The following is a 57,012-nucleotide window of genomic DNA, read 5'->3' on the forward strand; positions in this document are numbered from 1 at the left end:
GTACTGCATGACGAGGAACGGGCGCCCGTCCGGCGAGGTGCCCGCGTGGTAGATCGACACGATCGAGGAGTGCGAGGACAGCTGGGCCATGAGGTTGGCCTCGGCCGTGAACTGCTCCCGCGACTGCCCCTCGGCGGCCTCCTCGGTCATCACCTTGACGGCGACGTTGCGCCGGGGCAGGTGCTGGCTGTACAGGAAGACGTCGGCGAAGCCGCCCGAGCCGAGGAGACGGACGTGCTCGTACCCGTGCAGCTCGGGAGGCTCTCCCGCCGGACGCTTCTGGCTCACTGCTCGGGCACCTGCCCGGCAACGTCGACGTGGAACCCTGCATCCGTGCCCAGCTCGACGTACGCGCCCGGAGGCACGGGGACGCCCGTGCGCGGGTGCAGGCGGAATGCCGGCTGGTCGGGCAGGACGATGACCGTGCCGTTCGTGGAGTCCATGTCCGTGACCACGACCGTGTCGCCGGCCGGCCGGACCTCCACGTGCGTGGCCGAGACGTCGCGCTCGGGGCTGCGCACCTGGACGATCCGCGGGGCGTCGTCGCCGCTGAACCGCGCGGCGTCGGGCGCGCGACCGAGCAGGACCGGGCGGTCGACGAGGACACTGGTCCCGTCCGGCAGGACGAGGATCAGGCCCTCGGCGTAGTCGCCGACGGCGACCATGCTCGTCGCACCGTCGTGGTCCGGGCCGGCGACGCCGTCACCGGCGCCCTGGTCGTCGCCCTGGTGCTCGCCGTAGCCGTGCTGGTCGTAGCCCTGCTGGTCGTAGCCCTGCTGGTCGTAACCCTGCTGGTCGTAGCCGTCCTGGTCGGCGTGGGCGCCGCCCTGGTCCTGATGGTCGAGCTCGTACCCGCCGGCGGCCGGGGCCTGCTCAGCGGCGCCCTCGAGCGCAGCTCCGGATCCGGCGTCGACGGCGTGCGCGTCGACGGGCTGCTCCTCGACCGCGGGGACGTCGCGGCCGAGGCCCTCGTCCGCGGCGTCGTCGTAGATCTGGGTGTGCTCGGCGTCAGGGGCGTCCGTCGGTCCGAGGTCGTCACCCGCGCCCTCGGCTCCCGGCTCTGCTCCCGCCCCGGTCGCCGACGCTTCGTCGGACCAGGTGGGGACGTTGTCGATGAGGCCGTCGGCGTCGCCGTCAGTACTCGTGTCCTCCGGCCCCTCTCCCACGTAGCCGTCGACGGCGGTCGGCTCCGCCGTCAGCGCCACGTCGTCCTCCGCGGCGAGAGCCTCGGCCAGCTCGGCGTCGTCCGGGCGTCCGGGCTCGTCGGTGTGCGCGTCGACGTCCTCGCTCTGCTCGAGGGCCGCGCCCTCGTGGAACGGGTCGGCGAAGCCCTCACCCTCGACCTCAGCGGCCTCGGGGGCGTCGGGCGCACCGGCTCCCGGGGCGCCCTGCTCGTCGGCCTGGAAGGCGTCCTGGCCGCCGGACGTGGCGGCCCCTTCCTCGACGGCGTCCGGCTCCGTCTCCGTCGACGCCTCCACCGGCGCCTCGGGAGCCCCGGCCTCGGGGCTTCCCTCCGCGACGGGCTCACCCTCGGGGCCACCGTCCGCGGCACCCGCGTCCGCGACGGGCTCGCCCTCGGGGCTACCACCTTCGGCGGGCACGTCGTCCGGGACGTCGACGTCGGTCGGCACCGACTCGATCGGCTCGCCCGCGATCGCATCCGCGTCCACGAGCCCGGCGCCCTCGGCCGCCGCCTCTGCCTCCGCGTCCGACCGCGCCTCGTCCTGCGCCTCGACGGCGGTGACGCCCTGCGCTTCTGCGTCGACGTCGGCACCGGCGTCGTCATCGTCGCCGGAGGCGAGATCGGCGGCGACGGCCGCCCCGGCACCGGCGAGCCCCGCTCCGGCGAGGCCGGCGGCCGTAGCACCCGCGGCACCGCCGGCGTCAGCGACGTCCGACTGCGCGGGCTCGGCGGGCGCGCCGCCGGTGGTGTCGTCATCGGCGGTGCCGGCAGCGACCGCCGCGGCACCGGACCCACCGGACCCGGCCTCGTTCCCGTGCTCGTCCTCGGCGACGGTCAGACCGGCGTTGGTCTCCCCCGCCGGCGCGTGCGACGCGACGCGGGCGGCGAGGACGATGCCGGTCGTGACGGGCAGGGTCTCGTCGTCGTCGGAGGCCTCCGGCGCCGTGATCTCGAAGTCGGTGGCGCCGTGGACGACCTCCTCGTACCAGGTCGAGTAGCCGCGGCCGGTGACGGTGCGGGCGCCCGCGCGCACGGCCAGGTCGCCGCGCACGAGGACGAACAGCCCGTCGTCGCGGGCCTCGACGAGCGCGAAGGGCGGCAGAGCCGTGATGCCGCGGGCCGCGAGGACCTCGATCCATCGGCTCAGCCGGGATCCGTCCCGGTCGTTCTCCCACAGCCGCCGCGCGTCGTCGACGCCGAGGGACGGGTCCAGGAGCGCCACCGCGCTCTCCCCGACGACGGCGATCCAGCGTCCTGAGGTGTACTCGTGCATGTCAGCTCTCCGCGGTAGTGGGTGCCGGCGTCGGGGCCGGGAATGGTGTCTGTTCCGTGGGCGGCGCGTCGGGGCTCGGCGCCGTGAGGGCGTGGCTGCGCTCGCTGCGGGCGATCTCGTCGGCCTGCGTCGGCGGCACCACCTCCGCGCGCCCGTACCCGCTGCCGGTGGCGGTCGTCCCGACCGCGTCCTCGTTGTCGACGTCGACGACCACGGCGGTGATGTTGTCCCGCGCGCCGCCGTCGGCGACCGCCCGCTCGATGAGCTCCTCGGCGGCGGCGGTGGGGTGCATACGGGTCCGCAGGACGTCGGCGATCTCCTCCTCGCCGAGCTCGCCGAACAGGCCGTCGGTGCACACGAGGAGGCGGTCGTCGGCGCCCACGTGCAGCATCCAGTAGTCGACCTCGACGTCGAGACCGGTGCCCACGGCGCGGGTGATGACGTTGCGGCGCGGGTGCGTGCGCGCGGCGTCCGGGTCGAGCTCGCCCGCATCGACGAGCTCCTGGACGAGGCTGTGGTCGACCGAGACCTGCTCGAGGCGGTCGCGGGAGAAGCGGTAGACGCGCGAGTCGCCCACATTGAGCACGAGCCAGTACGGCTCGCCCCCGGAGTGGGTGAGCACGACCCCGGCCACGGTGGTGCCCGCCATCACGTCCTGCAGGTCCGGGCCGAGGCCGCCCTGCCGGGCCTCCTCCTCCATCGTCTGCCGGATCTGCTCGGCGCCGGCGCGGACCGCGGCCGTCACGTCGTCCGGCGTGATGGATCCTTCGTGGTCCGCGAGCGCCCCGAAGGCGGCGACGACGGTGCGCGACGCCATCTCGCCCCGGGCGTGCCCGCCCATGCCGTCGGCGACGACGAACACCGGATGACGCGCGAACGCAGCGTCCTCGTTCATCTTGCGCCGGCCGCCCGCGTCGGAGGCGGAACCCCATTGCACCTGCATGCTCACCTCTCTCGGGCCTCGTGCGGAGTCCAACCTACCGGCCCGAGCCCGCCCCGCCCGCGCGGGGGCGGGGCGGGGTCCCCATGCCTGCGCGGTACGCCGGGCACCGGGACAAAGCACGACGTCGACTCTCCACCGCTACCACGAGAGCCTCGACGTCTTCCACACTCATCAGTGTTGATTTCACAGTGCGGTGTGATCGCCATGACAGTATCGGGGCATGAACGCCGCACCCGTCCCGATGAAGGACCGCCGGCAGCGCCTGGCGACGATGGCGGAGCTGGTGCTCGAGGCGGGCACGCTCTCCGTGGACGATATGGCCCAGCAGTTCGGCGTCTCGACGATGACCGTCTACCGCGACCTCGCCGAGCTCGAGCGCAGCGGCATCGTCACGCGCACGCGCGGCACCGTCACCGCGCGCGCCACGTCGATGTCGGAGGCCTCGGCCGCGTTCCGCAGCACCCTCAACCAGGCGACGAAGCGGCAGCTCGCCGCCCGCGCCGTGGAGGAGGTGCACGCCGGGTCCACGATCATGATCGACGACTCGACGACGCTGCTCGGCATGGTGCCGCTGCTCGACGACCGCGGGCCGGTGACGATCGTGACGCACTCCCAGGCCGTGGCCCGCGAGGCCGCGGCGCTGCGGTCCGTCCGCCTGTTCGTCACCGGGGGCCGCTACCGGCCCGAGCTCGACTCGCTCTACGGCTCGACCACGCTGACCACCCTGCGCTCGGTGCGCGCCGACGTGTGCTTCATGTCGACCACGGCGCTCGTCGGCGGCGAGCTGTTCCACCCGCTCGAGGAGAACGCCGACGTCAAGCAGGCGATGCTCGCCTCCTCGACCCGCGCCATCCTCGTGGCGGACGGCTCGAAGTTCCGGCACGCCGCCACCCACCGGGTCGCCTCGGTCGCCGAGTTCGACCTCGTGGTCGTGGACACCGACGCGCCCGCCGACGAGCTGGCGATCATGGCCGAGGCCGGCGTCGAGATCGCCCAGGTCGGCGGCGACGGCTGAGCGCGCAGGCCGGTCTCCGCCCGCCTGCACCGGACCACTGGCGGCACCCGGGGCGTCGGGCCGGGCGTGGACGGCCCAGGCGCGGACAGCGCCTCAGGGGTGGACGGCGACCTTGATGCCCTCTCCCCCGGCGGAGAACTCGATCGCCTCGACGGCGTCCTCGAGGGCGAACTCGTGCGTGACGAGGGAGGCGACGTCGATCGCACCGGAGGCGATGAGCGCGAGCGCGCGCTGGTGGTCGACCCGGCGCGAGTTCGACGCGCCCGTGACCACGAGCTCGTTGTAGTGCACGAGGTTCGGGTCGACCTCGGCGGAGACCCCCTTGGGGAAGCCGGCGAAGGCGTTGACCCGACCGCGCTTGCGCACGACCGTCAGCGCCTGCGCGAACAGGGCGGGGATCCCGATGGCGACGACGGCGACGTCCGCGCCGAGGCCGTCCGTGAGTGAGTGGACGTGCTCGCGCAGGTCGGTGACCGTCGGGTCGACGACGTCGGTCGCGCCGAGCGCGGACGCCACCTCGCGGCGGCCCGCCGACGGGTCGGACACGACCACCCGGCCGGCCCCGGCGAGCCGGGCGACCTGCGCGTGGAGCAGGCCGATCGGCCCGGCGCCGAGCACCACCACGGTCTCCCCCGGCGCGACCCCGTAAGACTCGGCCCCGCCGAGCACGCAGCCCAGCGGCTCGGCGAGCGCGATCGAGGAGTACGGGACGTCCGCCGGCGCGACGAACACGCCACCGCGGGAGATCGCCTCGGCCGGGACGGCGACGTACTCGGCCAGACCGCCGTCGAGCGCGTACCCGAAGATCTTCGAGTCGCTGCACAGGTTCTCCCGGCCGAGCCGGCAGTAGGCGCAGCGCCCGCACGGCACGGTCGGATTGATCCCGATGCGGTCGCCCACGGCGAACCCGTCCACGCCGGCGCCGAGCTCGACGACCTCGCCGGCGATCTCGTGACCGAGGACGACACCGACGTCGATGCCCGCCGACTTCTCGCCGCGGATGATCCGCACGTCGGTACCGCACACGGTGTTGGCGCCGGTGCGCAGGAGCAGTCCGCCCTCCGGCGCGGTCGGGGTCGAGACCTCCCGCAGCTCGACGATGCCGGGACCGCCGAAGACCGCCGCCCTCATCGGGCGTCGCCGGCCTGGTGCGTGATCCGGCCGAGGGTGGACAGGCGCTCCTCGAGGTCGCCGGCCTGCCACACGTTGCGGCCGAAGATCAGGCCGCGCGCGCCGGACTCGATGGCGCCGGCCGCGGCGGCCGCGACGTCGGCGTCGTCACCGGGAGCCCCACCCAGGGTGAGGACGGGGACGTTGCCGACCTCCTCGATGATGGTGCGCTGGGCCTCGACGTCGCCGACGTACTCGGTCTTGATAGCGTCGGCGCCCAGCTCGGCGGCGATGCGGCAGACCTGGCGCAGCCCCTCGGGGTCCTTTTGGTCCTCGTTGCGCAGCCCCCACAGGGTGCCCTCGACGATGACGGGCAGGCCGACGGCGTGGGCGCGGTCGATCGTCTCCGCGACGTTCGCGATGTTGTCGTAGAACATGCCGTCGGACTTCGGACGGGCGATGAGGTACATGCACAGGGCGTCGGCGCCGAGCGCGATCGCGTCGGCGGGGTCGACGAGCGGCCGGTAGCCCTCGCCCTGCTCCTCCTTCATCGCGGGGTCGAGCGTGGTCCAGTCGGCGCGCAGGATCGCGGCCGGTGCGCCGCGGTGGGCGAAGACGTGGGAGGCCTGCGCGAGCATGCCCTTGTTGAGCAGGATGCCGTCCGCGCCGCCGGCGGCCACGCGCTCGAGGAGCGCGACCGGGTTGCCGAGGCCGCCCGGGATGCGCAGCGACTGGCCGTGGTCGAAGGCCACCGTGAACGAGCGGCGGGTGTCCTTGTCGAACATGCGGCCGAGACGGATGTCGATTCCACTCATGGTGGGAGCTCCTTGGTTCGAGGTGGTGGTGCGGTTCGTGCGGTTCGTGCGGTTCATACGGTTCATGGGTGGTGCGCCGTGCGGGCGCGTGGCGGGGCGGTCGGGACGTCGGCGGTGCGGTGCGCCGTCGTCGGCCGTGCGCCGTCGCGGGACGAGGTCCTGCCTCAGTACTCCTCGTTGACGGCGGGGTCCTTGCCGAGTGCTACGCGGGGCATGGCGTCGATGCGCGCGATCTGCTGCTCGGTCAGCTCGATGCCGGGGGCGGCGAGGTTGGCGCGCTGCCGGCCGGCGTCGGCGGACTTGGCCAGGGCGGCGACGCCCTTGCCGACGGTCCAGGCGAGCGAGACCTCGATCGGGCTGACGCCGTGGTCGCGCCCGATCTCCTCCAGCGTGCCGTCGTCCATCATCCCCTTGCCGCGTCCGGCGACCCCCCAGCCCTGGGTGACGATGCCGTGCTCGGCGTCGAAGGCCCTGATCTCGTCCTGCGGCCAGCCCGGGTGGAGCTCGACCTGGTTGACCTCGGGGTACTCGCCGAACCGGTCGTGGACCGCGGCGAGGTGCTCGGGCAGGAAGTTCGACACGGCGATCGCGCGGATGAGGCCCTCGGCGCGCAGCTCCATGAGGATCTCGTAGGACTCGAGGTACTTCCCGAGCATCGGCAGCGGCCAGTGGATGTAGTACAGGTCGAGGCGGTCGGTCGCGAGGCTCTCCAGCGAGGCCATGAACGAGCGCCGCGTCTGGACGGCGCCCTGGTCGCCGCCGCGCAGCTTGGACACGAGCAGCAGCTCGTCGCGCGGGACGCCGGACTCGCGCACGCCCGCACCGACGGCCCGCTCGTTGTGGTAGCGCTGCGCCGTGTCGATGAGCCGGTAGCCCGCGCGAATCGCGCCGGCGACGGCGGTGCGGCCGACGTCACCGTCCATCTGCCAGGTCCCCAGCCCCACGGGCGGGATCTCGATGCCGGACCGTGTGACGAATCGACTCGTCGGCACGTGCCTCACCTCTTCGTCTCGAGCGACCGTGCGCTCCGGGCCTCCCGCCGCGCGGGACGATCCGGTGCTGACACCTGAACGTCTCAGACACTAACATGGTGTTGTGTTGATTTAACACCCCATAATGTTGCGTCGTCGGCGGTGCTGCGCCGCCACGACGCCTCGCACGGCGTACGCTCGGGGCCCGCGGTCGGGTTCGCGACGACGCCGCCCGGCAGGTCCAGCACGCTCAAGGGAGAGAGACGATGACTGCATCCACCCGCCCCGACGGTCCGTTCGTCATGGGCATCGACTTCGGCACCGAGAGCTGCCGGGTCGCGATCTTCAACCTCGTCGGCGACCCGGTCGCCTTCGCGGCCACGCCGTACAAGACCACACACCCCCGACCCGGCTGGGCCGAGCAGACCGAGGACGACTGGTGGGGCGCCATCGCGACCTCCAGCCGGCAGGCCCTGGAGAAGGCCGGCCTCACGGGCGCGGACATCTCCGGCATCAGCTACGACGCCACGACGATGACGGTCCTCGCGATGGACGACAGCGGCCGCGCGATGCGTCCGGCGATCATGTGGATGGACGTCCGGGCGGTCGAGCAGGCCGAGCGCGCGAGCAGCTCCAGCTCGAAGGCGCGCCGGTACAACGGCGGCGGCACGATGCCGGCGACGGCGGAGTGGTTCCCCTTCAAGACGGCGTGGCTCAAGGAGCACGAGCCGGAGACGTTCAACGGCGCGAAGTACCTCGTCGACGCCCCGGACTGGATCACCTACAAGCTCACGGGCGAGTGGACGATCAACATCAACTCGGCGTCGGCGCGGATGTACTACGACCGGGACAACGGCGGCTGGCCCGTCGACTTCTACGAGGACATCGGCGTCGCCGACGTGCTCGACAAGATTCCCGGGACGGTCAACGACCTCGGCGTGGCCGTCGGCGGGCTGACCGGCGCCGCGGCCGAGCACCTGGGGCTCGCCGAGGGCACGCCGGTGGCGCAGGGCTGCGCGGACGCCTTCGCGGGGCAGATCGGGCTCGGCGTCGTCGCGCCGGGGAAGATGGCGCTCATCACCGGGTCCTCGCACGTGTTCATCGGGCAGACCGACCAGGCGATCTCCGGCGAGGGATTCTTCGGCGGCTACACCGACTCGGTCATGCCCGGGCAGTACACGGTCGAGGGCGGGCAGGTCTCGACCGGCTCGGTCGTCAAGTGGTACCGGGACAACTTCGCCAAACACCTCGTGGCCGAGGCGGAGGAGGCGGGCCGCACGGCCTACTCCCTCATGGACGAGCGTGCGGCGGCGATCCCGCTGGGGTCGGAGGGGCTCATCGTCAACGAGTACTTCCAGGGCAACCGCACGCCGTACACCGACGGCCGCGCGCGCGGCATCCTGTGGGGCCTGTCGCTGCACCACGGACCGGCGCACTTCTACCGGGCGATCCTCGAGGGCGTCTGCTACGGCACGGAGCACATCGCGCGCACGATGCGGGCCGCGGGGCACAAGGTCGACGAGATCGTCTCGTGCGGCGGTGCGACGAACAGCCCGTTCTGGATGCAGATGCACGCCGACGTCACCGGCACGCCGATCACGCTGACGAAGGTGCCCGACGCCGTCGCGCTCGGCTCGTGCATCCTCGCGGCGACCGGCGCGGGGCTCTTCGACGACGTCACGGCCGCGGCCGACGCCATGGTCCACACGGCCGACACGATCGAGCCGGACATGGACGCCCACGAGGAGTACCAGTTCTACCTCGACAGCTACATCGACACCTACCCGCGCATGCAGGAGCCGATCCACAAGATGGTCGACCACATCAGCTGACCGTTCACCCCCGGTCGTCGAGCGTGCGGTTCTGACACCTCGAGCGTGCGGTCCGCGGCCACGTGGGCCGCACGCTCGACGACCGGGAACCGCACGCTCGACGACGAGGGGCCGCACGCTCGACGACCGGGAACCGCACGCTCGACGACCGGTGCGGCGCGCTGTCAGAAGCCCAGGCGGCCGAGCTGTCGGGGGTCGCGCTGCCAGTCCTTGGCCACTCGCACGTGCAGGTCGAGGAACACCCTCCGACCGAGCCGGGCCTCGATCCCGGCCCGTGCCCGCGTGCCGACCTCCCTCAGGCGGGACCCGCCGCGGCCGATGACGATGGCCTTCTGCGAGTCGCGCTCGACCACGACCGACGCGTGGACGGCGAGCACGGGCGGACGGTCGTCGCCCTCGGCCCGCTCGCGCTCGACCATCTCGTCGACGACGACGGCGATCGAGTGCGGCAGCTCGTCGCGCACACCCTCGAGCGCGGCCTCCCGGACGAGCTCGGCGATCGTCAGCTCGACCGCCTCGTCCCCGGTGGCGCCCTTGGGGTACAGCGGCGGGGACAGTGGCATGCGGGCGAGCAGCAGGTCCGCCAGGAGGTCGACCTGGTCGCCGGCCACCGAGCTGACCGGCACGATCTCCGCGAAGTCGGCGAGCCCGCTCACCTCGAGCAGCTTCTCCGCCAGCGCCCCGCGCCCGACCCGGTCCGTCTTCGTCACGACGGCGACGAGGGCGCCACGCATGCCCTCGACCTCGGTGAGCAGGTGCCGGTCGCCGGGGCCGATCCGCTCGTCGGCCGGCAGGCACAGCGCGACGACGTCGACGCCGGTGAGGGTCTCGCGCACGACGTCGTTGAGCCGCTCCCCCAGCAGCGTGCGGGGACGGTGCATGCCCGGGGTGTCGACGAGGACGATCTGGCCGTCGCCGCGATGGACGATGCCCCGCACGGCACGCCGGGTGGTCTGCGGGCGGTCCGAGGTGATGGCGACCTTCTCGCCGACGAGCGCGTTCGTCAGGGTCGACTTGCCGGTGTTGGGCCGCCCCACCAGGGCGACGAAGCCCGCGCGGTGGTCGTCGGGCCAGTCCTCGTCGACGAGGTGGCCGAGGTCGAGGTCCGCCAGGGCGTTGGTGTCCTCGCCGAGCTCGGTGCCCGACCCCGGTTCGCCCGGGAACGGGACGTCCGTCATCGCTCCTCCTCCTCGTCGGGGTCGGACCGGCGCGCGAGGATCGTCGAGACGCGGCGCCGCCGGCCCTCCACGCGCTCGGCCTCCAGGTGCACGCCGTCGACGTCCACCGACGCACCGGCCAGCGGTACCTTGCCCAGCACCTTGGCGAGCAGCCCGCCCGCGGTGTCGATGTCGTCGTCGTCGAGCTCGAGGTCGAACAGCTCGCCGAGGTCGCTGACCGGGGTGCGGGCCGGGACGCGCCAGCGACCGTCGCCCAGGTCCTCGACCACGGTCTCGGCGCGGTCGTGCTCGTCGACCATCTCGCCGACGAGCTCCTCGAGCAGGTCCTCGATGGTGACGAGGCCGGCGATGCCGCCGTACTCGTCGACGACCATCGCGATGTGCACGGCCTGGGTCTGCATCTCGCGCAGCATGTCGTCCACGAGCTTGGTCTCGGGCACGAAGAACGGCTCGCGCATGACGTCGGCGCACAGGACGTGCTCGGTGTCGGTGCGGCGGTGCACCCGCCGCATGACGTCCTTGAGGTAGAGGATGCCGCGCAGGTCGTCGAGGGAGTCGCCGTGCACGGGCACGCGCGAGAACCCGGACCGGGTGAAGAGGTTGAGGGCCTTGGTCAGCGGCTGGTCGCCCTCGATGGAGACCATGTCGGTGCGCGGGACCATGACCTCGCGGACGTAGGTGCGGCCGAGCTGGAACACGGACTCCAGCAGCTCGCGGTCCTTCTCCTCGAGCCGCTCGGCGTCGTTGACCCGGTCGACGAGCTGCTGGAGCTCGTCGGCGGACTCCTGCGCGAGATCCTCCTCGGAGCGCTCGCGCTCCGGGGCGAACGCGCGGCCGAGGCGACCGAACGCACCGGCGACGGCGGTCACGGCCGCCACCAGGACGGAGAGCCGCGCCAGGGTGCGCCCCGGGTGACGGCGGCCGAGGCGCCGCGGGCCGATCCCGGCCACGACGACGACCACCACCGCGCACGCGCCGACCGCGGCGAGCACGACGAGACCCCAGGGTTCGATCACCGTCGTGGCGGCGACCGTCAGCAGGACCGCGGTGGTCATCTCGACGAGCACGCGGACGAACATCAGGCCCGCGAGCCCGGTCTCGCGGCGCTCGACGAGGCCGGCGACGCGTGCCGCCGCGGGGTGGTCGTCGTGCTCGAGCTCCGAGACGCTCGACCGGCTGATGCGCGTCAGTGCCGCCTCCGCGGCAGAGAACAGCGCGGCGACGACGAGCAGGAGGGCCGCGGCTCCGAGCACGACGACCAGCGGTGCGTCGGACGCGGTCGCGGCCCCGGACGGGGCGGTGGCGAGCAGGGAGCCGCCGGTATGCGGAGGGGTCATGGCCGGGTCACCGCCCGGCCAGGAACGTCAGCAGGAGCCGACGCTGGAGGTCGAACATCTCCTTCTCCTCCTCCGGCTCGGCGTGGTCGTAGCCGAGCAGGTGAAGGATGCCGTGGACCGTGAGGAGGCCGAGCTCCTCGGCCGTCGAGTGTCCGGCCGTGCGGGCCTGGGCGGCCGCGACGCTCGGGCAGAGCACGACGTCGCCGAGCGTGCCCTCGACGGGAGGTTCGCCGTCGGCGCCGGGACGCAGCTCGTCCATGGGGAAGGACAGGACGTCGGTCGGTCCGGGCTCGTCCATCCAGCGCACGTGGAGGTCGGTCATGACGTCCTCGTCGACGAGCATGATCGACAGCTCGGCCTGCGGGTGCACGCGCATCTCCTCGAGCACGTAGCGGGCGAGCGCGGCGAGCTCCTCGGCGTCGGCACCGCTGCCGGACTCGTCGTTGACCTCGATGCTCACTGCTCGACTCCTCGGCGTCGGACGGGACGAGTGGTGCCGGCTCGCCCGCCGGCACCGCGGGTGGACCGGGCGGCCGCACGCCGCTCGCGCTCGCCGTCGGCCTCGGCCTGGGCGTCCCAGCGCTCGTAGGCGTCGATGATGTCGCTGACCAGGCGGTGCCGCACGACGTCGCGGGAGGTGAGGTGGCACATCGCGATGTCGTCGACCCCGGTCAGGATCTCCTGGACGACCTTCAGACCGGAACGGGTGCCCGAGGGCAGGTCGATCTGGGAGACGTCCCCGGTGACGACGATCCGCGAGCCGAAGCCGAGCCGGGTGAGGAACATCTTGATCTGCTCGGGCGTCGTGTTCTGCGCCTCGTCCAGGACGATGAAGGCGTCGTTGAGGGTGCGACCGCGCATGTAGGCCAGCGGGGCGACCTCGATGGTGCCCGCGGCCATGAGACCCGGCATGGAGTCGGGCTCGAGCATGTCGTGCAACGCGTCGTACAGCGGCCGCAGGTAGGGATCGATCTTGTCGGTGAGCGTGCCCGGGAGGTAGCCCAGCCGCTCGCCCGCCTCGACCGCGGGGCGCGTGAGGATGATCCGGGTGACCTCCTTGCGCTGCAGCGCGAGCACGGCCTTGGCCATGGCGAGGTAGGTCTTGCCGGTACCGGCCGGCCCGATGCCGAAGGTGACCGTGTGGGCGTCGATCGCGTCGACGTAAGCCTTCTGCCCCAGCGTCTTGGGCCGGATGGTGCGGCCGCGCGAGGAGAGGATGTCGGCGGTGAGCACGTCGGCGGGCCGGGTGTCCCCGGCGGTGAGGATCGCGGTGGCCCGGTCGACGGCGTCGGCCGTCAACGGCTGCCCGGCCGACGCGATGTCGACGAGCTCCGCGAGCAGCCGCTCGGTCAGGGAGACGTCGCCGTCCGGTCCGGTCATCGTCACCACGTTGCCGCGCACGTGGATGGCCACCTGGGGAAAGCCTCGCTCGACGGCGCGCAGCACCTCGTCGTTCGCGCCCAGCAGGAGCATGGGGGGCAGGTGGTCGGGGATCGTCAGGTGCCGGGTGTCGTCGCCCGGCGCGGGGCTTCCGTGGTCGGTGGTGCGGTTCATGGGTCGGGGACGGTGCCCTCGAGACTCCTGGGGGTCGGCGGGTGCGGACTCGGCCATCGTAGCGAGACCGGCGCTCACCAGCGGCCGAGGGCGGCGCCGAGCGCCGCGAGGGCCGCGGGCCCGGCGCTGGAGGTGCGCAGGACGTGCGGACCGAGCCTGACCGGGACCGCGCCGGCGGCCACGAGGGCGTCGAGCTCGGCGTCGGAGATCCCGCCCTCCGGCCCGACGACGCACCACACCTCGCCGGGCGCGGCCGCCGCGTGCTGGACGGGGACCTCCGGGGCGGCGGGACCGGGCGCGACCGCCGCGGGCCGGACGGGGACCTCCGGGGCGGCGGGACCGGGCGCGACCGCGCCGGCTGCGAGGAGCGCGGCGAGCCGCTCGGTGGCGGACTCGTGCAGGACGAGGACGGTGGCTCCGGATCCGGCGGCGCCGGGCGCGCCCGCCCCGTGCCCTGCGGTCCCCCCGGGCCCCGAGGCCTCCGCGGCCCCCGCCCCGGTGGCCCGCGCGACGGCGTCGGCGAGGCTCGCGGTGGTGACGACGGCGTCGACGGCGGGGACGCGGGCCCGCCGCGACTGCTTCGCCGCGCCCTCGGCGACCGAGGTCCACCGCGCACGGCCCTTGTCGGCCTTCGCGTCCCACCGGGACACGCATCGCTCGGCCTGCCAGGGCACGACCCGGTCGACGCCGAGCTCGGTGGCGGACTCGACGGCCTGCTCGTCCCGCCCGCCCTTGCCGAGGGCCTGGACGAGGACGAGCCGCGGCGTCGGGGCCGGCTCGTCGACCACGGTGGTGACCGAGACGGTGAGGCGGTCCTTCGCGGCGTCGGTGACGGCGCCGGTCACGCGGCGGCCCCGCCCGTCGACGACGTCGACCTCCTCGCCGCTGCGGATGCGCCGCACGCTCGCCGCGTGGTGCGCCTCCGGGCCGCGGACGTGCGCCACGCCGCCGGCACGCACGTCGGCGAGCTCGGCGGGCTCGGCGAGGAACACGGGCCGCGTCATGGGCGTCGCGGGCGGGTCAGCGGCCGACGAAGCGCTCGCGCAGGCGCGAGAACATCGAGCTGTCGGCGCTGGTGAGGCGGGCCTCCGGACGCTCCTCGCCCCGCGCGCTGGCGAGGTTGCTGAGCAGCTCGCGCTGCTCGTCGTCGAGCTTGGTCGGGACCGTGACCTCGACGTCGACGTGGAGGTCGCCGCGGCGTCCGCGGGCGCGCAGCCGGCCGACGCCCAGTCCCTCGAGCGTGATGCGCTCACCGGGCTGGGTGCCCGGCACTACGTCGATGTCCCGCGGCCCGTCGAGCGTCTCGATCGAGGCGAGGGTGCCCAGCGCGGCGGCGGTCATCGGGATGGTCAGGGTGCACAGCAGGTCGTCCCCGTGCCGCTGGAACACGGGGTGCGGACGCTCGCGCATCTCGACGAACAGGTCGCCGGGAGGACCGCCCGCGGGACCGACCTCGCCCTCGCCCTGCAGGCGCAGCTGCGTGCCGGTGCTCACGCCCGCCGGCACCTCGACCGAGATCGTGCGGTGCGAACGGACGCGGCCCTCGCCGGCGCACTCCTGGCACGGCTCGGGGATGACGGTGCCGTGCCCGGAGCAGGCCGGGCACACCGACGTCGCCATCATCTGGCCGAGGAACGAGCGGGTGACGCGCTGGACGGAACCCTGCCCGCCGCACGTGGTGCACGTGGTCGGGGAGGTGCCGGGCCGGCAGCAGGTGCCGTTGCAGGTCCCGCAGACGATGGCGGTCTGGACGGGGATCTCCTCGGTCGAGCCGAACACGGCGTCGACGAGGTCGATGTCGAGCACGATCTGGGAGTCGCGTCCGCGGCGGGCGCGCGGGACGGGACCACGCATCCCTCCCCCGGCGGCGCCGCCGAAGAACTGGGAGAAGATGTCGGCGAAGTCGCCGAACCCGGCCGCACCGGCCCCGGCACCACCGCCCCGCAGCGCGTCCTCGCCCCCGGCGTCGTACATGCGCCGCTTGTCCTGGTCACGCAGCACGTCGTAGGCGCGCTGCACGTCCTTGAACTGGTCACCCGCCTCCGGCCCGGCGACGTCCGGGTGCAGCTGGCGGGCGCGCTTGCGGTAGGCACGCTTGATCTCGTCGGGGCTCGCGTCACGGCTCACGCCGAGGATCGAGTAGTAGTCGCTCACAGGTCGCAATCTGTCGCAGTGGTTCGGTTCGGTGCTGGGTGCGGCGGGCCGGGTGCCGCGGCGTGCGGCCCGGCGCCGGTCGGTGGCCCGGGTCTACCCGCCGAGGAAGCGGGAGAGGTAGCGGGCGACGGCGCGGACCGCCGCCATCGTGCCCGGATAGTCCATGCGCGTGGGGCCGAGCACGCCGACCCGCGCGACGACCTCGCCGGAGGCACCGTACGCCCCCGCGACGATCGACGCCTCCGTCAGCGAGTCGTGGTGGTTCTCCGAGCCGATGCGCACGGTGAGCCGGTCCGCCTCCATCTCGGCGAACAGGCGCAGCAGCACGACCTGCTCCTCGAGCGCCTCGAGGACGGGGCCGATGGTGCGGCTGAAGTCTGTGCCGGCGCGCGCGAGGTTCGCGGTACCGCCCAGCACGATGCGCTCCTCGGAGTCCTCGGCCAGCACGCGGCTGAGCTCGGAGGCGACGACGTCGAGCAGCGGGCGCCGGCTCGGCTCGAGCAGCTCGGCGAGGTCGACGAGCGCGGGGCCGATGTCCCGGGCGGGCAGGCCGGCGCACACGAGGTTGAGCCGGGCACCGAGCTCGGCGATGTCCACGAGGTCCGACTCGGACGGGATCTCGACGGTGCGCTGCTCGACCCGGCCCGCCGCGGTGATGATGACGATGAGCAGCCGGCGCTCGTCGAGCGGGACGAGCTCGAGGTGGCGCAGCGAGGTGCGGCTGAGCGACGGGTACTGGACGACGGCGACGTTGTTGGTCAGCTGCGCGAGCAGGCGCACCGTGCGCTCGACCACGTCGTCGAGATCGACAGAGCGGCCGAGGAGTGTCTCGATGGCCGTACGCTCGGCCCCGGACAGCGGCTTGAGGGTGGCGATCTCGTCGACGAAGGCGCGGTACCCCTTCTCCGTGGGCACTCGGCCCGCGGACGTGTGGGGCTGTGCGATGTGGCCGGACTCCTCGAGGGCGGCCATGTCGTTGCGGATCGTGGCCGGCGAGACGTCGAGGTGGTGGCGCTCGACGAGCGCGCGCGAGGCCACGGGCTCCGAGGTGCGCACGAAGTCGCTGACGATGGCCTGGAGCACGCGCAGGCGGCGGTCCTCGGTCGACATGGCACCTCCTCGATCGACGTCCTCCCGGTCGGGCCGCCGACCGGCGCCCGCTCGGGTCGCTGAGGGTCGCGGGCCCGGCTCGACGCGGCTGCCGGGGGCGCGCCCGGCACCGTCGAGGTAGCACTCGACACCTCTGAGTGCCAATCGTACGCGGTGAGCGGCGGATGCCGCCGTGAACCGCACCACCGGGCTGGCGCCGCGGGGCGGGCTCCGCCACAGGTCCGCGGCGCGGCTCGTCCGGCACTCCCCCAGCGCGTGGCGACCCGCCCCGTGGGCGGGCTCCGCCGTCGGGCGGTGGTTGATACGTACCCTCGGCCGGTGACCGACCGATACGGACCCGACGTCCTCGCCTCCCCCCGTCCCGACCCGCGCCGGCGACCCGTCACGCGAGACGTCCCCGCCGAGCGGGGCCTCGTGGTGGAGGACGTGGAGACCGGGTTCGTCGGGGCGATCACCCGGATCGAGAAGTCCGGCGGGATGCACCTCGTGACCCTCGAGGACCGTCTCGGCAGGCGCCGCTCGTTCACGCTCGGTCCGGGGTTCTGGATCGACGGCGCACCGGTCCGTCTCGTACCGCCGCAGGTGTCGGCCGCTCAGGCACGGCCCGACGTCGCGCGCACGGCGGGCGGTCGCAACCTCACCGCGTCGGGCTCCCTCAAGGTCGAGGGCGGTCGCGCCCGGGTGGCGCGGGCGTCGCGGATCTGGGTGGAGGGCCGGCACGACGCCGAGCTCGTCGAGCGCGTGTGGGGCGACGACCTCCGGGTCGAGGGGGTGGTCGTCGAGCAGCTCGAGGGCGCCGATCACCTCGCGGACGTGCTCGCGGCGTTCCGGCCAGGACCGGCCCGACGGGCGGGCGTGCTGCTCGACCACCTCGTGGCGGGCTCGAAGGAGACGCGGATCGTCGACGACGCGCGCCGCCGGCTGGGCGGCGCCGCCCAGCACGTGCTCGTGCTCGGTCACCCCTATGTCGACGTCTGGCAGGCGGTGCGGCCCGAGCGGGTGGGGCTCACGGAGTGGCCGCACGTGCCGCGCGGGACTGACATCAAGGTGGGCACGCTCAGGGCCCTGGGGTGGCCGCACGCCGACCAGGGCGACGTCGCGCGCGGCTGGCAGCGCATCCTCGGCTCGGTGCGGACCTACGCCGACCTCTCTCCCCAGCTGCTGGGGCGCGTGGAGGAGCTCATCGACTTCGTCACCGGGGTGCCGGAGTAGGTGACGCAGGACGGTCCTCGGCCGGCCGCGCGGCCCTCATCGCGCGGCGCTCCTCGTACACCGCGCAGCGCCCGGGCCTCAGTCCGGGCCCACGGGGCCGACGGATGACGTGTCGGCGCAGAGGACGCCCCGGTTGCCGTCCTGGTCGGCGATGACAGTCAGGGCGGGAGAGGATGCGTCGTCGACGACGGTCCCGCCGGCGGCGAGGGCCGCGGCGATCCGTTGCTCGACCACGTCGGGCGCGACGTAGACCTCGAGGTGGAACCGCTGCTGCGCCTCGCCGTCGCCGAACCACAGGTTCGGCACCCGCCCGGTGGCGTCCCGGATCTCGTCGCCCGACGGCGTCCCGCGGCCCCGGTCCTCGGCGTTCCCGGTCAGCAGGGCGGTCCACACGGGCGCGACTGTGGCGGACCGGGTGGTGTCGAGACCGAGCTCGAGCTCCCCGACGGCGGTGGGGTCGGCCGTGACGGCGTGGCCGCCGGCGATGTCGGTGATGCGCCGGGCCAGGTCGAGGTCCTTGTTCGTCACCCACTCGACGACGTGCTCCTCGCCGTCGTCGTCACGAAAGACGGCGTCGTCGCTCACCAGCTCCAGATCGACGTAGCCCCTGCCGATCGAGACGCGCGGGTGGTGGCCGACCGCGTCGCCCGCCTCACCGATCGCGGCCACGAACCGCACGGCGGTACCGAAGTCGTCGACCAGGTAGCGGGCGTGCAGCCCCTGGGCGAGCTTGCGCCACTGCGCGAGGTCGGCCGCGGCGATCTGCTCGCCCATGAGCATGTCCATGCGGGAACGGTAGCGGCCGCGAGCGTGGGGCGCAGGGTCTACCTCAGACGCTGCTCGACGTAGACGGCCAGGTTGCCCAACGTCTGCCGACCGCCCTCGATCGCGCCGTGGCTCTCGACCGCCTCGTCGCGCAGGGCCGTGGTGGGGAACACCGTGCGCATCTCGATCAGCGTGTGCTCGACGTCGCCGTGCTCGGTGTCTGCACCTTCGGCATCGGCGCCGGTGCGACCGGCGGCGTCATCGACATCCCCGCCCCCACGGCCGAGCTGCGGCGTGAAGGTGAGGACGGACGTGAAGGAGCTCGGATCGTCGCGGTACTCGCCGTGGAGCAGCACGATCCGCGCCGGCGGGTCGATCTCGGTCCAGGTGATCCACTCGGGGTAGTCGGTCCCGTCCGGGCCGTGCATGACGAAGTCCCAGACGCCGCCGACGCGGAAGTCGAACGACCGGGTGGTCGTGGTGAACCCGTCCGGGCCCCACCACTGCGCGAGGTGCCGTACGTCGGAAAACGCTCGGAACACCAGCTCGCGCCGTGCGTGGATCAGGCGGGAGATGGCGACCTCGCGGTCGGCAGTGTCGGATCGTGCGGTCCCTGCGTCATCGGTGCTGCTCACGTCTGCTCCTCGTCGTTGTACGGCATCTCCGGTCGGACACGCTCCTCGTGCTCCGTGCGTTCGAGCTGCTGGACGTACGAGTCCAGCCGATCGAAGGACTCCTGCCAGAACTGCTCGAACCCGCCCGTCCACTCGTGCACCGGTCGCAGCCCGCGCGCATCGAGGGAGTAGATGCGCTGCTGCCCCGAGCGTCGGTCCCGCACGAGGCCGACCTCGCGGAGCACCCGCAGGTGCTTGGACGCCCCGGGCTGCGTGATGTTCAGCTCCGAGGCCAGCTCTGTCACCGGTCGTTCGCGCGTGCGGAGGAGCCCGAGGATGGCGCGGCGCTGCGGCTCGGCGATCGCGTTGAACACGTCCGACGTCGTCGCTGCTCGGGCCATGAGGTCGAATATATACCCGTATCGGCATGCATTCAAGGGGTGGCGACGTCGAGCGGGACGACCCTGCCTGCCGGAGTGCTACCGCACGGGGCGACCGCGCGTCGCGGGATAGTCAGCGCACGGGTCGACCGCGCTCCCGGAGCACCACGCACAGGCTCGAGCCGGCCTCGTGAGGCGCGTCGCACACGGCTCCTCTTCCGCTCGAATGATCGCGGCGGATCCACAGGCACGACTGCTGCAGATCCGTCCACAGGCGCGGAATTCCGGGGCTCCGATGTCAGTGGTGGTCGATAGGTTGGTAGCAGTTCGAACAGAGATTCGGCGTCTTGCAGCTCGAGGGTGAGGAGGTGATGGCGATGTCGACGACAGACGTGGACGAGCCTGACATCGACGACCCGCCTGCCCGCCGCTCCCCGACCGACGCCTCCGCCGCGGACGACGCCGCAGCGGTCGAGCACCTCACGGCCCACGACACCTCCGCGACGGGCACCTCCACGTCTGAGGACGGCGTGCCGCCGGGGGCGTCGTCGTCACCGGGCGCCGGTGAGATCCGCGGGATGCGGACCGTGCTGGCGGGGCTGCGTCGGGAGGACGAGGCTGACGCGATCGATCAGATCACCGCGCTGGAGGAGCTGGTCTCGGCCGCGCGTGCCGCCCAGGCGCGGGCCACGGCGGATCTGTGGCAGATGCGCACCGACCACGAGAAGGCCCTGGAGGTCCCGGCCGCGAAGCAGGGCCAGGGGGTCGCCGGTGAGATCGCGCTGGCCCGCCGGGAGTCCCCGGGCCGCGGCGCCCGCTACCTGGGACTGGCCAAGGCCCTCCAGGCCGACCTGCCGCACACGCTGGACCTCATGGAGAAGGGCCTGGTCTCGGAATGGCGGGCCACGATCCTCCTGCGCGAGACCGTGACCCTGTCCGCGGACGACCGGCGCGAGGTCGACGCGCGCATGGCCGTCGACCTGCCGACCATGGGCGACGGCCAGATCCACCAGCACGCACGCCGGCACGCCATGGAGCTCGACGCGGACAACGCGGCCGCCCGCCGTGCTCACGAGAACTCCCAACGCCGTGTCTCCCTGCGCGGCGGCCAGGGATCGATGGCCTACCTGACCGCGCACCTACCGATGACCGACGCCGTGCGCGTCCACGCCAGCCTCACCGCACAGGCCGCCACCCTGACTACCGACGGCAAGGCCGGCGGCCGGACCCGTCACCAGCTCGCCGCGGACCTGCTCGTCGAGCACGTCACGGGCACCGCCACCACCGAACCACGCGACGTGGCCCTGACCATCGTCATGCCCGCCGACACACTGGCCGGGGCCGACGTGCCCGCCTGGCTCACCGGCCACGGCCCCCTGGCCGCGGAGAGCGCCCGCGAGCATGTCCGCCACGCACGGACGGTGTGGTTCAAGAGACTGTGGACCGACCCCGACACCGGCGGCGTGGTCTCGATGGAGTCCCGCTCGAGGGTGTTCACCGGCGAGCTGCGCAAGCTGGTGCTCATCCGCGACGACATCTGCCGCACGCCGTACTGCACCAACCCCGTCGAGCACATCGACCACACCACCGACCACGCGCTCGGCGGCGCCACCAGCGCCGCGAACGCCACCGGGCTGTGCGCGTCGTGCAACTACGCCAAGCAGCACCCCGGGTGGCGCTACGCCACGAGCGACGACGGCCGGATCGACGTCCGCACCCCGACCGGGCACACCTACAGCGTCCCCCGCTCCCCCTTCCCCTACCAGCACCGCCCCGGCCCGGAGATGACCACGGACCGCTACCAGGCGCTCCGACGACGCGTCGCCGAGCGGGTCACCCGCAACCGGCGTTCCGAGCGCGACCCCCACGACGACGGCGGCAGCGACCCACCCACCGACCCGGACCCGTGAGCAGGCTCGCGCATGCCCATCGAGCCGCCTCGTTCAGGTACCCGATCACCCGACGTGAACCGACAACGCCCTCACCCGCGGGCGCGCCGCATCGCGCCCGCCTGCCCGGAGCTCGCTGTCAGTCGGTCAGCTCACGCACGACCGCGTCCGCCAGGAGACGCCCGCGCAGCGTGAGTCGCGCGCGCCCCTCGGCGGCGGGCCCCGGTTCGCACAGTCCCTCGGCGACGAGCCCGGCGAGGCGCGCGCCGGCGTCGTCGGGGGTGAGGCCCCCCTGCGAGGCGACCTCGACACCCTCGGCGAGCCGGACCCCCAGGAGCAGCCGCTCGAGCTCGCGCGACCCGTCGGACAGGACCTCCCGGCCGACGGCCGGCGAGAGCCCCTCGCGCAGCCGGGCCGCGTAGGGCGTGGGGTGCTTCCCGTTCCACCACCGCACGCCGCCGACGTGGCTGTGCGCGCCGGGGCCGACGCCCCACCAGTCGCCACCGCGCCAGTAGGCGAGGTTGTGCCGGCTGGCGTGGACGAGCCCCCCGGTCTCCGGGGAGTCCCCCGGCTCGACCCGCGCCCAGTTCGACACCTCGTACCAGCCGTAGCCGGCGCCGTCGAGCATCGCGTCGGCGAGCTCGTACTTCTCGGCCTGGTCGTCGTCGTCGGGCAGGACGAGCTCGCCGCGCCGCACCTGTGCGCCCATCCTCGTCCCGCGCTCCACGACCAGCGCGTAGGCCGACACGTGGTCCGGCTCCATCTCGAGCGCCGCCTCCATGGAGGTCCGCCAGTCGGCGACACTCTCCCCGGGGGTGCCGTAGATGAGGTCGACCGACACGTCGAGGCCGGCCTCCCGCGCCCACGCCACGGCACGGGGGACGCGGGCAGGATCGTGGGTCCGGTCGAGCGTCGCCAGTACCTCGGGCACGGCCGACTGCATGCCGAAGGAGACGCGCGTGACGCCGGCGGCCGCCAGGTCCTCGAGCGCCCTCGCGTCGACCGAGTCGGGGTTCGCCTCGGTGGTCACCTCGGCACCGTCCGCCAACCCGACCGTGTCCCGCACGGCACCGATCATCCGCGCCAGGTCCTCGACCGGCAGTCGCGTCGGCGTGCCACCACCAAGGAAGACGGTCGACGCCGGACGCGACACCATCCCGGACGCCGCAAGCTCGGGGTCGGCGAGCACGCGGCCCGCGAGCTCGACCTCCGCCACGGCGTTCCCGGCGTACTCCGCCGCCGAGCCACCCCCGCCGAGCTCGGCGTTCGTGTAGGTCGTGAAGTCGCAGTACCCGCAACGCACGGCGCAGAACGGTACGTGCAGGTAGACGGACAACGTCCGCTCCTGGGCGCCCGTTCCCGCGCTCGCGGGCAGTCGTCCGTCGTCGGGTGCGGGGTCACCCAGGGGCAGGTCAGCCATCGGGCATGTCCTCGACGCGACGGCGCACGGCCGTGAGGTCCGTGACCTCCCGCCCGTCCTCGACGCCGCGTCGCTCGAAGCGGGTGAGCGTGCGCCCGGGCCACCGCCCTGCCTCGACCGTCAGCTCGAACGCAGGGGCCGCGTCGAGGACGGTGATCATCTGCTGGGCATAGTTGGCCCAGTCCGTCGCCAGGCGCCAGGTCCCGCCCGGCGCGAGCAGGCCCGCGACGACCGCGGCGAACTCCGGCGAGACGATCCGTCGCTTGTGATGCTTGGACTTGCGCCACGGGTCGGGGAAGAAGGTCCACAGCTCGTCGACGGAGCCGGCGGGCAGCAGGATCGGCAGGGCCTGCTCGGCGTCGACGCCGAGGAGCCGCACGTTCGTCGCCCCCTCGTCGAGGACGCGGGCGAGCGTGCGCGCCAGCCCCGGCTGCCACACCTCGAGGCCGAGGAACCGCGTGCCGGGCTCGGCGAGCGCGGCGTGCACGATCTGCTCCCCCGCACCGCAACCGATCTCGACCACGAGGCGGCCTCCCGTCGTGAGGCCGTTCCCGAAGGCCCCGTCCAGGTCGAGGCGGGCATGGTCGGCCACGCCCGTCTCCGTCATCATCGGGACGTCCAGCACGACGTCGCCGCGCTCCTCCCAGACCTTCGCCAACCTGGGCTTGAGGCGGGTCCCGCGTCGGGTGAAGGACCGCACCCGTGCGTCGACGAACGCGGGTCCGTGCTCGCCGTCGCGCATCGTCCGGTCCGGTCCCGGCCCGCGGGAGGAGGCGACCGGCGGCTCGGTACGCACGCCGTCGTCGTGACGCCCGGAGTGTGCCACCGAGGCACGCCCGCCGTCGTCGTGACGCCCGGCAACTCCCGCCACCGCGCGCCCGTTGTCCGCCGAGCGCCCGCCGTCCCCCGTCACCGCGCGCCCCCGCCGAGGCCGCGGCCGGTCGAGCGCAGCTCACCGGGAAACTCACGCTCGTGGCCTCCGCGGCTCAGCGCGTCGAGCGCCCGCCGCACCAACGTCTCGTAGAGCACGGTCCCGCTCGCCTCGGCCCAGTCGAGCAGCGCCCCGGCCCGGTCGGCGTCCAGCCCGCGGAAGGCGTCGCCGACGCTCACGCCGTGCTCCGGCACGTCCTCCACGAGAATGTCGTCGCCGGCAGCGATCTCCCCGGTCTCCTCGACGCCCAGGTACGCCCCGCAGCGCCCGCCCGCGGTGAAGCGCCGCGACCAGTCCGGCTCGCCCATCCAGGCGGCGAACGTACGGCAGGGGGTGCGCGGCGACGTCACCCGCAGCACCGTGGTCCCGACCCGCCAGCGGGTCCCGATGACGGCCTCGTCGACGTCGATCCCCGACGTCACCAGGTTCTCCCCGAACGCCCCCGGCGGGTACTCCGTGCCCACGGCGTCGGCCCACGCCTGACGGGTCTCGCTCGCGTACGCGTACACGGCCTTGAACAGGCCGCCGTGGTTCTCCCGGTCGCCCTGCACGTCTCCCCACACGCCGTGCCGCAGCACGGTGAGCGGACGGTCGACGGGGCGCTTGTCGATGCCGCTCATCAGACCGCGCGAGCCCACGTGGAACAGCTGCGCCACCGAGCAGACGGCGGCCACGGTCGCGGGACCGTCCGTGAGGACCACGGGACCGAGCTCTGGACCGAGCTCACCCGCCGGCCGCGGCACCTGCGCGCGCGGGGAGGCGGTGGCCACGCCCCGCGGCCGAGGATCGTCGACCACGACCTACTTCTTGCCCGTGGGCGCGTCGGTCTGCAGCGCGGCGACGAAGGCCTCCTGCGGCACCTCGACCCGTCCGATCGACTTCATGCGCTTCTTGCCCTCCTTCTGCTTCTCCAGCAGCTTGCGCTTGCGCGAGATGTCACCGCCGTAGCACTTGGCGAGCATGTCCTTGCGCAGGGCACGGATGGTCTCGCGCGCGATGATCCGCGACCCGACGGCCGCCTGGATCGGCACCTCGAACTGCTGACGCGGGATGAGCTCCTTGAGCTTGCCGACCATCGCCACGCCGTAGCCGTAGGCCTTGTCCTTGTGTACGACGGCGGAGAACGCGTCCACCGGGTCGTGGTTGAGGAGGATGTCGACCTTGACGAGGTCCGAGGGCGCCTGACCGTCCTCGTCGTAGTCGAGCGACGCGTACCCCTTGGTCCTCGACTTCAGCTGGTCGAAGAAGTCGAACACGATCTCCGCCAGCGGCAGGCGGTACCGCAGCTCGACCCGCTCCTCCGAGAGGTAGTCCATGCCCAGCAGCTCTCCGCGCTTGCCCTGGCACAGCTCCATCACCGCGCCGACGAACTCGCTGGGCGTGAGGATCGTGCCCCGCACCATCGGCTCGGAGATCTCCTTGAACTTCTCCCCCGACGGGAACTCCGACGGGTTGGTCACCGTCACCGGGTCACCGTTCTCGAGGACCACCTCGTAGACGACGTTCGGCGCCGTGGAGATGAGGTTGAGGTCGAACTCTCGCTCGAGCCGCTCCCGCACGATCTCCAGGTGCAGCAGGCCGAGGAAGCCGCAGCGGAAGCCGAACCCGAGGGCGACGGAGGTCTCCGGCTCATAGGTGAGGGCCGCGTCGTTGAGCTTGAGCTTGTCGAGCGCCTCGCGCAGGGCCGGGTAGTCCGAGCCGTCCACCGGGTACAGGCCCGAGAAGACCATGGGCAGCGGCTCGCGGTAGCCGGCCAGCGGATCGGCGGCGCCCCGAGTGTGCGTCGTCACCGTGTCGCCGACCTTCGACTGCCGCACGTCCTTCACGCCCGTGATGAGGTAGCCGACCTCGCCGACCCCCAGGCCCGACGACGGCTTCGCGTCCGGTGAGATCACGCCGAGCTCCTGGAGCTCGTGGGTCGAGCCCGTCGACATCATCGAGATGCGCTCGCGCGGGTCGAGGCGCCCGTCGACGACGCGCACGTACGTGACCACGCCCCGGTACGTGTCGTACACGGAGTCGAAGATCATCGCCCGGGCCGGCGCCTCGGCGTCCCCCACCGGGGGCGGGATGTCACGGACGATCGTGTCGAGCAGGTCGACGACGCCCTCGCCCGTCTTGCCGGAGACCTTCAGGCAGTCCTCGGGGTCGCCGCCGATGAGGTTCGCGAGCTCCTCGGCGAACTTCTCCGGCTGCGCGGCGGGCAGGTCGATCTTGTTGAGCACCGGGATGATGGCGAGGTCGTTCTCGAGCGCCATGTAGAGGTTGGCGAGCGTCTGCGCCTCGATGCCCTGGGCGGCGTCGACGAGCAGCACGGCGCCCTCGCAGGCGGCGAGCGACCGGTTGACCTCGTAGGAGAAGTCCACGTGGCCCGGGGTGTCGATCATGTTGAGCGCGTACGCCGTGTCGTCGACCTGCCAGGGCATGCGCACGGCCTGGGACTTGATGGTGATGCCGCGCTCGCGCTCGATGTCCATCCGGTCGAGGTACTGGGCCCGCATGTCACGGTCCGCGACCACCCCCGTGATGCCGAGCATCCGGTCGGCCAGCGTCGACTTGCCGTGGTCGATGTGCGCGATGATGCAGAAGTTGCGCAGCTGCGCGGGCGGCGTCGCGGCCGGCTGGATCGTCGCGGCCTGCGACTCGTCGGGGATCGGGGGCACTGCTCACCTTCACGGGGTCGGGCGGGAGGGCCCATCGTCGCACACGGAGCCTCGCGGGCCGCGGGCCGTGCCGGTGCGTCCGGGCACCTCGCACAGCGCCTCGACGACGCAGCCACCCGCCCGAAGAACCGCCCGGTCTCGCATCCTGGACGCTCGTCGTCACCGCCGACGCGGCGGCCGCTCCCGTCCCTAGCGTCCCGAGCGTCATCGAGACCCAGGGGGGACAGCATGATCCTGACAGGACTGATCGTCGGCGGAGCGCTCGGCTTCGCCATGCAGCGTGGGCGATTCTGCGTCACCGGCGCGTTCCGGGACGTGTGGATCGGCGGACGGACGCGATGGCTCACGGCGTTCCTCGTCGTCGTCGCCGTGCAGAGCGTGGGGATCTTCGCCCTCGAGGCCGCCGGGATCATCCAGCTGGGCGCAGGCGAGCTCGCGCCGGTCGCCACCGTCGTCGGGGCCTTCATCTTCGGCTTCGCCATCGTCCTCGCGGGCGGGTGCGCCACGGGGACCTTCTACCGCTCGAGCGAAGGGCTCATCGGCTCCTGGTTCGCGCTCATCTTCTACGCCGGCTTCGCCGCCATCATGAAGTACGGGGCGTTCGCGGACCTCACGACCGCCGCCCGCGCGCAGACGGTGAACCTGACCTCCGTCCACGAGTCGCTCGGCGTCTCGCCCTGGTGGCTCGTCGGGATCCTCGTCGCGGCCGTCGGCTACGCCACGTACCGCCACCTGTCCGCCGAGCCGCGCACGGTGCTCGCCACCCTGCCGCCGCGTCGCAGCGGCCTGGCCCGCGTCCTGTTCGAGAAGCCGTGGCACGCCTTCGGCACCGCGGTGGTCATCGGGATCATCGCCATCGTCGCCTGGCCGCTGAGCACGGCTGCCGACCGCCCCGCGGGCCTGGGGATCACGACGCCGTCGGCGAACGTCGTCACCTTCCTCGTCACCGGCGACGTCGAGCTCGTGGACTGGGGCGTCTTCCTCGTCCTCGGGATCCTCGTCGGCGCGTTCCTGGCCGCGAAGGGTTCGGGCGAGTTCCGGCTCCGCGTGCCCAACGCCACCACGCTCGTGCGCTCGATCTCCGGCGGCGCCCTCATGGGGGTCGGCGCCGCGCTCGCCGGCGGCTGCACGATCGGCAACGCGATGGTGGGCACCGCCCAGTTCTCCTACCAGGGCTGGCTCTCGCTCGTGTTCATGATCCTCGGCACCGGCGCCGCCACGCACCTGTTCATCCTCCGGCACCGCGGCAGCGCCGCGTCGGGCGGCGATCAGGGCTCGTCGACCGGCGGCACCGCGAAGGTGCTGACGAACGCCTGAGCCGGCGGCAGCGCGAAGCTGCCGACCGACCACGGGCCAACGACCAACGACCAACGACCAACGACCAACGACCAACGACCAACGACCAACGACCAACGACCAACGACCAAACCAACCGCACCTGAACGAGAACCAGCACCAGCACCAGCACCAGCACCAGCACCGACGACAGGAGACATCCGTGCCACTGACGCTCGAGACCGACGGCCAGGTCTGCCCCTTCCCGCTCGTGGAGGCCAAGCAGGCCATGGCGAGCCTGGACGACGGCGACCACCTCGTCATCAACTTCGACTGCACGCAGGCCACCGACGCGATCCCGCGGTGGGCCGCGGAGAACGGCTACCCGGTCACGCACTTCGACCGGGTCGGCGACGCCGCCTGGACCATCACGGTGCAGAAGGCGTAGCGGCTCCCACCGCGCCGGACGCGGCGCCCGCCGACGCGCGCAGCCGCACAGCACGCGGCGCCCGACGACACGCGCAACCGCACAGCACGCGGTGCCGCACGACACGCGCAGCCGGACAGCACGCGCCGCCGCGCAGGTGTCGGGGCAGCATGCCCGGGTCGTCCGCCGTTCCCGCGGCGGACACCCGGGCTGTGTACCGTCGTCCGGTCGGAGGCGTCCTCCCGGACCGGCCGTCTCCCCGACCTCAAGGAGACCAGGTGCTTCCCGCCACGTTCCGCCGCCGGGCCTCGGCCCTCACCGCCGCGCTCGCCCTCGCCACCGTGCTCGCCGCCTGCGGAGGGGACGGCGACGAGACCACGTCGGGCACCGGGACGGCCGAGCCGGAGACGACCTCGGAGTCGGGGACGGGCGCGGAGTCGGACTCCGCGTCCGCGACCGAGCGCCCTGAGGTCCCCACGAGCGGCGCCATCCCGCCGAACGACCCCGGCCCGCTGCCCGAGGGCGTCGACCACGTGACGAACACCTCGAGCACCAACCGGATCGTCGCCGGCACCGCCGAGGCCGAGGGTGAGATCAGCGTCGAGTGCCTCGGCAACGACGAGGGCCTCGTCGTCTCCCTCGCCGGGACGAGCCCGGACCACGGTGAGCTCTCCGCCGTCGTCTCGTTCCAGCAGCAGGAGCTGACCTCCGTCGTCGTGCAGTCGAGCGAGTCCCCCGACGACGGCGGACCCATCATGTGGATGACCAGCGCCGGCGTCGGCGAGGAGCTGACGGCGAACGCCGTCGAGGAGGCCGGCGTCTGGACCGTCACCGGACCCGTCGACGGCTTCGACGGCATGACGCAGACGCCGATCGAGGGCGCCGAGGTCGACATCGTCGCCGACTGCTCCACCAGCGACGGGTCGACGTCCGGCGAGGCCGGCTCGGAGGCCGCGACCGACTAGCCGACGGCCCTCGTTCGTGGACTACGACTCCCGGGTGGTGCGGACCTCGACGGTCTGCCGCGACGTCCCGCCACCGGAGTAGACCCCCCGCAGGGGCGAGACGTCGGCATAGCTGCGACCGTGCGCGACACGCACGTGCAGCTCGCCGACGTCGGTCCGGTTGGTCGGGTCGTGCTGCGTCCAGCGACCGGCCGAGAACTCGACCCACGCGTGGGACTCGCCGAGCACCGGCTCGCCGACCTGCGCACTCTCCGGATGGATGTAGCCGGAGACGTATCGCGCCGGGATCCCGACCGAGCGCAGAGCGCCGAGCGCGAGGTGCGTGATGTCCTGGCACACGCCCTTGCCCGCCCGCCACGCGTCGGCGGCCAGGCCGTGCACGGACGTCACGCCGCTGCGGTACTCGACCCGGTCGCCGATGTGCTCGCAGATCTCGATCGCGGCGTCCTGCGGGTCCAGGCGCGCAGCAGCGTCGGCCGCGAACCTGGCGAGCTCCTCGGGCGGGTCCGTCACCGGGTCGGGCTGGAGCCACTCCCCGAGCGCGTCGACGGCCTCCGGACGGCGCACGTCCTCCCAGGACGCCCCCTCGAACCGCTGCGCCGGGTCGCGCTCGACGAGGCACTCGGCGCGCACCGTGAGCGTCTCGTGCGGCGCGAGCACCTCAACGACGTCGACCGTGGTGCCGAAGTAGTCCGTGTAGGCGGACAGGTGGGTCGCGGTCGGCACGTGCAGCTCGGTGTCCAGCACCCGCTGCCCGGCGGTCGCGGCCGGCCGCATGCGCGCCTCGTTGTATGAGGCGAGGACCGGCTGGTCGTAGCTGAAGGTCGTGCGGTGCACGACTCGGATGACGCTCACGCGCTCTCCCCCTTCCAAGCGGCCGGCTCGCCGACGAAGAACTTCGCCCGCACCGCGTCCGCGGCGCTCTGACAGGCCACCTGGATCGTCTCCATCTCGTCGAGCAGGTTCTCCTGCACGTCGTTCATCGCCATGTACTCGATCCGGGACCTCGCCCGGCCCAGGATCCTGCCGCCCTCGTCCGGCACGGCCACCTGCTCGCCGATCGTGCTGCGCAGCTCGACCAGGCACCGCTCCGCCTGGTCCAGCGAGTGCACCACGGAACGCGGGAACAGCCGGTCGACGAGGAGGAACTGCGCCGCCTGACGGTCCCCGGCCCGCCCGCGCGTGGAGCGCAGGAACGCCTCGAAGGCGCCGGTCGAGCGCAGCAGGGTCGTCCAGTCCGGCGCGCCGGCCGTCGTCACGGCGCGCGTGGCGACCAGCCGCGCCGTCATGTCCGCGCGCTCCAGGGAGCGTCCGAGCACGAGGAAGCTCCACGTCTCCCCGCGGCTCATCGTCGAGTCGACGAGCCCGGACACGATCGCGCTGCGCTGCCGCACCCACCCGAAGTAGTCGTGCGCGGAGCGCAGCAGCGCCATGTCCTTCTGGGAGTTGTACGTGTGGTTGAGGACCTCCCACAGCTCCGAGGAGACCGTCTCGCGGGCGCGCCGTGCAGCCTCGCGGGCCGACCAGATGGTGCCCGCGATCGACGCCGGCGACGTCCGGTCGTAGGCGAGGCGGTCCAGGACGTCACGGCGAGCCACCTCGTCCTCGTCCGACGTCGACTGGCCCATGATCGCCAGCAGGCCGCGGCAGGCGGTGTCCTCGTCGACCCACGGGTCCTCCAGGAGGAGCTGCAGGTGGGTGTCGAGCAGCCGGGCCGTGGCGTCCCCGCGCTCCACGTAGCGGCCGATCCAGAACAGCGACTCGGCGATGCGGCTCAGCACGTCGTCACCCCCGTCGTCGGGCCGGACTGCTGCTGCTGCTCGTGCTGCACGCGCACCGTGCCCTCCCGGTCGGAGTCCAGCGGGACGCCCTGCGGCACGGGAGCCGTCGCGCGCTCCTCCTCGCCGGCGTCCGCCGGCGGTCGCCTCAGTCTCGGTCGGCCACCCACCACCCAGGTGTCCTTCGAGCCGCCGCCCTGGGAGGAGTTGACGACGAGCTGACCCTCCTGGAGCGCGACCCGGGTCAGGCCGCCGGGCAGGACGAAGACGTCCTCCCCGCCGTGCACGGCGAACGGACGCAGGTCGACGTGCCGCGGCCGCGCCCGGCTCTCGACCATGGTCGGCACGGTCGAGAGCTGGACGACCGGCTGCGCGATCCACCCGCGCGGGTCCGCCCGGAGGCGTCGACGTGCGGCGTCGAGCTCCTCGCGGCCGGCCGCGGGGCCGATGAGGATGCCCTTGCCGCCCGAGCCGTCGACCGGCTTGACCACGAGCTCGTCGAGCCGGTCGAGGACCTCGGCCAGCGCGTCGGGCTCCTCGAGGCGCCACGTGTCGACGTTCGCCAGCAGGGGCTCCTCCCCGAGGTAGAAGCGGATGAGGTCGGGGACGTAGGTGTAGACGAGCTTGTCGTCGGCCACCCCGTTGCCCACGGCGTTGGAGATGGTCACGTTCCCCGCGCGGGCGACCGACATGAGGCCGGGGCAGCCGAGCATGGAGTCGGAGCGGAAGACCACCGGGTCGAGGAAGTCGTCGTCGACCCGGCGGTAGATGACGTCGACCCGGCGCCTGCCGGAGGTGGTGCGCATGTACACGCGCCCGCCGGCGACGAACAGGTCGCGGCCCTCCACGAGCTCGACGCCCATGAGGCGCGCCAGCAGCGAGTGCTCGAAGTAGGCGGAGTTGTAGACGCCCGGCGTGAGCACGACGACGGTCGGGTCGTCCACGCCGTCCGGTGCCGTCGCCGTCAGGGCGGCGAGCAGTCGGCGGGGGTAGTCGACGACCGGGCGCACGCGCAGCGCGGCGAACAGCTCGGGGAACGTCTGCGTCATCGCGCGCCGGTTGGACAGCACGTAGCTCACGCCGGACGGCACGCGGACGTTGTCCTCCAGGACCCGCCAGCCCTGCGCGGAGTCCCGCACGACGTCGATCCCGGAGACGTGCACCCGCACACCGCCCGGCGGGCGGAACCCCATGGCGGCCCGCGTGAAGTGCTGCGAGGTGACGACCACGCGGCGCGGGATCACGCCCTCGTCGATGACGCGCTGGTCGGTGTAGACGTCTTCGAGGAAGGACTCCAGCGCCTTGACGCGCTGCGCGACGCCCGGGGCCAGCAGGTCCCACTCCTCGGCCGCGACGACCCGCGGCACGGTGTCGAGCGGGAACGGCCGTTCCTCTCCCCCGTAGTCGAACGTGATGCCCTGGGCGAGATAGCTGCGTGCCAGGGAGTCCGACCGGGCGGCGAGCTCCTCGGTGCTCAGCTCCGTCAGTGCCTCATGGACCGGCCGGTAGGGCGCGTTGACCTCCGAGCCGTCGATCATCTCGTCCCATGCCGCGCCCGGCGGGTACCCGTCGAAGAGATCGGTCATGACCCGATCGTATGTGCTGGCGTGCAGCGGCTCACACGTAGGCTCCGCTGCATGAGCATCGCCAGCCGACTCGGCCGCCTCGCCCGCTCCGTCGCCCACGACGTCGCCACCGAGGGCAGACGCCGCCTCGAGCAGCGCCTGCGCGGCCGGTCCGGGGGCGCGGGCCCCGCCGGACGCGGCGGAGCTCGACGCGACGACGACCGGCGTGCCGGGCGCGGCGGCGCCGGTGGGAGCGGCGTCGGTTCCCGGCCCGGCGGACGGGACGGCACGGGCTCGGCACGGGCCGGCGCCGGCTCGGACGGTGCCCGGTCGGCGTACGACGCCGGCCGGGCGGAGCAGCGGCGGCTGGACGTGGCCGTCGCCTACGACGTCGACCGGCTCGGCCTTCCGGAGCTCGCCTACGACCCGCGGCGCGACGACCGCGCCGACCCGGGCGAGGTCGTGTGGGCGTGGGTGCCGTACGACGAGGAGGACGGCCGGGGCAAGGACCGGCCCGTGCTCGTGCTCGCGCGGCTCGACGGCGACCTGCTCGGCGCACAGATGACGTCGAAGGACCGCGCCGAGGGCGGCGTGCACACCGACCGGCACGGCCGGTCGTGGATCGACGTCGGTACCGGCGCCTGGGACGGTCAGGGCCGAGACTCGGAGGTGCGGCTCGACCGCTTGCTCCGCCTGCCTCACGACGCGGTCCGCCGCGAGGGCGCCGCCCTCGACCGACGCATGTACGAACGTGTGACCCATGCCCTTGAGTCGAGGTACTGACCACCGCTGACGGCACACGACCCCGCTGGTAGGCTGGGCCGCTGGGTCGGAGCCCCCCTCTCGGCGACGACCAGGGGATCCGTCGGCGCCCGCTCGCCCGGACGGCCCCGACCGATCGTCAGCACTCCCGCCGCGGCGGGCACGCATCAGCCGAACCGAAGGATCATCCACGTGGCGAACATCAAGTCGCAGAAGAAGCGCAACCTGACCAACGAGAAGGCACGCGTGCGCAACCGGGCCGTCAAGACGGAGCTGCGCACCCACGTGCGTCGCGTCCGCGAGGCCATCGCGGCCGGCGACAAGGAGAAGGCCGGCACCACGCTCGCCGCCGCCTCCCGCAAGCTCGACAAGGCCGCCTCGAAGGGCGTCATCCACGCCAACCAGGCCGCGAACCGCAAGTCGAAGCTCGCGAAGCAGGTCTCCGCGCTCTGACTCGTCCCGCCGCGCGGCGGACCGACGATCGACAGGGGCCCCTCCGGGGGCCCCTTCGTCGTCTCTCGCGGCCGGCGACGTCGCAGCCGACCAGCGCCACCACGGGTCGGGAGAGCAGCACCGGTCGCTCGGTGTCGCACCCGCCGAGCGCCACCACGGGCCGCGCGAGCGGTGCCCCTGCGCCCGGGGTCTAGCGGAAGAGCCCGGCCAGCCTCGAGGACCGCGAGGTGGGCCGGGCGGCGTCGATCGCGTCCTCGTAGTGACCGAGCAGCTGGTCGCCGAGCGCCTCCCACGAGCGGGGCAGGACGCGCCGCCGGCCCGCCTCCCCCATGCGTGCGCGCAGCGCGGGGTCGCCGGCCAGGTGCGCGACGTGGGCGACGAGCTCGTCGTCGTCCTCCGCACCGTAGAGGTAGCCCGTCTCCCCCACGGCGACGATGTCGAGCGGGCCCCCCGAGGCCGGCGCCACGACCGGCACGCCGGTGGCCATCGCCTCCTGCAGCGTCTGCCCGAACGTCTCGTGGATGCCGGTGTGGACGAAGACGTCGAGCGCCGCATAGGCGTCGGCCAGCTCGTCACCGGAGAGCTTGCCGGTGAAGTGCGCCGACGCACCCAGGGCTCGCTCGAGCGACGGGCGCGACGGGCCGTCCCCGACGACGAGGAGCCGGACGTCGCTGCGTCCCCCGAGGTTCGCGAGCCGCTCGACCCGCTTCTCCGACGCCAGCCGCCCGACGTACCCCACGACGGCCGCACCCTCCGCGCCGTCGAGCAGGCGCTCGCGCAGCCGCGCGACCTGCGGCGTCGAACGGCGCCGCGGGTGGAACAGGACGGCGTCGACCCCGCGCGACCACTCGCGCACTCGCTCGATGCCGTTGTCCTCCAGGTCGGCGATCGTCGGGCGCGACGGCGCGAGCGTCACGTCGGCCCGGTTGTGGACCGTGCGCAGCCACCGCCAGATCGCGGGCGAGGTGGCCGCGAGCCCGTGCTTGCGCGCGAAGCCGGCCACGTCGGTCTGGAAGACCGCCACCGTGGGGATGCCCCGCCACCGCGCCTCCGCGACCGCCTGGGCGCCGAGACCGAACGGGGCGGAGGCGTGGAGGACGTCCGGGTCGAACGCGTCGAGGATCCGCGAGATCGACGACGACACGAGACCCACCTGCAGGCCGCCGTACTTGAACGACGGGACGGTGACGACCGGGAAGCCGTTGTACTGGCGCGGCGCCGGGCCGGGGCAGACGACGATCGCCTCGTGCCCGCGCAGCCGGAGGTGGTCCAGGACCCGCAGCACGGAGTTCGTCACTCCGTTGGTGGAGGGGATGAACGACTCGGTGACGATCGCGACGCGCATCGGGCCATGCTCATGTCTCTTGGTGACCGCCCGGCTTCGCACACGCCCGATCCTGGTGTCCGTCCGGTGAACGGACGAGTCTTTTCCCGGGGAGTCCTGCCCCGCCGGCCAGTTCCGGCGGCGCGGCCCCACCGGTCTGTCCCGCCCCGTCGGCCAGATCCGGCGGCGCGGTCCCGCCGGCGCGTCCCGTCCCGTCGGCCCGTCTCCTCTCGCCGGCTCACCCGGCGCGTCCCGTCCCGTCACTCGAGCGCCTGACCCCGCTTCTCCGCCAGCAGCAGGGCACCGACCGCGGCGAGCGCGAACGCGACGGCGAACACCGTGAACGCCAGGGCCGCACCGCCGGCTCGCAGGAAGAAGGGGACCGCGAACGGGGCAGCGATCGACGCGAGGCGTCCGAACCCGGCGGCCCAGCCCGCACCCGAGCCCCGCACGACGGTCGGGTACATCTCGGGCGTGACCGCGTACAGCGCGCCCCACGCACCGAGGCAGAAGAACGACAGCAGGCAGCCCGCCGCGATGATCTGCCACGGGTCCTCGGCCAGCGAGAAGAGCCCGGCGGCCAGTCCGGAGCCCACGAGGAACGAGGCGAGCGTCGCGCGCCGCCCCCAGGTCTCGATGAGGATCGCTGCAGCCGCGTAGCCGGGCAGCTGCGCGAGCGTGATGATGACGACGTAGCCGAAGGACCTGGTCAGTGAGCCGCCGTCGGCGCTGAGGATCGTCGGCAGCCAGGTGAACGCGCCGTAGTAGGCGAAGTTGAGGAAGAACCACGCCATCCACAGGCCGATCGTGCGCCGCCGCAGGCGCCCCGCGAAGAGCGAGGCGACGCCCGGACGCAGGTGCTCGTCCTCGGGCGCGGGTTCCGGCTCGAGGATCGCCGCCGACGCCCGCGCCCGCCCCCGGCCCATGTTCATCGGCGGCGAGTCCTCGAACTGCCGGACCGCGGCCTCCGCCTCGGCGTCACGGCCACGGGCCTCGAGGAAGCGCACGGACTCGGGGATCCTGGCGCGGACGTACAGCGCGTACACGGCGGGGACGGCGCCGATCGCGAGCGCCCACCGCCAGCCGGAGTCGTACTCGGCAACGATGAAGTAGCCGATGAGCGCGGCGAGCAGCCAGCCGACGGCCCAGAACGCCTCGAGGACCACGATGACCCGGCCGCGGATCCGGGCCGGCGAGTACTCGGAGACGAGCGTCGAGGCGACGGGGAGCTCCGAGCCGAGGCCGAGCCCGACCACGAACCGCAGCACGACGAACAGCGCCAGCGAGCTCACCAGCGCCGAGGCTCCCGTGGCGAGCCCGTAGACGAGCAGCGTGAGCGCGAACACGGTGCGCCGGCCGATCTTGTCGGCGAGGAGACCGCCGAAGGACGCCCCGATCGCCATGCCGGCGAAGCCCATCGACAGCGCGAGGCTGATCTCGCCGTCGCTGAGGTGCCACTCGCGCGCGAGCGCGGCGATGACGAACGAGATCATGCCGACGTCCATCGCGTCGAGCGCCCAGCCGATGCCGGACCCGGTGAGGAGCCGCGTGTGCCGTCGGGTGAACGGCAGGCCGTCGAGGCGCTCCGAGCGTGTCTGCGCGGGGCGTCGCCCGTCGGACTCGCCGCGTCTGGGCCCGGCCCCCGTGGGGTCGACCATCGAGTGTCCCTTCCCCCGGGATCGATCGGTCCCGGAACCCCGACAACCTACTCCGCGACGACCGTGGGGTGCGCCGCAGCGCCTACGGACGGTCAGCGCCTGAGGACGGTCAGCGGCTGCGCGCCTCGGCGATCCTGCGCACCGCCCGCTCGGTGGCGAACACCGGGTCGCGCGAGAGGCCCTTGACCTCGGCGTCCGCGGCGGCGACCGCGCTGATCGCCGCGGCCAGGCCGTGCGGCGTCCATCCCGCGAGGTCGCGCCGCGCACGGTCGGCCTGCCAGGGCGCGAGCCCCTTGGGAGCACCACCACCCCTCGACGCCGAGACGATCGCCATCGTCCGCAGCTTCGACGCGAGCGCCGCGACGACGGGCACGGGCCCCGTCCCCGTGGCGACGGCGTGCCGCAGCAGCGCGATGGCGGGCCCGAGGCGGCCGGCCACGGCGGCGTCGGCGACCTCGAAACCGGTCGCCTCCACCCGTCCCGCGTGGAACCGCCGCACCTGCTCGGCGGTGATGTCGCCGCCCGAGTCGGCGAGGAGCTGGGCCACCGAGGAGACGAGCTCCGCGACGTCGGAACCGAGCGCGTCCACGAGGTCCTTCACGGCCCCCGGCTCGATGCGCCCCCGTGCGCGACGCACGTCGGCCCGGACGAGGTCGGCCTTGTCCGAGTCCCGCTTCAGGGCCTCGCACCGGACGACCGGGTGCCCGGCCGCGGCCACGGCGTCGAGCAGCTTCTTCCCCCGCGTGCCGGTGTGGTGGCGCATGAGCAGCACCACGTCGGGGGCCGGGTCCTCGAGGTAGGCGAGCGCCTCCTCGAGCAGCGCGTCGGTCATCGCCTCGAGGTGCTCGACGTGCACGAGCCGTGGCTCGCCGAACAGCGAGGCGCTCGTGAGGAGCAGGAGCCGGCCCTTCTCGTAGGCCGCGGCGTCGATGCGGGTGATCTCGACGTCGGGGTCGCTCGCGCGGACCTGGTCGATCACGGCCCGCTCGGCGCGCTCGGCCAGGACCGCCTCGGGCCCGCGCACGAGGACGACCGGGGCCGGCTGGACGGTCTCCCAGGTCAGGTTCGCGGAGCGGCGGGCAGGCACGGGTCCACAGTGCCACGGCGCGCCCACCTCGGGCCCGCGTCGTCCACCGGCCCGGCGGATCCGGGTACCGGGTCGGCCGCGGCGGAGGTGCCCGCGGTCAGCGCTCCGACTGGAAGGCCGAGCCCTGGACGTCGTTCTCGGTGGTGAGCAGGCACAGGACCTCGGTGTCGTCGTCGTCCTCCCAGGTCGCGCGCGACGGCGTGAGTGCCGCGACGGAGTACGTCCCCTCGCTGTCCTCGCCACCGAGGTAGGCCGCGAGCTGGGAGTCGCACTGGCTGGTGGCCTCGGAGTCGACGACGTCGTCGCCCGGGTAGTCGCCGCTGGGCAGGTTGAAGGTGTAGAAGACCTCGGCGCGGTGGGCGCCGTCGCAGGAGATCGGCGAGCCGGGCTCGGGCGCCGTCAGGCACTGGCCGGGGTCGGCGGTGAACACTCCGTCCGCACCCGTGACGGGGTCGCCCATGTCGAAGTCCTCGAGCGAGAGCTCCGGCACCCGGGTCGGCATCCCCGTCTCGTCCTCGCCGCCGGACTGCGTGGTTGCCTCCTCGGTCGGGGCCTCCGGCTCGACGGGCGCGATCGTGATGTCCTCCGCGTCGCCGCCCGCCCCCGGCGCGCCGTCGTCCGTGCCGCGTCCGCACGCCGCGACGAGCAGCCCCGCGATCGCGACGACGGCGAGGCGTCGGCCGGTCGTGCGGTCTCCGTACGGTGGTCGTGCAGGCATGCGTCGTTCCTCTCGTCCGCCGGTCGGCCCGGCATCGGCCCCACAGGGTACGCACCCGGGCCGCCCGCACGACCGAAGTGCCCGACGCGACCGACGCGCTCGAGGCGCCCGCACCACCGAGGTGCCCGACGCGACCGACGCGACGCACGCGACCGGCCGAACGCGACGGAGGTGCCCGTCGCGACGGAGGTGCCCGTCGCGACGGACGTGCCCGGCCAGGCGCACGCGACCGGGGGCCGGCGCTGTGCGCCGGCCCCCGGAAGGTTCAGGTGCTCAGGACCTGGCCAGGGCCAGAGCCGTCGGGACCACGACGGTCCCGACGAGACGATCAGCCGTTGCTCTGGTAGCCGGAGCCGGTGGTGAGCTCGGCGGACTCGAGCATGCAGATGACCTCGGTGTCGCCGGCCTGGTCCCAGGTGGTCTGCGAAGGGCTCAGGGCGAACATCGCGTACTCGGAGTCCTCGGGGGCGCTGCCCACGTAGGCCTCGAAGTTCTCCTCGCAGGTGGCCTGCGCCTCCTCGCTGACGACGTCCTCGCCCGGGAACTCGTCGGCCTCGATGTTGTAGGTGTAGAACACCTCGAGGTCGTGCTCCTCGTCGCAGCTGATGATCTCGTCGGTCGCCACGCTGTCGAGGCACTCGCCCGGGTTCGCGGTGAACACCCCGGGTGCGCCCTCGCCGTTGTCGAACTCGGACAGGTCGGCGGACGCGCCGGTGTCGCCACCGTCGGTCCCCTCGCTCTCGTCGTCCTCCGACCCGCCCTCGGTGTCGCCACCGGTGCCGGCGCCGTCCGACCCGCCCTCGGTGTCGCCACCGGTGTCGCCGCCGTCGGACTCACCCTCCGTGTCGCCACCGGTGTCACCACCGGTGTCACCATCGGTGCCGCCGCCGTCCGGCGTCGACGGCTCCGACTCCTGCTCGGGCGGGGCGACGGGCTCGTCGTCCCCACAGGCCGCGAGGCCGAGTGCGAGGAACGGCAGGGACGCCACCAGGGCCATCTTGCGTCGTGCGGTCGTGGTCGTGCGCTGCATAGGAACCTCCAAGAGTCCGGGTGAACATCATGCTCACCGCACCGGGGGGCGGTGCTGAGGGAAGACGTTAGACCCGCAGGCACCCACCACCGCACCACATCCGATGGGAAGTGCTCCCCCCGAGAGATCTCCCCGGGTCCGCCGGGGGCCTCCCGTGTCCGTCGGGCTCAGGCGACGAGCTCGGCCGAGCGGAAGGCCGAACCCGTCGTCGGCTCGCTCGAGGTGAGCAGGCAGATCACCTCGCGGTCACCGGCGTCCTCCCAGGTCGTCGGGCTGGGGACGAGCCAGCTGAGCCCGTACCCGGACGCCTCGGGGGTCGTTCCGACGTAGGCGCCGAACCTCTCGAGGCACGCCTCGGTGTCGAAGCCGTCGTGCGGGAACTCGGTCTCCTCCACGGTGAACGTGTAGTAGACCTCCGCCTGGTGCGGGTGGTCGCAGGGGACGACCCGCGTGTCGTCCGAGCTGATGAGACAGTCCCCGGGGGCTGCGGTGAAGATGCCCGGCGCGCCGTCGCCGTGGTCGAACTCGCCCGGGTCCGGGCGCCGGTCGGACGGGCCCGGGTCGTCCTCGTCCTCGGGCAGGTCGGTGCTCGGGGTACGCGGGCCGGTGGGCTCGGGCGGCAGGTGCTCCCCGGCGTCGGGCGGGAGGAGACGGTCCGGGCCGAACCCGATCGCGCCGGTGTGGGCACCGAGGGCGAGCACTCCGATCACGAGGCACGCCACGACGGCGAGGGCTGCGGCACGGATGCGTGTCATCGCTGCTCCTCGGCGCCGTCGGTGGACGAGCGATCCGCGCCCCGCGCGGTCGTCGGTGGTCCGCCCAGCGTATTCGTCTGCATCGGAACGGTCCTCCCCGGTCGCGGGGAGGCCTGCCCGGTCACGGGGAAACCTGCCAGGTCCGGTCGCAGCGCCGCTCACCCGCACCCGACGAGCGTGAGCGAGCCCCCGGACCCAGGGACGAGCCACAGGTCGCCGCACTCGTCGGTGCGCGCCACGCGTGCACCGACGGCGGACCAGGTCTCGACGGCCCGCGGCGCGGGGTGCCCATGGTCGTTGTCCGCCCCGGAGGACACGAGCGCCACCACCGGTGACGTGACCTCGGCGAGTGCGGGGTCCAGGTTGCCCGAGCCGTGGTGCGGGACCACGACGATGTCGACGCCGGACGGCGCACGCTCGACCAGCACGCGGGCGAGCCTGCCCTGCCCCGCCTCCTCCAGGTCACCGGCGACGACGAGACGAACGTGGGAGTCCGGCTCACCGGTGTCGCCACCGCCACCGCCACCGGCCCGTGCCGCCGGCAGCTCGACGAGCAGCGCCATCGACGACTCGTTGACCGCGGACGAGTCGTCCGGCGAGGCGCGCGTCCCGACCCGCGGCAGCAGCACCTCGGCGGTGACGCCGCGCCAGTCGAGCTCCGCCCCCGTACCGACCTCGCGAACCCGGGCCGTGGCTCCCGAGTCCGCTACCGCCTCGAGGGCATCGGCCAACGGGCTCGCGCCGTCGACGGCCGGCACGAGGATCTCGTCGACCTCCGCCACGTCGAGCACCGCCGGAAGGCCCGCGGTGTGGTCGGCGTGGTCGTGGGTGAGGACCACGGCGTCGAGCGTGTCGACCTCGGCGTCGGCCACGCACGTCGCCGCCGAGCCGTCGGCGTCACCGGTGTCGACGAGGACGGCGGATCCCTGCCCGGTGCGGACGAGCAGCGCCGAGGCCTGGCCGACGTCGCACTGGCGGACGACCCAGCCCTGCGGCGAGCCCGCTCCCGGGGCGGTCGGGGCGACCGAGACGATGCCCGGGGCGACCATGACGACGACGAGCGCCCGTACCCGCGCCCCCGTCGTGGCGGTGCGCGCGACGGCGACGCAGCAGAGCACCGTGCAGGCGGCGAGCAGGACGACGCCGAGCGCGCCGCCCGGCCACGGGACCGTCGCGGCCGGGGCGCCCGCCAGGGTCAGTGCCACCCAGGCGATCCACGCGGTGTGCCAGGACGCGACCGTGGCGAGGGCGTGCGCGGCATCGGCGGACAGGGGCGACACCAGTGCGGCCCCGAGCCCGAGGACGGTCGCGCCCGGTACGGCGGGGGCGGCGAGCACGTTGGCGGGCACGGCCGTCATCGCGAGCCGTGGGTCCAGGAGCGCGAGCACCGGAGCGCAGGCGAGCTGCGCGGCCGCCGGGATCGCGAGCCCGTGCGCGAGCCACCGTGGCACCCCTGCCGAGAGCAGCCGGGCGAGCGGTCGGGCGAGCAGGATGATCGCGGCCGTCGCTCCGGCCGAGAGCACGAGCCCGTAGGACCTGGCCAGGGCCGGGTCGGCGAGGAGCAGGACGACCACGGCGGTCGCTAGCGCCGGAAGTGCGCGCGCCGGTCGGCCGAGCAGCCCGGCGAGCAGCACGACACCCCCGGTCGCTCCTGCACGCAGCACCGACGGCTCGGGCCGGACAAGGACGACGAGAGCGACGACGACCGCGGGCCCGATCAGGGCGGCGAGCCGCGGGCGGCCACGGCCGACGATGCCGAGCACCGCGGCCAGGACGAGGGAGACGTGCGCTCCGCTGACCGCCGTGAGGTGGGTGAGCCCCGTGACCCGTGCGGCGTCCTCGAGGTCGGCGGGCAGGGCGCGATCGTCGCCGAGCGCGATGCCCGGCACCAGGCCGCGCGCCTGCGGCGGGAGCGTGTCGGTGGCGCCCCTCAGTCCTTCCCGCAGCACGTCCACGGCCCCCAGGGCGCCCGTCGGCGGCGCGGTCTCGCGCACCGGGTCGTCGGCGAAGATCAGGGCGACCTCTGCCTCCGCGCGTCCGGTGGGCCGTGCGTCGCCGACGACCTCGACGGTCGCGCCGACCCGCAGCCGGTGCTCGCCGGGCGGCGCGAGGACGAGGACCGTGCCCCCGGCGTCCGCGGGCGCGGGGTCCCGGGCGGACGCAGGCTCCCGCGCGGGCGCGACCGTGCGGAGGTCGAGGACGAACCGTTCCTGGCCCCGGCCTGCCGTGTCGGGGTCACCGAGCACCACGCCCTCGACGACGACCTCCGACCCCTCGGCAGCGAGCAAGGTCAGCGGGTGCGCCTCACGGTCCGCGTGGTGGAACGTGACCACCGCGAGGGCGGTGGCGAGGCCGCCGAGCACGAGCGCCACCTGTGGCACCCACGAGGCAGCCAGATAGCCCCGGAGCCGCAGCGCGACCAGCAGGGCGACCAGGGCTCCCGTGCCCGAGAGAAGGCCGGCGGTCGCCACGACGGAGGTCGGCGCGCCGAGCCCGATACCGACGGCCGCCCAGGTCGCCAGTGCGAACGGGACCAGCCGGATGTCGTGCGGGTCCGCCGGCCGGTGCCCGGCAGGGTCGAAGTCTCGGCTCGCGGCAGGGTCGATGTCTCGGCTCCCGGCGGGGTCAGCCGTACGGTGCACCCCCGACCCCGACGAGCCCGTCAGACGATGCGCAGAGGAGCCGGCCGGCCTGGCTCGTGCGTGCTCAGACCGTGACGAGGTCACGCAGCTGGTCCATGAGGACGGGACCGATCCCGGAGACGTCCTGCAGCTCCTCGACGGAGACGAAGGCGCCGACCTGCTCCCGATGGGCGACGATGCGGCCCGCGAGCGCCGGCCCGATCCCCGGCAACGTCTCCAGCTCGCCCGGCCCCGCCGTGTTGAGGTCGATGGGCTGCGCGCCGTCGGCCGCCCCGACCGGTCCAGCCCCGCCCGTGGCGTCCCCGCCCGTGGCACCCGAGCTGTCCCCCGCTCCCGGCGGCGCGCCCTGCGCTCCGGCCGGTGGCTCGCGCGGCTCCTCGCCCTCCACGGGCACGTACACCTGCTCGCCGTCCACGAGCGGGCGGGCCAGGTTGACCGACATGAGATCGGCCTCGGCTCGGGCGCCACCCACGGCGTCGACCGCATCACCCACCCTGGAACCGGGAGCGAGGGAGACGACGCCCGGTCGGGCCACCGCGCCGGCGACGTGCACCACGACGTCGGTTCCGGCTCCGTCACCGGACCCGCCGACCGGTCCTGCGTTGTGCCCGATTCCGTCCGCGCCAGGGGCCGACGGGTCGCCGCCCACCGCGTCGGGGGCTCCGGGGTCGTCCTGCACGCCCGAGCCGGAGCGGTCCGGATCGGCGGCGCCCTCGTCCGCGGCGGCGACCCCAGCGTCGGCCCCGGCGCCCGCCGGGTCACTCCCAATCGCGTCTGCCGGTGAGCTCGCGGTCGCCTCCTCGTGCCCGCCGGCCGCGAGCTCCTCGCCCGGACCCGGGCGGGAGAGCAGGTGGCGAGCACCGAGCGCAGCAACGACGAGCGCGAGGATCACCAGCACCGCCACGACCGCCCGGCGCGAGGGCCAGGCGCGCACGGCCCGGCGCTCTCCCTCCTCGGGATCGACCTCGAGATGACCGGCCGCCGCGGTGTAGGCGACGCGCGTGAGGTCGCGCAGCCGCCGGGTCGCCTCGCTCCGCGCCGGGTCCATGCCAGGGACGCTAGGGAGCGGATCGGTACGACGTCGGCCGGGCACCGCGCGGCTGTGGATGCGGGCGCTGAACCTATCGGTGTGGACCGGGGTTCGCCGTCGCGCGATGGGGTGTCGCGCCGCCGACGCGCTCTACGCTGTCCCCGTGACGGACACCACGGACGACAGCGCGTCGGTCGAGATCGCGCGCCTACGGGCAGAGGCGGCCCAGGCCGAGGCCGAGGCGGCGGAGGCACGGGCGGCGGCCGCCCGAGCAGCCCTCGAGGCGGCCCTCGCGGGCGAGGCCGGCGGCACGCCGGCCGGCACGACGCAGGGCAACGCGACGCAGGACGCCGTCACCGAGGCCGACGCCGGACCCGTCGCCACCACTCAGGCCGACACCACGCCGGGCAACGCCCCGCAGGCCGACGCCACGCAGGCCGCGGCCGCGCCGGCCGACGACACCCAAGCTGACGTCACCGAGACCGCCGCCCCGCAGGCCGCGCTCTCCGCCCACGCCGCCGAGATCCGCGACGGCTACGCGGCCGAGGGTGCCCTCCTGCCCGTGGGCGTGCTCCTGGAGGACGGCGCGCCGGTCCCGGACGTCCGCGTCGGCCTCCCGCTGGCGACCCTCAACCGGCACGCGCTCGTGGCCGGCGCCACCGGAACCGGCAAGACTCGCACCCTCCAGCTCATGGCCGAGGGCCTCTCCGCGGCGGGCGTCCCGGCCCTCGTCACGGACGTCAAGGGCGACCTCACCGGCCTGCTCCAGCCGGGCACGGGCGGCGAGAAGCTGCGCGAACGTACCGACCCGCTCGGCCAGGACTGGGCGGGTACGGGATTCCCCGTCGAGCTCCTCCGCGTGGGCGAGGGACCGGGCGCGGTCCCCGTCCGGACCACGGTCTCGGACTTCGGCCCGCTGCTGCTGGCCAAGGTCCTCGGCCTCAACGACACCCAGGAGTCCGCCCTCCAGCTGATCGTCCACTGGGCCGACACCGAGGGACTGGCGCTCGTCGACCTCGGAGACCTGCGCTCGGTCGTCGACCACCTGACGTCGGACGCCGGGAAGGAGGAGCTGCGCGGGATCGGCGGCATCGCCACCTCGACCGCCGGCGTCATCCTGCGTGAGGTCTCCGCGCTCGCGGCCCAGGGCGGCGAGGAGTTCTTCGGCGAGCCCGCCTTCGACACGGCCGACCTCCTGCGCACCGCGGCGGACGGGCGCGGCGTGCTCTCGGTGCTCCGGCTGCCCGACCTGCACCAGCGCCCCGCCATGCTCTCCACGTTCGTGATGTGGTTGCTCGCCGACCTGTTCGGCTCCTCCCCCGAGGTCGGCGACACCGACCGCCCCCGGCTCGTGTTCTTCTTCGACGAGGCCCACCTCCTCTTCGCCGACGCCTCGAAGGAGTTCCTCTCCCAGGTCGTCCGCACGGTCCGGCTCATCCGCTCCAAGGGCATCGGCATCGTCTTCGTCACCCAGTCGCCGACCGACGTTCCCGAGGCCGTGCTCGCCCAGCTCGGCGGCCGCGTCCAGCACGCGCTGCGGGCCCACACCCCCAAGGACGCCCGCGCGCTCAAGGAGGCCGTGACGACCTTCCCGACGTCGCCCTACGACCTCGCCGAGGTCCTCACCTCGCTCGGCACCGGCGAGGCAGTCGTCACGGTGCTCGCCGAGGACGGCGCGCCGACGCCGGTGGCCGTCACCCGGGTCCTCGCCCCCGCCGCCGTCATGGGACCCGCGGACGACGAGGCCGCCACCGCGGCCCTGGCGGCCTCTCCCCTGGCGGGTCGCTACGCCGAGCGGGTCGACCCGGAGTCCGCCACCGAGCTGCTCGCGGCTCGGATGGAGGCGTCCGCCCGTGCGGCGGCCGCCCAGGCCGAGGCCGAGCGGCTCGCCGAGGAGCAGGCGCGGATCGAGGCGGAGCGCCAGCAGGCCGACGACGAGCGCCTCGAGGAGATGGAGAAGGAGCTCGAGGCCGCCCGGCGCCGCGAGGAGCGCGAGGCCGAGCGGCGTGCCCGGCAGCGCGAATCGGTGCTCACCTCGATGGCGCGCACCGCCGGGACGTCGATCATCCGCTCGATCCTCGGCAACCGGCGCCGCTGAGCACCACCTGCCCGGCCAGGAGACCCGGCCGGCCCAGAGACCCGTCCCACGAGGAGACCCGGCCGACCGGGAGGCCCGTCCCACCAGGAGACCTGACCGTCCAGGAGGCCCGTCCGGCTACGGGCCCGTCCGGCTACGGGCCCGCCCGGCTACGGGCCCGTCCGGCTACGGGACGACGTTGACCAGGGACGGCGGGCGCACGATGACGCGCCGCGGCTCGGCGCCGTCGAGGTGCTTGACCACGGCCGGTTCGGCCAGCGCCAGCTCACGCAGCTCGTCCTCGCCGATCGACGCCGACACCTCGAGCTTCGCCCGCACCTTGCCCTTGACCTGCACGATCGCGGTCACCGTCTCCTCGACCAGCAGGTCGGGGTCCGCCTCGGGGAACGGCTCGTAGGCCAGCGACCCCGGGTGCCCGAGACGCTCCCACAGCTCCTCGGCGACGTGGGGGGCCATCGGCGCGAGCATGAGCACGAGCGGCTCGATCGCCGCGCGCGGCACCCGCTCCAGGGTCGTCAGATGGTTGTTGAGGACGATGAGCCGGGCGATGGCGGTGTTGACCCGCATGCCCTCCAGCTCGTCGGTGACCTCGGCGACGGTACGGGCCACGAGGCGGGCGGTCTCCTCGTCGGGCGCGTCGTCCGTGACGGTGACCTCCCCGGTGGTCTCGTCGATCGCGTTGCGCCACAGCCGCTGGAGGAAGCGCAGCGACCCGACGACCGCGCGGGTGTCCCACGGGCGCGAGTCGGCCAGCGGCCCCATCGACATCTCGTACAGGCGGAAGGTGTCGGCGCCGTAGGACGCGTACATCTCGTCGGGCGTCACCGCGTTCTTCAGGGACTTGCCCATCTTCCCGTACTCCTGGGTGACCGGCCGGCCCTGCCAGGTGAAGCCGGCGGTCTCGTCGCCCTCGACCTCGTCGGCCGGGACGTGCTGACCCCGGGAGTCGACGTACGCGTACGCCTGGATGTAGCCCTGGTTGAACAGCTCGTGGAACGGTTCCGAGCTCGACAGGTGGCCCAGGTCGAACAGGACCTTGTGCCAGAACCGCGCGTACAGCAGGTGCAGGACCGCGTGCTCCACGCCACCGACGTACAGGTCGGTGCCACCGACCCCGCCCTGCGTGCGCGGGCCCAGCCAGTACTCCTCGATCTCGGGGTCGACGAACCTCTCGGAGTTCGTGGGGTCCAGGTAGCGCAGCTCGTACCAGCACGAGCCCGCCCACTGCGGCATCGTGTTGGTGTCCCGGCGGTAGGTCTGCTCGCCGCGCCCGTCACCCAGGTCCAGGCGGACGTTCACCCACTCAGGCACGCGCCCCAGCGGGGGCTCGGGCGTGGAGTCGACGTCGTCGGGGGCGAAGGTCCGCGGCGAGTAGTCCGCGACCTCGGGCAGGTCGACGGGCAGCATCTCGTCGGGCAGCGTGTGCGCGACGCCGTCCTCGTCGTAGACGACCGGGAACGGCTCGCCCCAGTAGCGCTGGCGGGAGAACAGCCAGTCGCGCAGCCGGTAGGTCACCGCCTGCTCGCCCAGGCCCTTGTCGGACAGCCAGGTGGTGATCGTCGCCTTCGCGTCCTCGACCGTCATGCCGTCGAGGCTGATCTCCTCGTTCGCCGACGCCGTGACCAGGCCGTCTCCCGCCCACGCGCCACCCTCGTGGTCGGCCGGCGGCTCGACGGTGTGGATCACCGGCAGCTCGTAGGCCGTCGCGAACTCGAAGTCCCGCTGGTCACCGCCCGGGACCGCCATGATCGCGCCCGTCCCGTAGCCCATGAGCACGTAGTCGGCCGTGAACACCGGCACCCGGACGCCGTTGACGGGGTTCGTCGCGTACAGGCCGGTGAAGACACCGGTCTTGGTCCGCGCGTCGTCCGTGCGCTCGTCGTCGGTCCGCGCGGCGGCCTGGGCCCGGTACTGCCCGACGGCGGAGGCCGGGTCGGGCGCATCTGACGTCCACACCGCGGGGACGTCGGCGGGCCAGGCGGCCGGCAGCTCGCCGTCGAGCATCGGGTGCTCGGGCGAGACAACCATGAACGTCGCGCCGAACAGCGTGTCCGGACGGGTCGTGAAGACCTCCAACTCGCCGCGGCCGGGAACGTCGAAGCGCACGTTGGCGCCCTCGGAGCGCCCGATCCAGTTGCGCTGCATCGTCTTGACCTTGTCCGGCCAGTCGATGTGGTCCAGGCCCTCGAGCAGGCGGTCGCCGTACGCGGTGATCCGCATCGTCCACTGCAGCAGGTTGCGAGTGAAGACCGGGAAGTTGCCGCGCTCGGAGCGGCCGTCGGCCGTGACCTCCTCGTTCGCCAGGACCGTGCCCAGGCCCGGGCACCAGTTGACGGGCTGCTCGGAGACGTAGGCCAGCCGGTACCCGGCGACGACCTCGGCCCGCTCGACGTCGGTGAGGTCCGCCCAGGCGCGCCCGCCCGGCACCTCGCGCTCGCCGGACTCCAGCTGCGCGACGAGGTCGGCGACCGGCCGGGCGGAACCGGTGCCGCCGTCGGGCCGGACGTGGGTCGGGTCGTACCAGGAGTTGAAGATCTGCGTGAAGATCCACTGCGTCCAGCGCACGTACTCCGGGTCGGTGGTGGAGATCGATCGGCGCTCGTCGTGCCCCAGGCCCAGGCGCCGCAGCTGGCGGCGCATCGTCGCGATGTTCTCCTCGGTGGTGACCCGGGGGTGCTGCCCGGTCTGCACGGCGAACTGCTCGGCGGGCAGGCCGAACGCGTCGTAGCCGAGGGTGTGCAGGACGTTGTCGCCGCGCATGCGCCGGAACCGCCCCACGACGTCGGTCGCGATGTAGCCCAGCGGGTGCCCGACGTGCAGGCCCTTGCCCGAGGGGTAGGGGAACATGTCGAGGAGGTAGAAGCGCGGGCGGTCGGCGCGCGGACCGGCCAGCGGGCCGGTCGGGTTGTGCGCGTGGAACGTGCCCTCGGCCGCCCAGCGGTCCTGCCAGCGCTGCTCGATCTCGCCGGCCAGGGCCGCCGTGTAGCGGTGCGGCGGGGTCGAGTCGTCGGTGGGGTGCGCGGCGGTGGTCTCGGTCGTCATGGTCCTCAGCTCATCCGGTGTGGGGTGCTCGCCTCCGGGCAGAAAAAAACCTCCCGACATGGGAGGTCCGCCGCGCCGAGTCACCGGCCCGCGTGGGGCGGTGGACTGCTCAGCGCGGCCCGGGAAGGAGCAGCACGAAAGCCATGTCGGGCAGGTTACCACCGCCCTGATCGCCGAGAGCGCGGGTCGGCCGGGCGCGCCTCGGTCCGGACCTTGCGCAGGAGACGACGGAGCTCGCGCTGCTCGTCCTCGTCGAGGACGGACATCTCGGCGTGGATGGTCCGCACGTGCCGTCGCCCGACGGCGCGCTGCATCTCGAGCCCCTCCTCGGTGAGGACGAGGTTCGTCCCCCGGGCGTCGTTGACGGCGGGCGTGCGCCGGAGGTAGCCCTTGGCGGCCAGGCGGTCGGCCATCCGGCTCAGGCTCGGCTGGGCCATGAGGACCTGCTCGTTGAGGTCGCGCATGCGCAGGCTGCGGCCCGGCGCGGTGGCGAGGATGAACAGCACGTCGTACTCGGTCTTCGACAACGGCTGGAAGTCCCCGGACGCCTCGAAGGTGCGCATGAGGGTGACCTCGGCGCGCAGCAGCGCCTCCCAGGTGGAGCTGCTCAGGCGCATGCCCGTGTCCGGGGGCGCGTCGCCCCCGGCCGCGTCCCGCGTCGAGTCCACCCGTCGTATCCCTTCGCCGTCCCCGTGGCGCACCATAGTGCAGCGGTCCTGCGCGCCGTCGCCCGCAGCACGGGCACCGCCCAGGCCCTAGCCTGGCGGCATGGCCACCATCTTCTCCCGCATCATCGCCGGCGAGATCCCCGGGCGCTTCGTCTGGTCCGACGACCTGTGCGTCGCTTTCCTCTCGACCGGCCCCCACACCGAGGGGCACGCGCTCGTCGTCCCGCGCGCGGAGGTCGACAACGTGCTCGACGCCGACGAGGAGCTCGTCGCGCACCTCGCCGTCGTCGCTCGCCGCATCGGCGCGGCCCAGCGGGCCGCGACGGGTGCGCCGCGGGCGATGATCGTCGTCGCCGGGTTCGAGGTCCCGCACCTCCACGTGCACGTGTACCCGGCCTGGGACGAGACGGTGCTCGACCCCGCCGTCGCGCGGTCCGACGTCCCGGACGAGGAGATGGACGCCGCGGCCGAGCGCCTGCGCGCCGCCATCCGGGAGACCGGGTTCCCCGCGAACGTCCCCGCGGAGCCGGGCACCTCCCCGACCGTCTGACCCGGGCGGCGCAGAAGCGGCAGCCGCCCCGACTGGAGAGGCGTCCGCCCCGAGGGCGACACTCGTCCCGCCGGAGGCCCGACGCAGGCGCGGCGGCAGCGGGCGCCCACCCGTTGCCGCCACCACCGGAGCCCTCCGCCTAGCCGATGGGCACGAGGGACGCCCCGAGCACCGCCACGAGGGACACGACCGACGCGATCGAGGTGACCGTCGTCATCGTCTTGAGGGTGCCCTTCGTCGACAGGCCGAGCAGCGCCTTGAACAGCCAGAAGAAGTTGCTGTTGACCTGCAGCGCGAACAGCGAGCCGGACGCGATCGCCAGGCCGATGATCACCGCGGGCACCTCCAGGGTGCCGAGCACCGGGGCCACGATGCCGGCCGCCGCGATGGCGGCGACGGACACCGACCCGATCGCCAGGTGCATGAGGGCGGCGACGACCCAGGCCAGCAGGATGCTCACGATCACCGTGACGCCCTGCCCGACGGAGAACAGCCCGCCCAGGATCTCGGCCAGGCCGGTGGCCTCGATGACGGCCCCGAGCGAGCCGCCGACGCCGGTGACGAGCAGGATCTCACCGCTCGTGCGCAGGCCGTCGCCGACGGCGTCGTTGGTCCGCTCGGTCCCCACGACCACGCGGCTCATGACGAACGCCCCGAGCAGGCCCACGAACAGGGCGACGGTCGCGTCACCGATGAAGCTGACGACGGCGTTCTCCACCCCGGCCAGCCCGGCGAAGGCACCGAAGGCGATCATCAGCAGCGGCACGACGATGGGCGACAGTGCCAGCCACAGCGGGGGGCGCCGTTCGCCGTCGGCCTGCTCCTCGGCGGCGGCCTCCTGCTGCTGCAGCGCCTCGGACTCCTCCTCGTCGGTCGCGGGCCGCCACCAGCCGGCGCCCAGCATGCGGTGGAAGAGCCAGATCGTCCCGATCGCGGTGGCGGGACCGATGATGATGCCGTAGATGAGGTAGGTCCCCATCTCGACGCCGAGCAGGGAGACCACCGAGACCGCTGCCAGCCCGGGGACGACGAAGACGTAGCCGCAGAAGATGCCGGTGCCCAGGGCCCCGGCCAGCCGCGCGAGTCCGTGCCTGCCGACGAGCCCGGCCGACGACCGGGCCACGGGTGCGGCGAGGACCACCTGGACGTCGACGTAGATCGACGGGGCGATGGTGCTGAGCGCGACGCCGAGCGCGTACGGCAGGCGTCTGGCGGGCACGATCCGCACGAGCGCTTCGACCATGCTGCGGAAGGCGCCCATCCGGTTGAGCAGCGACCCCATGAGGACGCCGAAGCCGATGAGCAGCCCGATGTCGGCCATGATCTCGCCGAACCCGCCGGTGATCGCCCCCACCGTGCCGCCGAACCCTACCCCGGTGGCCAGCCCGAGGTAGAAGCTGCCGAGGACGAGGGCGATGACGGGATCGACCGTGAACCTGATGATCAGCAGGATGATCGCCACGATGGCGATCGCGGTGTGCACGGCTATCATTCCGACCTCCTTGTTCGGTGCCGCATCGGTGCGACGCCGGCCAAGGCTGCCGACCAGGTCCAGGGGGGTGCACGCTTGTGTTCACTATGTCCACGAGGACGCGCAGCGTCGCCACCGAGGTGCTGGTGGTGCTCAGCGTCGTCGCGGCGGTGATGATGGGTCTGTCGCTGGCGTCCGCGTACGACTATGCGCGGCGCGGCGTCGAGTCGACCGCGGCCACGAAGGTCACCACGGTGGCCGAGACGATCGCCGCCACCGACGACGTGGTGGAGGGTCTGGCCTCCCCCGACCCGGCCGCCGCGCTCGAGGAGGTCGTGGCGCGCGAGCTCGAGCGCACGGCCACCGACTTCATCGTCGTCATGGACCCCGACGGCACCCGGCACACCCACCCCACCGCGAACCTGGTGGGCGAGGAGTTCATCGGGAACATCGACGGGGCCAGGGCCGGCGGGATCGTCCTCGAGCAGTACACCGGCACGCTCGGACCCTCGACCCGCGCGGTGGTGCCGGTACTGCACGACGGCGAGGTGATCGGCCTGGTGGCGGTCGGCATCACCCGCGACCGCGTGGCGGACAACCTGCGCGACGTCCTGCCCCGGGTGCTGCTGACCGGCCTGGCCGCGGGTACGGTGGCCGCGGGAGCGGCCCTGGTCGTGGCCCGTCGGGTGCGCCGGGGGACGCTGGGGCTGGGCGCCGTCGAGCTGCGCCGCCTGCACGACCACCACGAGGCCGTGCTGCACGCGGTGCGCGAAGGACTGATCATCACCGACCGCGACGGGCGGGTCCAGGTCGCCAACGACGAGGCCCGGCGGCTGCTCGGGCTCGACGAGCAGGCAGTCGGACGGCCGGTCGACGAGCTGGACATCCCCTCGGACCTGGCGGGCATGCTGACCGGTGCCGACCGGCACGACGAGGCGCAGGTCCACGGGGGCCGGATCCTCCTGGTCTCCTCGGCCGAGGTCACCCGCGACGACGACCGGATCGCGACACTGACGACGCTGCGGGACCGCACCGAGCTGGAGGAGCTGACCGGCCAGCTGGGCACGGTGCAGAGCCTCGTCGACGCGCTGCAGGCACAGACCCACGAGGCGTCGAACCGGCTGCACACCGTCATCACGCTCATCGAGCTGGACCGCACCGACGAGGCCCTGCGCCTGGCCACCGAGGAGCTCCGGGCCACGCAGCACCAGCGCGACGCGATCAACGCCGCGATCGAGGAACCCGCGGTCGCCGCGCTGCTGCTCGGCAAGGTGGCCCAGGCCGCCGATCGGGGCGTCACCCTGGAGCTGGACCCGGACGCCCACCTGGCGGCGGGGCTGCTGCCACCCCGGCAGGCGGTCACCGTCCTGGGCAACCTCGTGGACAACGCGATCGACGCGGCGGCCGCCCTCCCGCCCTCCGCCGAGCGCAGGGTGGCGGTCGACATCCAGACGTCGCCGCGCGAGGTGCTGCTCACGGTGGGCGACACCGGGCCGGGGCTGACCGGCGAGGCCGCCGAGCACGCGTTCGACCGGGGCTGGAGCACGAAGGAGGGCCCGCACGCCGCCCGCGGTATCGGGCTGTCGCTCGTGCAGCAGACGGTCGGGTCGCTCGGCGCCCGCATGGTGGTGCACGACCCGCCGGGCGCCACCTTCGAGATCAGCGTCCCGGTGCCGGGTCGGGCGCCCGGGCAGGCGTCGAGGGGGGCCGACCGTGGATGACCTCCGCGTGCTGATCATCGACGACGAGGACGTCGCCGTCACCGGCCACAGCGAGTACGTACGACGCGTCCCCGGCTTCGCCGTGGCGGGCACCGCCTCGACGACGCAGGAGGCGCTCCGCTTCCTGGCCGGGACGCGGGTGGACCTCGTGCTCCTCGACCTCAACCTGCCGGACGGTCACGGCCTCGACATCGCGCGGGCGCTGCGGGCCGGCGGGCACCCGGCGGACGTCATGGCGATCACGGCGGCCCGGGAGATCGAGCTGGTGCGCGCCGCCGTCTCGCTCGGTGGGGTCGGGTACCTGCTCAAGCCCTTCACGTTCGCCGACCTGCGCGACCGGCTCGAGGCCTACCGCCGGTACCGGGAGGGGCTGGCGGCCGCGGACGCCGCCAGCCAGTCCGGCGTCGACTCGGTCTTCCGCGAGCTGCGCCGGCCGGTGCTGGCGACCGACAACGCCCCCAAGGGGCTCGTCGGCAGCGTGCTCGACCGGGTGATCGGTGTGCTGCGCGCGGGCGGACCGGAGGGGCTGTCCGCCTCGGAGGTCGGCGGTGAGGTCGACGTCTCCCGGGTCACCGCCCGTCGATACCTGCAGTATCTCGCCGACTCCGGCCGGGCCGACCGCGGGCAGCGCCTCGGCGGGAGCGGGCGGCCCGAGGTGACCTACACGTGGAGCGGGCCCTGAGCCGCCGGTCGGCTCGGGCCCTGAGCCGCCGGTCGGCTCGGGCCCTGAGCCGCCGGTCGGCTCGGGCCCTGAGCCGCTGGTCGCGGGCCGTCGCGCCGGCCCGCGACCGGCCCGCGACCGGCTCGCGACCGGCTCGCGGCCGGCCCTACCCGCCCGCGAGGGTGACGATCGGGTCGCTCGTGGGGCCGTCCGACCCGCCGGCGGGCTCGACAGTCACACCGAGGACGTCCCCGCCTGCGAGCTGCGGGAGCTCGGCCCTGGCGCGACCGTCGTGCGCCGTGAGGACGCCCGCCGACTCCGCGCCCGCCGCATCGATCACCCACAGCTGGTAGTCGCGGTCCTCGCCGAGCTCCGGCAGTCCACCGGCGACGAACACCGCCTCGCCGTCGCCGAGCACCGCGGCCGCGGTCCCGCCACCGGCCACCTCGGCGACCACGAGCTCGCTGCCCGGGCGGGCGAGCAGGTCGTGGATCGCCGCGATCTCCTGCTGCGTCTCCTCCGCGCGCCGGTACTGCTGCACGGCCACGGTCCCGGTCACGGCGATCGCGAGGACCGCGGCGGCGGCCACCAGCACGCGGGGCCAGCGACGGCTGCGGCGGGCCGCGCCGACCTCGTCGACGGCTTCGGCCGGCTTCCCGACGCGGCCGAGTGAGTCAACCGTTCCGCCGACGCCGTCGGCAGCGGCGCCCCCGAGCCCGCCCGCGGCACCGGCGCCGTCGACGTCGGTGCCGGGACCCTCGTCGGGGCCCGCACGGCGTTCCTGCGGCGTCCGCGCGACCGCCCCGAGCACGCGGGCACGCATCCCCTCCGGCGGGGCGATCGCACCACCCTCGGCCAGCAGGGCCGCCGTCTCCCGCAGCGCGCGGGCCTCAGCGGCGAGCTCGGGGTCCTCCCGCACCGCACGCTCGACACGCGCACGCTCGGCGTCGTCGACCGCGTCGAGCGCCCAGGCGTGCAGCAGGGCGTCGACCTCGGCCCGCTCGTGAGCCGCGTCGTCCCGCCCGCGCCGCGACGGGTCGTCGTCCATCGGCCTCCCCTCCATCACGCCACCCCCAGGCAGGTCCGCAGCCGCGCGAGGCCGTCCCGGATCCTCGACTTCACGGTCGGCAGCGCCGCCCCGAGGTCGTGGGCGACCTCCCGGTAGGTGCGTCCACCGAAGTAGGCGCGCTCCACGGCGTCGCGTTGCACGTCGGTCAGCGTCCCGAGGCACGAGACGAGCCGCTCGCGATCGCTGGAGCGCTCGACGCTCTCGCTCACGTCGTCGTAGGGCCGTCCGTAGCCCCGCACGCCCGCGACCTCGTCCCGGTCCCGCTGCGCCTGGACGGCGCGTACCCGGTCGATCGCACGACGGTGAGCCATGGTCGCGATCCACGCCGGCACGCTCCCCCTGGAGGGGTCGAAGCGGTGGGGCCTGGTCCACACCTCGATCATCACCTCCTGGGTGACCTCCGCGGCCAGGTCAGGGTCGCGCAGGACCCGCACGCACGTGCCGTGGACCATCGGCGCGGTCGCGTCGTACAGATCGGCGAACGCCGCCTCGTCACCGGTCGCGACCCTGGCCACGAGGTCGGCGAGCCGGCGCGCGCGGTCCGCGCGGCTCGTGGTCGTACCGGTCATGAGCGGCTCCTCGGAGCTGGGTCGGCAGGCGTCGTCGGCGGGGGTTCGGAGCCGACGGTCCGCCGGACTGCCCCGGCGCTCAGCGCGCCATCAGCATCCACTGGTCCCAGAAGTGGACCAGTGCGTACAGGACGATCGCCGCGTAGAGCACGCCGGTGATGATCCACCGGTCGAGGACGAGCGTACGCGTCAGCCGCTCCCCCAGCCGTAGGTGGCCCGCCTGGGCCGCCCGGGCGGGGACGTGGACGATGACGGGGATGATCGCCGCCCAGACCACGAGACAGTAGGGGCACAGCGCCCGGATCTCGTAGAACGCCGTGTAGACGAAGAACACGAGCGCGACGAGGGCGAAGGCCGCCCCGGCGGTCAGCAGCCACCAGAACCAGCGCCCGAGGCGCCCGCCGGAGAGCAGGATCAGTCCGGTCGCCAGCAGCGCGCCGAAGGCGGCCGTCCCGAGGAGTGCGTTCGAGATGCCGAGGGCGTGCGCCTGCCAGGTCGACAGGAACGTGCCGCAGCCGATGAGCGGGTTGATGTCGCAGCCGAGCGCCGCGCCCGGGTCGGCCGCGACGATGAGCTCGGAGCGGACGAGCTCGATCGAGGCCCACAGGCCCGCGAGCCCGGCGAGCACGAGCAGGATCGACAGCTCGCGCGGTGCGCCTCCGGCCCTCTCGTGCTCGCTCGGCTCCGCGCGGTCGACGACGTCCTCCCAGCCGTCGTCGTCCGTGTGCTCGTCGAGCGCCGCGTCGCGGTCGTCGTGCGGGACATGCTCGTCGAGCTCGGCATCGACGACATCGGCCCCACGGTCGGGGGTCGGGTCGTCGGGACGACGGCGGGGGGTTCGTCGGGTCACGCGTTCAGTATGACTGCCGGCGCGGGCGGGCACGGTTCGCGGTCGCGACCGGGTCAGCCGCCGTCCGGGCCCTCGTCCGCCCCGTCAGCACCCTCGTCCGCGCCATCAGTACCCTCGTCCGCGCCGTCGGTGGGCGGCGGCCCCTCCGAGGGCACCTCGTCGCCGAACCCGCTCGGGCTCTCCCCCGGACCGCCGGAGCGGCTCTCGGGGTCCACCTCGTCGCCGTCGATGTCCACCTTGGGAATGGGCAGTGCGTCGGGCATCTCCTGCCACTGCCCCACACCGACGGTCGCGTCCGGCTCGAGGACGATCCTCCGGTAGCGCAGGGCATCGCCCGTCTCGGAGTCGAACTCGATCTGCCCCATCGGCGCCGGCTCCCGGACGGCCCCGAGGGTGGGCACACCCTGGCCCTGCCCGCCGGCCGCGCCCTCGACCCAGCGCACGCCCAGCCCGTCGATCTCGGGGCCCACGTGGGTGTGGATGTGGCCGGATAGC

At 73.7% G+C, this 57,012-nt stretch carries 51 protein-coding genes (2 of these 51 only partly in view); 13 read left to right on the forward strand and 38 right to left on the reverse strand.

Features of this window, described 5'->3' with window-relative positions:
• The 3 genes in view from ACPYO4_RS09890 to ACPYO4_RS09900 are tightly spaced (at most 1 nt apart) and all read right to left on the reverse strand, a layout consistent with a single transcriptional unit that may run on beyond the window.
• Positions 1–288, reverse strand: the 5' end (the start) of a protein-coding gene (locus ACPYO4_RS09890; protein ID WP_425709062.1) for a protein kinase domain-containing protein. Its footprint begins 1,662 nt before the window's first position; only the first 288 of its 1,950 coding nucleotides appear in the window; its start codon is at positions 286–288; its stop codon lies beyond the left edge, outside the window.
• Complete coding sequence (locus ACPYO4_RS09895) at positions 285–2,456, reverse strand: hypothetical protein (RefSeq protein ID WP_425709063.1); 2,172 nt, start codon at positions 2,454–2,456, stop codon at positions 285–287. Before ACPYO4_RS09895 ends, ACPYO4_RS09890 begins: the two co-directional genes overlap by 4 nt.
• A 1-nt stretch (position 2,457) precedes the next feature.
• Positions 2,458–3,399 (reverse strand): PP2C family protein-serine/threonine phosphatase, encoded by a 942-nt coding sequence (locus ACPYO4_RS09900; RefSeq protein ID WP_425709064.1) that lies wholly within the window; start codon positions 3,397–3,399, stop codon positions 2,458–2,460.
• A 220-nt stretch (positions 3,400–3,619) separates the two neighbouring features.
• Between ACPYO4_RS09900 and ACPYO4_RS09905 the strand changes: the two genes are divergently transcribed.
• Positions 3,620–4,414, forward strand: a complete 795-nt coding sequence (locus ACPYO4_RS09905) for a DeoR/GlpR family DNA-binding transcription regulator (protein ID WP_425709065.1) — start codon at positions 3,620–3,622, stop codon at positions 4,412–4,414.
• A 93-nt stretch (positions 4,415–4,507) separates the two neighbouring features.
• Here the strand turns inward: ACPYO4_RS09905 and ACPYO4_RS09910 are convergent, their stop codons facing one another.
• The 3 genes from ACPYO4_RS09910 to ACPYO4_RS09920 all read right to left on the reverse strand — a co-directional run bounded on the left by ACPYO4_RS09910 (position 4,508) and on the right by ACPYO4_RS09920 (position 7,331).
• Positions 4,508–5,545: a zinc-dependent dehydrogenase gene (locus ACPYO4_RS09910; RefSeq protein WP_425709066.1), complete on the reverse strand. Its 1,038-nt coding sequence runs from the start codon at positions 5,543–5,545 to the stop codon at positions 4,508–4,510.
• The gene (locus tag ACPYO4_RS09915; protein ID WP_425709067.1) at positions 5,542–6,339 is read right to left on the reverse strand and encodes a class I fructose-bisphosphate aldolase; all 798 of its coding nucleotides are present in this window, start codon (positions 6,337–6,339) and stop codon (positions 5,542–5,544) included. The genes ACPYO4_RS09910 and ACPYO4_RS09915 overlap by 4 nt, the downstream gene beginning before the upstream one ends.
• A 164-nt stretch (positions 6,340–6,503) precedes the next feature.
• Positions 6,504–7,331, reverse strand: a complete 828-nt coding sequence (locus ACPYO4_RS09920; RefSeq protein ID WP_425709068.1) for an aldo/keto reductase — start codon at positions 7,329–7,331, stop codon at positions 6,504–6,506.
• 245 nt (positions 7,332–7,576) lie between these two features.
• On the opposite strand from ACPYO4_RS09920, the gene ACPYO4_RS09925 reads away from it, so the two are divergent.
• Complete coding sequence (locus tag ACPYO4_RS09925) at positions 7,577–9,142, forward strand: FGGY-family carbohydrate kinase (RefSeq protein ID WP_425709069.1); 1,566 nt, start codon at positions 7,577–7,579, stop codon at positions 9,140–9,142.
• A gap of 164 nt (positions 9,143–9,306) precedes the next feature.
• On the opposite strand, the gene era is transcribed toward ACPYO4_RS09925, so the two are convergent.
• The 7 genes from era to hrcA form a co-directional block, all read right to left on the reverse strand.
• Positions 9,307–10,320 carry a GTPase Era gene (gene era / locus ACPYO4_RS09930; RefSeq protein ID WP_425709070.1) on the reverse strand — a complete coding sequence of 338 codons (1,014 nt, stop codon included), beginning with the start codon at positions 10,318–10,320 and terminating at the stop codon, positions 9,307–9,309.
• Complete coding sequence (locus ACPYO4_RS09935; RefSeq protein ID WP_425709071.1) at positions 10,317–11,657, reverse strand: hemolysin family protein; 1,341 nt, start codon at positions 11,655–11,657, stop codon at positions 10,317–10,319. Before ACPYO4_RS09935 ends, era begins: the two co-directional genes overlap by 4 nt.
• Positions 11,658–11,664: 7 nt before the next feature.
• Positions 11,665–12,117: an rRNA maturation RNase YbeY gene (gene ybeY, locus ACPYO4_RS09940; protein WP_425709072.1), complete on the reverse strand. Its 453-nt coding sequence runs from the start codon at positions 12,115–12,117 to the stop codon at positions 11,665–11,667.
• Positions 12,114–13,211, reverse strand: a complete 1,098-nt coding sequence (locus ACPYO4_RS09945) for a PhoH family protein (RefSeq protein ID WP_425709073.1) — start codon at positions 13,209–13,211, stop codon at positions 12,114–12,116. The genes ybeY and ACPYO4_RS09945 overlap by 4 nt, the downstream gene beginning before the upstream one ends.
• A 74-nt stretch (positions 13,212–13,285) precedes the next feature.
• Positions 13,286–14,215: an RsmE family RNA methyltransferase gene (locus ACPYO4_RS09950; protein WP_425709074.1), complete on the reverse strand. Its 930-nt coding sequence runs from the start codon at positions 14,213–14,215 to the stop codon at positions 13,286–13,288.
• Between the two features lie 16 nt (positions 14,216–14,231).
• Complete coding sequence (dnaJ, locus tag ACPYO4_RS09955) at positions 14,232–15,365, reverse strand: molecular chaperone DnaJ (RefSeq protein ID WP_425709075.1); 1,134 nt, start codon at positions 15,363–15,365, stop codon at positions 14,232–14,234.
• A 93-nt stretch (positions 15,366–15,458) separates the two neighbouring features.
• On the reverse strand, positions 15,459–16,475 hold the full coding sequence (hrcA, locus tag ACPYO4_RS09960) for a heat-inducible transcriptional repressor HrcA (protein ID WP_425709076.1): 1,017 nt from the start codon (positions 16,473–16,475) through the stop codon (positions 15,459–15,461).
• A gap of 318 nt (positions 16,476–16,793) precedes the next feature.
• On the opposite strand from hrcA, the gene ACPYO4_RS09965 reads away from it, so the two are divergent.
• Entirely contained in the window at positions 16,794–17,687 is an 894-nt protein-coding gene (locus ACPYO4_RS09965; RefSeq protein WP_425709077.1) for a DUF3097 domain-containing protein, read from the forward strand.
• Between the two features lie 78 nt (positions 17,688–17,765).
• On the opposite strand, the gene ACPYO4_RS09970 is transcribed toward ACPYO4_RS09965, so the two are convergent.
• Genes ACPYO4_RS09970 through ACPYO4_RS09980 form a run of 3 tightly spaced genes read right to left on the reverse strand, consistent with a single transcriptional unit; the run spans position 17,766 to position 19,467 of the window.
• Positions 17,766–18,473 (reverse strand): VOC family protein, encoded by a 708-nt coding sequence (locus ACPYO4_RS09970; RefSeq protein WP_425709078.1) that lies wholly within the window; start codon positions 18,471–18,473, stop codon positions 17,766–17,768.
• A 38-nt stretch (positions 18,474–18,511) separates the two neighbouring features.
• A complete protein-coding gene (locus ACPYO4_RS09975; protein ID WP_425709079.1) occupies positions 18,512–19,087 on the reverse strand; it encodes an SRPBCC domain-containing protein in 576 nt (191 codons plus the stop codon).
• Positions 19,084–19,467 carry an ArsR/SmtB family transcription factor gene (locus ACPYO4_RS09980; RefSeq protein ID WP_425709080.1) on the reverse strand — a complete coding sequence of 128 codons (384 nt, stop codon included), beginning with the start codon at positions 19,465–19,467 and terminating at the stop codon, positions 19,084–19,086. Before ACPYO4_RS09980 ends, ACPYO4_RS09975 begins: the two co-directional genes overlap by 4 nt.
• 356 nt (positions 19,468–19,823) lie before the next feature.
• On the opposite strand from ACPYO4_RS09980, the gene ACPYO4_RS09985 reads away from it, so the two are divergent.
• Entirely contained in the window at positions 19,824–21,356 is a 1,533-nt protein-coding gene (locus tag ACPYO4_RS09985) for an HNH endonuclease (protein ID WP_425709081.1), read from the forward strand.
• 118 nt (positions 21,357–21,474) lie between these two features.
• Here the strand turns inward: ACPYO4_RS09985 and hemW are convergent, their stop codons facing one another.
• The 4 genes from hemW to lepA form a co-directional block, all read right to left on the reverse strand.
• Positions 21,475–22,755: a radical SAM family heme chaperone HemW gene (hemW, locus tag ACPYO4_RS09990; RefSeq protein WP_425709082.1), complete on the reverse strand. Its 1,281-nt coding sequence runs from the start codon at positions 22,753–22,755 to the stop codon at positions 21,475–21,477.
• Positions 22,748–23,551: a tRNA (guanosine(46)-N7)-methyltransferase TrmB gene (trmB, locus tag ACPYO4_RS09995; RefSeq protein ID WP_425709083.1), complete on the reverse strand. Its 804-nt coding sequence runs from the start codon at positions 23,549–23,551 to the stop codon at positions 22,748–22,750. The genes hemW and trmB overlap by 8 nt, the downstream gene beginning before the upstream one ends.
• Positions 23,552–23,664: 113 nt before the next feature.
• Positions 23,665–24,483: an MOSC domain-containing protein gene (locus tag ACPYO4_RS10000; protein ID WP_425709084.1), complete on the reverse strand. Its 819-nt coding sequence runs from the start codon at positions 24,481–24,483 to the stop codon at positions 23,665–23,667.
• A 3-nt stretch (positions 24,484–24,486) separates the two neighbouring features.
• Positions 24,487–26,349, reverse strand: coding sequence for a translation elongation factor 4 (gene lepA / locus ACPYO4_RS10005; protein ID WP_425709085.1), 1,863 nt, complete (start codon positions 26,347–26,349; stop codon positions 24,487–24,489).
• Between the two features lie 228 nt (positions 26,350–26,577).
• Between lepA and ACPYO4_RS10010 the strand changes: the two genes are divergently transcribed.
• From ACPYO4_RS10010 to ACPYO4_RS10020, 3 genes are all read left to right on the forward strand, one after another.
• Entirely contained in the window at positions 26,578–27,666 is a 1,089-nt protein-coding gene (locus ACPYO4_RS10010; protein ID WP_425709086.1) for a YeeE/YedE family protein, read from the forward strand.
• 181 nt (positions 27,667–27,847) lie between these two features.
• Entirely contained in the window at positions 27,848–28,072 is a 225-nt protein-coding gene (locus tag ACPYO4_RS10015) for a sulfurtransferase TusA family protein (RefSeq protein WP_425709087.1), read from the forward strand.
• Positions 28,073–28,329: 257 nt separating this feature from the next.
• On the forward strand, positions 28,330–29,016 hold the full coding sequence (locus tag ACPYO4_RS10020) for a hypothetical protein (protein ID WP_425709088.1): 687 nt from the start codon (positions 28,330–28,332) through the stop codon (positions 29,014–29,016).
• 21 nt (positions 29,017–29,037) lie between these two features.
• On the opposite strand, the gene ACPYO4_RS10025 is transcribed toward ACPYO4_RS10020, so the two are convergent.
• The 3 genes from ACPYO4_RS10025 to ACPYO4_RS10035 are packed head-to-tail and all read right to left on the reverse strand — an operon-like array spanning position 29,038 to position 32,380.
• Positions 29,038–29,871, reverse strand: a complete 834-nt coding sequence (locus ACPYO4_RS10025) for a transglutaminase family protein (RefSeq protein WP_425709089.1) — start codon at positions 29,869–29,871, stop codon at positions 29,038–29,040.
• Positions 29,868–30,797 carry an alpha-E domain-containing protein gene (locus ACPYO4_RS10030; protein WP_425709090.1) on the reverse strand — a complete coding sequence of 310 codons (930 nt, stop codon included), beginning with the start codon at positions 30,795–30,797 and terminating at the stop codon, positions 29,868–29,870. Before ACPYO4_RS10030 ends, ACPYO4_RS10025 begins: the two co-directional genes overlap by 4 nt.
• Entirely contained in the window at positions 30,791–32,380 is a 1,590-nt protein-coding gene (locus tag ACPYO4_RS10035) for a circularly permuted type 2 ATP-grasp protein (RefSeq protein WP_425709091.1), read from the reverse strand. The genes ACPYO4_RS10030 and ACPYO4_RS10035 overlap by 7 nt, the downstream gene beginning before the upstream one ends.
• A 51-nt stretch (positions 32,381–32,431) precedes the next feature.
• Here ACPYO4_RS10035 and ACPYO4_RS10040 point away from each other — a divergent pair, with 51 nt between their 5' ends.
• Both ACPYO4_RS10040 and rpsT read left to right on the forward strand, forming a co-directional pair.
• On the forward strand, positions 32,432–33,142 hold the full coding sequence (locus ACPYO4_RS10040; RefSeq protein ID WP_425709092.1) for a type II toxin-antitoxin system PemK/MazF family toxin: 711 nt from the start codon (positions 32,432–32,434) through the stop codon (positions 33,140–33,142).
• A gap of 171 nt (positions 33,143–33,313) precedes the next feature.
• A complete protein-coding gene (gene rpsT, locus ACPYO4_RS10045) occupies positions 33,314–33,574 on the forward strand; it encodes a 30S ribosomal protein S20 (RefSeq protein ID WP_425709093.1) in 261 nt (86 codons plus the stop codon).
• 190 nt (positions 33,575–33,764) lie between these two features.
• Here rpsT and ACPYO4_RS10050 read toward each other — a convergent pair whose 3' ends face one another.
• From ACPYO4_RS10050 to ACPYO4_RS10085, 8 genes are all read right to left on the reverse strand, one after another.
• A complete protein-coding gene (locus ACPYO4_RS10050) occupies positions 33,765–34,919 on the reverse strand; it encodes a glycosyltransferase family 4 protein (RefSeq protein ID WP_425709094.1) in 1,155 nt (384 codons plus the stop codon).
• A gap of 239 nt (positions 34,920–35,158) precedes the next feature.
• Positions 35,159–36,556, reverse strand: coding sequence for an MFS transporter (locus tag ACPYO4_RS10055; protein ID WP_425709095.1), 1,398 nt, complete (start codon positions 36,554–36,556; stop codon positions 35,159–35,161).
• A 109-nt stretch (positions 36,557–36,665) separates the two neighbouring features.
• Positions 36,666–37,643: a DNA polymerase III subunit delta gene (holA, locus tag ACPYO4_RS10060; protein WP_425709096.1), complete on the reverse strand. Its 978-nt coding sequence runs from the start codon at positions 37,641–37,643 to the stop codon at positions 36,666–36,668.
• A gap of 97 nt (positions 37,644–37,740) precedes the next feature.
• Positions 37,741–38,361 carry a septum formation family protein gene (locus ACPYO4_RS10065; protein ID WP_425709097.1) on the reverse strand — a complete coding sequence of 207 codons (621 nt, stop codon included), beginning with the start codon at positions 38,359–38,361 and terminating at the stop codon, positions 37,741–37,743.
• 328 nt (positions 38,362–38,689) lie between these two features.
• The gene (locus tag ACPYO4_RS10070; RefSeq protein WP_425709098.1) at positions 38,690–39,391 is read right to left on the reverse strand and encodes a septum formation family protein; all 702 of its coding nucleotides are present in this window, start codon (positions 39,389–39,391) and stop codon (positions 38,690–38,692) included.
• A 167-nt stretch (positions 39,392–39,558) separates the two neighbouring features.
• On the reverse strand, positions 39,559–40,146 hold the full coding sequence (locus ACPYO4_RS10075; RefSeq protein WP_425709099.1) for a septum formation family protein: 588 nt from the start codon (positions 40,144–40,146) through the stop codon (positions 39,559–39,561).
• A gap of 158 nt (positions 40,147–40,304) precedes the next feature.
• A complete protein-coding gene (locus ACPYO4_RS10080; protein ID WP_425709100.1) occupies positions 40,305–42,788 on the reverse strand; it encodes a ComEC/Rec2 family competence protein in 2,484 nt (827 codons plus the stop codon).
• Positions 42,789–42,852: 64 nt separating this feature from the next.
• A complete protein-coding gene (locus ACPYO4_RS10085) occupies positions 42,853–43,836 on the reverse strand; it encodes a ComEA family DNA-binding protein (RefSeq protein WP_425709101.1) in 984 nt (327 codons plus the stop codon).
• 145 nt (positions 43,837–43,981) lie between these two features.
• Between ACPYO4_RS10085 and ACPYO4_RS10090 the strand changes: the two genes are divergently transcribed.
• Entirely contained in the window at positions 43,982–45,916 is a 1,935-nt protein-coding gene (locus tag ACPYO4_RS10090; RefSeq protein WP_425709102.1) for a helicase HerA-like domain-containing protein, read from the forward strand.
• Between the two features lie 165 nt (positions 45,917–46,081).
• Here the strand turns inward: ACPYO4_RS10090 and leuS are convergent, their stop codons facing one another.
• Both leuS and ACPYO4_RS10100 read right to left on the reverse strand, forming a co-directional pair.
• A complete protein-coding gene (leuS, locus tag ACPYO4_RS10095; protein WP_425709103.1) occupies positions 46,082–48,958 on the reverse strand; it encodes a leucine--tRNA ligase in 2,877 nt (958 codons plus the stop codon).
• Between the two features lie 155 nt (positions 48,959–49,113).
• A complete protein-coding gene (locus ACPYO4_RS10100; protein ID WP_425709104.1) occupies positions 49,114–49,626 on the reverse strand; it encodes a MarR family winged helix-turn-helix transcriptional regulator in 513 nt (170 codons plus the stop codon).
• A gap of 100 nt (positions 49,627–49,726) precedes the next feature.
• On the opposite strand from ACPYO4_RS10100, the gene ACPYO4_RS10105 reads away from it, so the two are divergent.
• A complete protein-coding gene (locus tag ACPYO4_RS10105) occupies positions 49,727–50,176 on the forward strand; it encodes an HIT family protein (protein ID WP_425709105.1) in 450 nt (149 codons plus the stop codon).
• Positions 50,177–50,315: 139 nt separating this feature from the next.
• Here ACPYO4_RS10105 and ACPYO4_RS10110 read toward each other — a convergent pair whose 3' ends face one another.
• Positions 50,316–51,668, reverse strand: coding sequence for a GntP family permease (locus ACPYO4_RS10110; protein WP_425709106.1), 1,353 nt, complete (start codon positions 51,666–51,668; stop codon positions 50,316–50,318).
• Positions 51,669–51,754: 86 nt separating this feature from the next.
• Here ACPYO4_RS10110 and ACPYO4_RS10115 point away from each other — a divergent pair, with 86 nt between their 5' ends.
• Together ACPYO4_RS10115 and ACPYO4_RS10120 are read left to right on the forward strand one after the other, a co-directional pair.
• Complete coding sequence (locus ACPYO4_RS10115) at positions 51,755–53,368, forward strand: ATP-binding protein (RefSeq protein WP_425709107.1); 1,614 nt, start codon at positions 51,755–51,757, stop codon at positions 53,366–53,368.
• A complete protein-coding gene (locus ACPYO4_RS10120) occupies positions 53,361–54,050 on the forward strand; it encodes a response regulator (protein WP_425709108.1) in 690 nt (229 codons plus the stop codon). The genes ACPYO4_RS10115 and ACPYO4_RS10120 overlap by 8 nt, the downstream gene beginning before the upstream one ends.
• A 145-nt stretch (positions 54,051–54,195) precedes the next feature.
• On the opposite strand, the gene ACPYO4_RS10125 is transcribed toward ACPYO4_RS10120, so the two are convergent.
• The 4 genes from ACPYO4_RS10125 to ACPYO4_RS10140 all read right to left on the reverse strand — a co-directional run.
• Positions 54,196–55,077, reverse strand: a complete 882-nt coding sequence (locus tag ACPYO4_RS10125; protein WP_425709109.1) for an anti-sigma factor domain-containing protein — start codon at positions 55,075–55,077, stop codon at positions 54,196–54,198.
• Between the two features lie 14 nt (positions 55,078–55,091).
• Positions 55,092–55,667, reverse strand: coding sequence for an ECF RNA polymerase sigma factor SigK (gene sigK, locus ACPYO4_RS10130; RefSeq protein ID WP_425709110.1), 576 nt, complete (start codon positions 55,665–55,667; stop codon positions 55,092–55,094).
• A 79-nt stretch (positions 55,668–55,746) separates the two neighbouring features.
• A complete protein-coding gene (locus tag ACPYO4_RS10135; RefSeq protein WP_425709111.1) occupies positions 55,747–56,517 on the reverse strand; it encodes a vitamin K epoxide reductase family protein in 771 nt (256 codons plus the stop codon).
• 53 nt (positions 56,518–56,570) lie between these two features.
• On the reverse strand, positions 56,571–57,012 hold the 3' end of the coding sequence (locus ACPYO4_RS10140; protein ID WP_425709112.1) for a hypothetical protein. Its footprint extends 1,415 nt past the window's final position; 442 of the gene's 1,857 nt are visible here — the last part of the coding sequence; the start codon falls outside the window, past its right edge; the stop codon is at positions 56,571–56,573.

This window comes from Georgenia sp. Z1491 (assembly GCF_049856175.1).
Classification (GTDB): Bacteria; Actinomycetota; Actinomycetes; order Actinomycetales; family Actinomycetaceae; genus JB111.

What these genes read in the sequence shown, in the direction of transcription:
- ACPYO4_RS09950 (WP_425709074.1), bottom strand. Translation starts at nt 14,215, where the DNA reads ATGACGCGGCCCGTGTTCCTCGCCGAGCCCGCCGAGCTCGCCGACGTG.
- hrcA (WP_425709076.1), bottom strand. Translation starts at nt 16,475, where the DNA reads ATGTCGACCGAGGACCGCCGCCTGCGCGTGCTCCAGGCCATCGTCAGC.
- ACPYO4_RS09905 (WP_425709065.1), top strand. Translation starts at nt 3,620, where the DNA reads ATGAACGCCGCACCCGTCCCGATGAAGGACCGCCGGCAGCGCCTGGCG.
- ACPYO4_RS10125 (WP_425709109.1), bottom strand. Translation starts at nt 55,077, where the DNA reads ATGGACGACGACCCGTCGCGGCGCGGGCGGGACGACGCGGCTCACGAG.
- ACPYO4_RS10115 (WP_425709107.1), top strand. Translation starts at nt 51,755, where the DNA reads ATGTCCACGAGGACGCGCAGCGTCGCCACCGAGGTGCTGGTGGTGCTC.
- ACPYO4_RS10055 (WP_425709095.1), bottom strand. Translation starts at nt 36,556, where the DNA reads ATGGTCGACCCCACGGGGGCCGGGCCCAGACGCGGCGAGTCCGACGGG.
- ACPYO4_RS10110 (WP_425709106.1), bottom strand. Translation starts at nt 51,668, where the DNA reads ATGATAGCCGTGCACACCGCGATCGCCATCGTGGCGATCATCCTGCTG.
- ACPYO4_RS09895 (WP_425709063.1), bottom strand. Translation starts at nt 2,456, where the DNA reads ATGCACGAGTACACCTCAGGACGCTGGATCGCCGTCGTCGGGGAGAGC.
- ACPYO4_RS09925 (WP_425709069.1), top strand. Translation starts at nt 7,577, where the DNA reads ATGACTGCATCCACCCGCCCCGACGGTCCGTTCGTCATGGGCATCGAC.
- ACPYO4_RS10105 (WP_425709105.1), top strand. Translation starts at nt 49,727, where the DNA reads ATGGCCACCATCTTCTCCCGCATCATCGCCGGCGAGATCCCCGGGCGC.
- ACPYO4_RS10065 (WP_425709097.1), bottom strand. Translation starts at nt 38,361, where the DNA reads ATGCCTGCACGACCACCGTACGGAGACCGCACGACCGGCCGACGCCTC.
- ACPYO4_RS10040 (WP_425709092.1), top strand. Translation starts at nt 32,432, where the DNA reads ATGAGCATCGCCAGCCGACTCGGCCGCCTCGCCCGCTCCGTCGCCCAC.
- ACPYO4_RS10010 (WP_425709086.1), top strand. Translation starts at nt 26,578, where the DNA reads ATGATCCTGACAGGACTGATCGTCGGCGGAGCGCTCGGCTTCGCCATG.
- ACPYO4_RS10085 (WP_425709101.1), bottom strand. Translation starts at nt 43,836, where the DNA reads ATGGACCCGGCGCGGAGCGAGGCGACCCGGCGGCTGCGCGACCTCACG.
- ACPYO4_RS10035 (WP_425709091.1), bottom strand. Translation starts at nt 32,380, where the DNA reads ATGACCGATCTCTTCGACGGGTACCCGCCGGGCGCGGCATGGGACGAG.
- leuS (WP_425709103.1), bottom strand. Translation starts at nt 48,958, where the DNA reads ATGACGACCGAGACCACCGCCGCGCACCCCACCGACGACTCGACCCCG.
- ACPYO4_RS09900 (WP_425709064.1), bottom strand. Translation starts at nt 3,399, where the DNA reads ATGCAGGTGCAATGGGGTTCCGCCTCCGACGCGGGCGGCCGGCGCAAG.
- ACPYO4_RS10050 (WP_425709094.1), bottom strand. Translation starts at nt 34,919, where the DNA reads ATGCGCGTCGCGATCGTCACCGAGTCGTTCATCCCCTCCACCAACGGA.
- ACPYO4_RS09910 (WP_425709066.1), bottom strand. Translation starts at nt 5,545, where the DNA reads ATGAGGGCGGCGGTCTTCGGCGGTCCCGGCATCGTCGAGCTGCGGGAG.
- ACPYO4_RS10070 (WP_425709098.1), bottom strand. Translation starts at nt 39,391, where the DNA reads ATGCAGCGCACGACCACGACCGCACGACGCAAGATGGCCCTGGTGGCG.
- ACPYO4_RS09915 (WP_425709067.1), bottom strand. Translation starts at nt 6,339, where the DNA reads ATGAGTGGAATCGACATCCGTCTCGGCCGCATGTTCGACAAGGACACC.
- era (WP_425709070.1), bottom strand. Translation starts at nt 10,320, where the DNA reads ATGACGGACGTCCCGTTCCCGGGCGAACCGGGGTCGGGCACCGAGCTC.
- sigK (WP_425709110.1), bottom strand. Translation starts at nt 55,667, where the DNA reads ATGACCGGTACGACCACGAGCCGCGCGGACCGCGCGCGCCGGCTCGCC.
- hemW (WP_425709082.1), bottom strand. Translation starts at nt 22,755, where the DNA reads ATGGCTGACCTGCCCCTGGGTGACCCCGCACCCGACGACGGACGACTG.
- ACPYO4_RS09985 (WP_425709081.1), top strand. Translation starts at nt 19,824, where the DNA reads ATGTCGACGACAGACGTGGACGAGCCTGACATCGACGACCCGCCTGCC.
- ACPYO4_RS09980 (WP_425709080.1), bottom strand. Translation starts at nt 19,467, where the DNA reads ATGGCCCGAGCAGCGACGACGTCGGACGTGTTCAACGCGATCGCCGAG.
- ACPYO4_RS09935 (WP_425709071.1), bottom strand. Translation starts at nt 11,657, where the DNA reads ATGACCCCTCCGCATACCGGCGGCTCCCTGCTCGCCACCGCCCCGTCC.
- ACPYO4_RS09945 (WP_425709073.1), bottom strand. Translation starts at nt 13,211, where the DNA reads ATGAACCGCACCACCGACCACGGAAGCCCCGCGCCGGGCGACGACACC.
- ACPYO4_RS10075 (WP_425709099.1), bottom strand. Translation starts at nt 40,146, where the DNA reads ATGACACGCATCCGTGCCGCAGCCCTCGCCGTCGTGGCGTGCCTCGTG.
- ACPYO4_RS09970 (WP_425709078.1), bottom strand. Translation starts at nt 18,473, where the DNA reads ATGGACATGCTCATGGGCGAGCAGATCGCCGCGGCCGACCTCGCGCAG.